The organism is Marinobacter daqiaonensis, assembly GCF_900115285.1.
GTDB classification, from domain to species: domain Bacteria; phylum Pseudomonadota; class Gammaproteobacteria; order Pseudomonadales; family Oleiphilaceae; genus Marinobacter; species Marinobacter daqiaonensis.
Map to the genome: position 1 here is coordinate 1,699,371 of NZ_FOYW01000001.1, position 57,671 is coordinate 1,757,041.

43 protein-coding genes, 1 tRNA gene and 2 pseudogenes are annotated in these 57,671 nt (G+C 56.4%); 10 read left to right on the forward strand and 36 right to left on the reverse strand.

The features are described from left to right. Window positions 1–129 precede the first annotated feature (129 nt). The 14 genes from pnp to rlmE form a co-directional block, all read right to left on the reverse strand. On the reverse strand, window positions 130–2,250 hold the full coding sequence (gene pnp / locus BM346_RS07810; protein WP_092010485.1) for a polyribonucleotide nucleotidyltransferase: 2,121 nt from the start codon (window positions 2,248–2,250) through the stop codon (window positions 130–132). A gap of 320 nt (window positions 2,251–2,570) precedes the next feature. Continuing rightward, window positions 2,571–2,840 (reverse strand): 30S ribosomal protein S15, encoded by a 270-nt coding sequence (gene rpsO / locus BM346_RS07815; RefSeq protein WP_092010488.1) that lies wholly within the window; start codon window positions 2,838–2,840, stop codon window positions 2,571–2,573. An 88-nt stretch (window positions 2,841–2,928) separates the two neighbouring features. Continuing rightward, window positions 2,929–3,855, reverse strand: coding sequence for a tRNA pseudouridine(55) synthase TruB (gene truB / locus BM346_RS07820; RefSeq protein WP_092010491.1), 927 nt, complete (start codon window positions 3,853–3,855; stop codon window positions 2,929–2,931). Next, window positions 3,852–4,268, reverse strand: coding sequence for a 30S ribosome-binding factor RbfA (rbfA, locus tag BM346_RS07825; protein WP_092010495.1), 417 nt, complete (start codon window positions 4,266–4,268; stop codon window positions 3,852–3,854). Before rbfA ends, truB begins: the two co-directional genes overlap by 4 nt. Then, window positions 4,268–6,853: a translation initiation factor IF-2 gene (gene infB, locus BM346_RS07830; protein WP_092010498.1), complete on the reverse strand. Its 2,586-nt coding sequence runs from the start codon at window positions 6,851–6,853 to the stop codon at window positions 4,268–4,270. Before infB ends, rbfA begins: the two co-directional genes overlap by 1 nt. A 17-nt stretch (window positions 6,854–6,870) precedes the next feature. After that, entirely contained in the window at window positions 6,871–8,364 is a 1,494-nt protein-coding gene (gene nusA, locus BM346_RS07835) for a transcription termination factor NusA (RefSeq protein WP_092010502.1), read from the reverse strand. 47 nt (window positions 8,365–8,411) lie between these two features. Continuing rightward, window positions 8,412–8,873, reverse strand: coding sequence for a ribosome maturation factor RimP (rimP, locus tag BM346_RS07840; RefSeq protein ID WP_092010505.1), 462 nt, complete (start codon window positions 8,871–8,873; stop codon window positions 8,412–8,414). Window positions 8,874–9,263: 390 nt separating this feature from the next. After that, window positions 9,264–9,348, reverse strand: a tRNA-Leu gene (locus BM346_RS07845). A gap of 7 nt (window positions 9,349–9,355) precedes the next feature. Next, complete coding sequence (gene secG / locus BM346_RS07850; protein WP_092010507.1) at window positions 9,356–9,733, reverse strand: preprotein translocase subunit SecG; 378 nt, start codon at window positions 9,731–9,733, stop codon at window positions 9,356–9,358. Between the two features lie 65 nt (window positions 9,734–9,798). Then, window positions 9,799–10,554 (reverse strand): triose-phosphate isomerase, encoded by a 756-nt coding sequence (gene tpiA / locus BM346_RS07855; RefSeq protein WP_092013453.1) that lies wholly within the window; start codon window positions 10,552–10,554, stop codon window positions 9,799–9,801. A gap of 277 nt (window positions 10,555–10,831) precedes the next feature. Further along, window positions 10,832–12,193: a phosphoglucosamine mutase gene (glmM, locus tag BM346_RS07860; protein WP_092010510.1), complete on the reverse strand. Its 1,362-nt coding sequence runs from the start codon at window positions 12,191–12,193 to the stop codon at window positions 10,832–10,834. Between the two features lie 264 nt (window positions 12,194–12,457). Beyond that, on the reverse strand, window positions 12,458–13,291 hold the full coding sequence (folP, locus tag BM346_RS07865; protein ID WP_092010512.1) for a dihydropteroate synthase: 834 nt from the start codon (window positions 13,289–13,291) through the stop codon (window positions 12,458–12,460). A gap of 155 nt (window positions 13,292–13,446) precedes the next feature. Next, complete coding sequence (gene ftsH / locus BM346_RS07870; protein ID WP_174805144.1) at window positions 13,447–15,390, reverse strand: ATP-dependent zinc metalloprotease FtsH; 1,944 nt, start codon at window positions 15,388–15,390, stop codon at window positions 13,447–13,449. 101 nt (window positions 15,391–15,491) lie between these two features. After that, on the reverse strand, window positions 15,492–16,112 hold the full coding sequence (gene rlmE, locus BM346_RS07875) for a 23S rRNA (uridine(2552)-2'-O)-methyltransferase RlmE (RefSeq protein WP_092010515.1): 621 nt from the start codon (window positions 16,110–16,112) through the stop codon (window positions 15,492–15,494). Window positions 16,113–16,275: 163 nt separating this feature from the next. On the opposite strand from rlmE, the gene yhbY reads away from it, so the two are divergent. The 9 genes and pseudogenes from yhbY (at window position 16,276) to BM346_RS07925 (ending at window position 30,401) form a co-directional block, all read left to right on the forward strand. Then, on the forward strand, window positions 16,276–16,578 hold the full coding sequence (gene yhbY / locus BM346_RS07880) for a ribosome assembly RNA-binding protein YhbY (protein ID WP_092010518.1): 303 nt from the start codon (window positions 16,276–16,278) through the stop codon (window positions 16,576–16,578). Window positions 16,579–16,820: 242 nt separating this feature from the next. Beyond that, window positions 16,821–19,442: a tetratricopeptide repeat protein gene (locus tag BM346_RS07885; protein WP_092010521.1), complete on the forward strand. Its 2,622-nt coding sequence runs from the start codon at window positions 16,821–16,823 to the stop codon at window positions 19,440–19,442. A gap of 820 nt (window positions 19,443–20,262) precedes the next feature. Next, a pseudogene (locus tag BM346_RS18460) lies at window positions 20,263–20,346 on the forward strand (PEP-CTERM sorting domain-containing protein); the annotation flags it as partial. 367 nt (window positions 20,347–20,713) lie between these two features. Continuing rightward, window positions 20,714–21,316 carry a PEP-CTERM sorting domain-containing protein gene (locus BM346_RS07895; protein WP_092010524.1) on the forward strand — a complete coding sequence of 201 codons (603 nt, stop codon included), beginning with the start codon at window positions 20,714–20,716 and terminating at the stop codon, window positions 21,314–21,316. A gap of 115 nt (window positions 21,317–21,431) precedes the next feature. Further along, window positions 21,432–22,838 carry an exosortase/archaeosortase family protein gene (locus BM346_RS07900; RefSeq protein ID WP_092010527.1) on the forward strand — a complete coding sequence of 469 codons (1,407 nt, stop codon included), beginning with the start codon at window positions 21,432–21,434 and terminating at the stop codon, window positions 22,836–22,838. A 114-nt stretch (window positions 22,839–22,952) separates the two neighbouring features. Next, complete coding sequence (locus BM346_RS07905) at window positions 22,953–24,419, forward strand: oligosaccharide flippase family protein (protein ID WP_092010531.1); 1,467 nt, start codon at window positions 22,953–22,955, stop codon at window positions 24,417–24,419. Between the two features lie 290 nt (window positions 24,420–24,709). After that, the gene (locus tag BM346_RS07910; RefSeq protein ID WP_167812619.1) at window positions 24,710–26,614 is read left to right on the forward strand and encodes a PA14 domain-containing protein; all 1,905 of its coding nucleotides are present in this window, start codon (window positions 24,710–24,712) and stop codon (window positions 26,612–26,614) included. 823 nt (window positions 26,615–27,437) lie between these two features. After that, window positions 27,438–28,298, forward strand: coding sequence for an FkbM family methyltransferase (locus BM346_RS07920; protein ID WP_092010539.1), 861 nt, complete (start codon window positions 27,438–27,440; stop codon window positions 28,296–28,298). Between the two features lie 945 nt (window positions 28,299–29,243). Then, window positions 29,244–30,401: a hypothetical protein gene (locus BM346_RS07925; RefSeq protein WP_139229922.1), complete on the forward strand. Its 1,158-nt coding sequence runs from the start codon at window positions 29,244–29,246 to the stop codon at window positions 30,399–30,401. 68 nt (window positions 30,402–30,469) lie between these two features. On the opposite strand, the gene BM346_RS07930 is transcribed toward BM346_RS07925, so the two are convergent. From BM346_RS07930 to BM346_RS18465, 6 genes and pseudogenes are all read right to left on the reverse strand, one after another. Continuing rightward, window positions 30,470–31,438 carry a glycosyltransferase family 2 protein gene (locus tag BM346_RS07930; protein ID WP_092010545.1) on the reverse strand — a complete coding sequence of 323 codons (969 nt, stop codon included), beginning with the start codon at window positions 31,436–31,438 and terminating at the stop codon, window positions 30,470–30,472. After that, window positions 31,431–32,453: a CapA family protein gene (locus BM346_RS07935; protein ID WP_092010548.1), complete on the reverse strand. Its 1,023-nt coding sequence runs from the start codon at window positions 32,451–32,453 to the stop codon at window positions 31,431–31,433. The genes BM346_RS07930 and BM346_RS07935 overlap by 8 nt, the downstream gene beginning before the upstream one ends. A 59-nt stretch (window positions 32,454–32,512) precedes the next feature. Next, window positions 32,513–33,874, reverse strand: a complete 1,362-nt coding sequence (locus BM346_RS07940; RefSeq protein ID WP_092010551.1) for a phenylacetate--CoA ligase family protein — start codon at window positions 33,872–33,874, stop codon at window positions 32,513–32,515. Continuing rightward, entirely contained in the window at window positions 33,871–34,494 is a 624-nt protein-coding gene (locus tag BM346_RS07945; protein WP_092010554.1) for an acyltransferase, read from the reverse strand. The genes BM346_RS07940 and BM346_RS07945 overlap by 4 nt, the downstream gene beginning before the upstream one ends. Further along, window positions 34,491–36,383 carry a hypothetical protein gene (locus BM346_RS07950; protein ID WP_139229923.1) on the reverse strand — a complete coding sequence of 631 codons (1,893 nt, stop codon included), beginning with the start codon at window positions 36,381–36,383 and terminating at the stop codon, window positions 34,491–34,493. The genes BM346_RS07945 and BM346_RS07950 overlap by 4 nt, the downstream gene beginning before the upstream one ends. Window positions 36,384–36,866: 483 nt before the next feature. After that, a pseudogene (locus tag BM346_RS18465) lies at window positions 36,867–37,103 on the reverse strand (RIFT barrel domain-containing protein); the annotation flags it as partial. Window positions 37,104–37,569: 466 nt separating this feature from the next. Between BM346_RS18465 and BM346_RS07960 the strand changes: the two are divergent. Beyond that, window positions 37,570–38,424 (forward strand): sulfotransferase family protein, encoded by an 855-nt coding sequence (locus BM346_RS07960; protein WP_092010563.1) that lies wholly within the window; start codon window positions 37,570–37,572, stop codon window positions 38,422–38,424. Window positions 38,425–38,498: 74 nt separating this feature from the next. Here the strand turns inward: BM346_RS07960 and BM346_RS07965 are convergent, their stop codons facing one another. The 16 genes from BM346_RS07965 to BM346_RS08040 form a co-directional block, all read right to left on the reverse strand. Next, complete coding sequence (locus BM346_RS07965) at window positions 38,499–39,638, reverse strand: glycosyltransferase family 4 protein (protein WP_092010566.1); 1,140 nt, start codon at window positions 39,636–39,638, stop codon at window positions 38,499–38,501. Between the two features lie 25 nt (window positions 39,639–39,663). Further along, the gene (locus BM346_RS07970; RefSeq protein WP_092010569.1) at window positions 39,664–40,350 is read right to left on the reverse strand and encodes a hypothetical protein; all 687 of its coding nucleotides are present in this window, start codon (window positions 40,348–40,350) and stop codon (window positions 39,664–39,666) included. Window positions 40,351–40,421: 71 nt separating this feature from the next. Next, window positions 40,422–41,561 carry a glycosyltransferase family 4 protein gene (locus tag BM346_RS07975; RefSeq protein ID WP_092010573.1) on the reverse strand — a complete coding sequence of 380 codons (1,140 nt, stop codon included), beginning with the start codon at window positions 41,559–41,561 and terminating at the stop codon, window positions 40,422–40,424. Continuing rightward, window positions 41,558–42,607 carry a sulfotransferase gene (locus tag BM346_RS07980; RefSeq protein ID WP_092010576.1) on the reverse strand — a complete coding sequence of 350 codons (1,050 nt, stop codon included), beginning with the start codon at window positions 42,605–42,607 and terminating at the stop codon, window positions 41,558–41,560. The genes BM346_RS07975 and BM346_RS07980 overlap by 4 nt, the downstream gene beginning before the upstream one ends. 40 nt (window positions 42,608–42,647) lie before the next feature. Beyond that, window positions 42,648–44,093, reverse strand: a complete 1,446-nt coding sequence (locus BM346_RS07985; protein ID WP_092010579.1) for an oligosaccharide flippase family protein — start codon at window positions 44,091–44,093, stop codon at window positions 42,648–42,650. A gap of 7 nt (window positions 44,094–44,100) precedes the next feature. Beyond that, a complete protein-coding gene (locus tag BM346_RS07990) occupies window positions 44,101–45,228 on the reverse strand; it encodes a glycosyltransferase (RefSeq protein ID WP_092010582.1) in 1,128 nt (375 codons plus the stop codon). A 20-nt stretch (window positions 45,229–45,248) separates the two neighbouring features. Further along, window positions 45,249–46,115 carry a hypothetical protein gene (locus tag BM346_RS07995; protein WP_139229924.1) on the reverse strand — a complete coding sequence of 289 codons (867 nt, stop codon included), beginning with the start codon at window positions 46,113–46,115 and terminating at the stop codon, window positions 45,249–45,251. Between the two features lie 12 nt (window positions 46,116–46,127). Then, window positions 46,128–47,996: an asparagine synthase (glutamine-hydrolyzing) gene (gene asnB, locus BM346_RS08000; RefSeq protein ID WP_406812881.1), complete on the reverse strand. Its 1,869-nt coding sequence runs from the start codon at window positions 47,994–47,996 to the stop codon at window positions 46,128–46,130. A gap of 30 nt (window positions 47,997–48,026) precedes the next feature. After that, a complete protein-coding gene (locus tag BM346_RS08005) occupies window positions 48,027–49,184 on the reverse strand; it encodes a glycosyltransferase family 4 protein (RefSeq protein WP_092010591.1) in 1,158 nt (385 codons plus the stop codon). Continuing rightward, window positions 49,184–50,509: an O-antigen ligase family protein gene (locus BM346_RS08010; RefSeq protein ID WP_092010594.1), complete on the reverse strand. Its 1,326-nt coding sequence runs from the start codon at window positions 50,507–50,509 to the stop codon at window positions 49,184–49,186. The genes BM346_RS08005 and BM346_RS08010 overlap by 1 nt, the downstream gene beginning before the upstream one ends. A gap of 24 nt (window positions 50,510–50,533) precedes the next feature. Further along, the gene (locus BM346_RS08015; protein WP_092010598.1) at window positions 50,534–51,430 is read right to left on the reverse strand and encodes a sulfotransferase family protein; all 897 of its coding nucleotides are present in this window, start codon (window positions 51,428–51,430) and stop codon (window positions 50,534–50,536) included. A gap of 3 nt (window positions 51,431–51,433) precedes the next feature. Beyond that, window positions 51,434–52,603, reverse strand: coding sequence for a glycosyltransferase family 2 protein (locus BM346_RS08020; RefSeq protein WP_092010602.1), 1,170 nt, complete (start codon window positions 52,601–52,603; stop codon window positions 51,434–51,436). Next, window positions 52,600–53,697 (reverse strand): FemAB family XrtA/PEP-CTERM system-associated protein, encoded by a 1,098-nt coding sequence (locus BM346_RS08025; protein ID WP_227662861.1) that lies wholly within the window; start codon window positions 53,695–53,697, stop codon window positions 52,600–52,602. The genes BM346_RS08020 and BM346_RS08025 overlap by 4 nt, the downstream gene beginning before the upstream one ends. Continuing rightward, window positions 53,687–54,814, reverse strand: a complete 1,128-nt coding sequence (locus tag BM346_RS08030) for a GNAT family N-acetyltransferase (protein ID WP_167812618.1) — start codon at window positions 54,812–54,814, stop codon at window positions 53,687–53,689. The genes BM346_RS08025 and BM346_RS08030 overlap by 11 nt, the downstream gene beginning before the upstream one ends. Before the next feature lie 30 nt (window positions 54,815–54,844). Beyond that, entirely contained in the window at window positions 54,845–56,671 is a 1,827-nt protein-coding gene (locus tag BM346_RS08035) for a carbamoyltransferase family protein (protein WP_092010607.1), read from the reverse strand. Beyond that, window positions 56,668–57,663 (reverse strand): polysaccharide deacetylase family protein, encoded by a 996-nt coding sequence (locus tag BM346_RS08040; RefSeq protein WP_092010610.1) that lies wholly within the window; start codon window positions 57,661–57,663, stop codon window positions 56,668–56,670. The genes BM346_RS08035 and BM346_RS08040 overlap by 4 nt, the downstream gene beginning before the upstream one ends. Window positions 57,664–57,671 lie beyond the last annotated feature (8 nt).

The window sequence follows — 57,671 nt, forward strand, 5'->3', positions numbered from 1 at the left end:
ACCGCATCAGCCGGGATACCCTCCTCGCTGGCAGGCCAGCTCCTACAGGGGTTGTGGAGTTATGGCTAGGAAACATAAAAAAAGGCCGCCTCCGTTGCCGGGGGCGGCCTTTTATTCAGGCGCTTGAGATCAGGCGCCGAAGTCGGTCGGCTGCTCGCCTTCCTTCACTTCTTTCATGGACAGCTTCACGCGGCCACGGTTGTCCACGTCAAGGACCTTCACCAGAACTTCCTGACCCTCGCTCAGCTCGTCGGTGACGTTCTCGATGCGGCGGTCGGAGATCTGGGAGATGTGTACCAGACCATCCTTACCGGGCAGGATGTTAACGAAGGCACCGAATTCCATGATGCGCTCAACCTTGCCGCGGTAAATGGCACCCACCTCGATCTCGGCGGTGATTTCCTTGACCCGGTTGACTGCCGCCTGGGCCGCCAGCTGGGTATCGGCATAGATCTTGACGTTGCCGTCGTCATCCAGGTCGATGGAGGCACCGGTTTCCTCGCAGATGGAACGGATGGTGGCGCCGCCCTTGCCGATCACGTCACGGATCTTGTCCGGATGGATCTTGATGGTGGTGATGCTCGGTGCACGCTCCGAAAGCTCCTTGCGGGGCTCGGCGATGACCTTGGCCATCTCCTCGAGGATGTGCATACGGGCGTGCTGGGCCTGCTCAAGGGCGATCTCCATGATCTCGTCGGTGATACCCTGGATCTTGATGTCCATCTGCAGGGCGGTAATGCCCTCGGAAGTACCAGCGACCTTGAAATCCATGTCACCCAGGTGATCTTCATCACCGAGGATATCGGTCAGAACGGCAAAGTCATCGCCTTCCTTGACCAGACCCATGGCAATACCAGCCACCGGCGCCTTGATGGGAACGCCGGCGTCCATCAGGGCAAGGGACGAACCGCAAACGGACGCCATGGAGCTGGAGCCGTTCGATTCGGTGATCTCGGAGACCGCACGAATGGTGTACGGGAACTCTTCGATGGTCGGCATAACCGCGGCAACACCACGCTTCGCCAGGCGACCGTGACCCACTTCACGACGGCCCGGAGTACCAACGCGTCCGGCTTCGCCCACGGAATACGGAGGGAAGTTGTAGTGGAACAGGAACGGATCCTTGCGCTCTCCCTCGAGTGCGTCGATGATCTGCATGTCACGGGCGGTGCCGAGAGTGGTGGTCACGATGGCCTGGGTCTCACCACGGGTGAACAGGGCCGAACCGTGAGTGCTGGGCAGCACGCCAACCTCAATGGTGATGGGCCGGACAGTCTTGTTGTCGCGACCGTCGATACGGGGCTTGCCTTCGAGCACCTGGCGGCGCACAACGTCTTTTTCGACCTTGCCGAAGTACTTCTTCACTTCCTCTTCGGAAGGCTGGCCTTCCTCATCACCCGCCAGCTTGGCGACGGCCTCAACCTTGATCTCGCCCAGACGACCGTAGCGCTCCATCTTGTCGCGAATGGCATAGGCCTCGGCGATAGCACTGGAGAACCCGTCCTTGATGGCGTTCAGCAGCTCGGTATTCTCGGCCTCAGGCTGCCAGTCCCAGCGGGGCTTGCCGGTCTGGGCGGCAAATTCCTTGATGGCGGTGATGGCGACCTGCATTTCCTGGTGAGCGAACAGAACGCCACCCAGCATCTGGTCTTCCGTCAGGCCCTTGGCTTCGGACTCAACCATCAGCACGGCGTCTTCAGTGCCGGCAACCACCATGTCCAACAGGGAGGTTTCCAGCTCTTCAAACGTCGGGTTCAGGAAATAGCCACGCTCATTGGTGAACGCGACACGGGACGCGCCAATGGGTCCGTCAAAGGGAATACCTGAAATGGACAGTGCCGCGGAAGCCGCGAGCATTGCCGCCATGTCCGGGTCCTGCTTCTTGCTGGACGACATGACCGTGAGAATGACCTGAACCTCGTTCATGTACCCCTTCGGGAACAGCGGACGGATCGGACGGTCGATCAGACGGGAGGTAAGGGTTTCCTTTTCGGAGGGCCGACCCTCACGCTTGAAGAAACCGCCGGGGATCTTGCCCACGGCATAGGTCTTTTCGAAGTAGTTGACGGTCAGCGGGAAAAAAGGCTGGCCGGGCTTGGCTTCCTTTGCTCCAACCACGGTACCGAGAACGGAAATATCATCAATGGTCACCAGCACGGAGCCCGTGGCCTGACGGGCGATACGACCCGTTTCGAGGGTGACGGTCTTGCCGCCGAGTTCAAACGTTTTCTTGGTTGCTTCTGGAATCACAATTGCTCCTGATTACTCTGGCTATTTTGCTGTTTCTGTACCGGAACCAGGGCAACGCAACACCAGCCAGTCAACTGCCTGAAAGCGAACAGGCTGTTGCAAAACCCCGGACTCTGGCGAGATCCCCGGGCCTTTCAACAACCTGCTATCGGCGCTTTCCGTCGCGACAGAGGAACTGCTTCATTGTTACGAATAACCGGTTCGGGTACCGATTCGGGTGAAAAAGGCATACCCCGACGACTGACACCAGCTAACGCCGGGTTCAGCCGTCGGAATACAGGCCGGCACCAGGGAAGGCAGCCGGCCGGCAGGTCGTCAAATCAGCGACGCAGACCCAGACGCTTGATGACTTCCAGGTAGCGGTCAGCATTCTTCCGCTTCAGGTAATCCAGCAGCTTACGACGCTGGTTAACCATGCGGATCAGACCGCGACGGGAGTGGTGATCCTGCTTGTTGGCCTTGAAATGGCCCTGCAGCTTGTCGATGTTCGCGCTCAGCAGAGCCACCTGAACCTCGGGGGAACCCGTGTCGCCGTCACCTTGCTGGAAGTCCTTGACGATCTGTGCTTTTTCCTGGGCTGAAAGTGCCATATATCACCTCGTTAATTGCGATGCCTGTAAAATTGTCCGGCCGAACCGCGCATCTCTGCAGCCCGGCTAGTCAGCGACGCCCGACGGGCTATCGACTGCTTGAAACCAGACGCTGGGGAACCACCCTGGTGATCTCCCCTTCATCCGGCTGTCCTTCACCGAGGCCGACAAAACGGTTATCACCGTAAAGCCGGACCGGACCGGTCAAAGACTGACCCGATATTCTAACGGGTTGTCCGTTCAATATCGACTGCAAATTGTGCCCGTCCAGGGTCAGTTCGGGAAACATGGACAGCGCCGCATCCGGCCTGACCAGAAGGCCGTCCAAAGATTCGTCCCGCTCCCGCATGGCCTCCAGTTCCGATACCGGATGGGCATCGGCCAGGGTGAAGCCCGAGGCCAGCGTGCGCCGCAGGGCAACGACGTGGGCGCCGCATCCCAGGGCTTCACCAATGTCCTCCACCAGGTTACGAACGTAGGTACCCTTGGTGCACTTGACCGCCAGGTCCAGCTCCCCCGGCCTCACCGCCAGCAGGGTCAGTTCGTAGATGGTCACCGGCCGTGCCGGCCGCTCCACTTCGATACCCTCACGGGCATACTCATAGAGCGGCCGCCCCTTGTGCTTGAGCGCGGAATACATGGAGGGAACCTGTTCGATCTGGCCCCGGAAGCGATCCAGCACCGGCTCCAGCACCGCTTCATCCAGCCCCTCCGGTACCGGACGCTCGGACACCACCCCACCTTCGCTGTCAGCGGTTTCCGTGCGGATGCCAAGACGTGCGGTGGTGATGTAGGCCTTGTCGCTGTCCAGCATCAGCTGGGAGAACTTGGTCGCTTCTCCAAAACACAGGGGCAGCACGCCGGTGGCAAGCGGGTCGAGCGCGCCGGTATGGCCGGCCTTGGCGGCGCCATAGAGTCGCTTGACCTGCTGCAGAATTCCGTTGGAGGTAACGCCGGCGGGCTTGTCGATCACCAGGATGCCATTGACGTTCCGGCCCTTTCTCCTGCGACTCAAGCCTTGGGCTCCCCGTCGTCGCTGTCGTCCTGACGAACCACTGGCTCCTTGCCCACGGCCTTGTTGATCAGGCTGTCAATGTGACGGCTCTGGCCCTGAAGGGTGTCAAAATGGAAACGGAGCTGCGGAATCACCCGCAGCTTCATGGCACGGCCAAGCTGCCCCCGGAGAAACCCGGAGGCATTGCGAAGAACCTTGAGGGACTCCTGAACTTCCGGAGAATCCTCGGACAGCTCCTCGGTGCTCAGCATCGATACATAGATATCGGCATAGCCGAGATCCTTGCTGACCCGGACCGCATTGATGGTGACCATGCCAAGGCGGGGGTCTTTTATCTCCCGCATGATCAGCTGGGACAACTCCCGCTGAATCTGGTCACCGATACGATCAAGACGACTGAACTCTCTCGGCATTATGAACCTGTGGATTCCAGCTTGCGTTCAACGCGAACCCGATCAAATACCTCGATCTGGTCGCCCACCTTCACGTCGTAGCCCTTGACGCCGATACCGCATTCCATACCGTTGCGAACTTCCGCCACGTCATCCTTGTAGCGACGGAGGGACTCCAGCTCGCCTTCAAAGATCACCACGTTGTCACGCAGTACCCGAATGGGCTTGTTCCGGTGCACGGTGCCTTCCACCACCATACATCCAGCCACCTGGCCGAACTTGGGCGAACGGAACACGTCCCGCACCTCGGCGATACCGACAATGTCTTCCCGGAACTCCGGTGCCAGCATGCCGGTAAGGGCCGCCTTCACGTCGTCGATCAGGTTGTAGATGATGCTGTAGTAGCGCAGGTCAACACCTTCCTGCTCCACCAGTCGCTTGGCAGCGTTATCGGCCCGGACGTTGAAGCCGAACACGACCGCATTGGAGGCGACCGCCAGACTGATATCAGTCTCCGCGATACCGCCAACACCGGAGGAGATGATCCTCACCTGGACTTCCTCGTTGCCAAGGTCTTCCAGGGCCTTGGTAATGGCTTCCAGTGAACCCCGCACGTCGGTCTTGAGGACCACGTTGAGGGTGCTCACCTCGTCCTTGCCCATGTTCTCGAACAGGTTCTCCAGCTTGGCCGCCTGCTGACGCTGCAGCCGCTGCTCCCGTTCGCGGGTCTGGCGGAACTCCGCCAGTTCCTTGGCCTTGCGCTCATCGGCGACGGCGAAGAACTCATCGCCGGCGTCCGGGGTACCGTTCAGGCCCAGGATCTCCACGGGGATGGACGGACCAGCCTCCTTCACCTGCTTGCCGGCCTCGTCCGTCATGGCGCGAACCTTGCCAAACCAGGCGCCGGCCACAACCATGTCACCCTGGCGCAGGGTGCCGTTCTGGACCAGCACGGTCGCCACGGAACCACGACCACGCTCCAGGGAGGACTCCACCACGACGCCTTTCGCCGGCGCATCCTTGACCGCTTCCAGCTCCAGGATTTCCGCCTGCAGCAGCAGCGCTTCCAGCAGGTCGTCAATGCCATCGCCGGTATGGGCGGAAACCGGGACGAACTGGACGTCACCGCCCCAGTCTTCCGGAATCACCTGCATGCCGGCCAGCTCGTTCTTGATCCGGTCCGGATCGGCCTCTTCCTTATCCATCTTGTTGATGGCAACAACCAGCGGCACGCCGGCGGAGCGGGCATGATCCACCGCTTCCTTGGTCTGGGGCATGACGCCGTCGTCGGCGGCCACAACCAGGATGACGATGTCGGTGCACTGGGCGCCGCGGGCACGCATGGCGGTGAACGCCGCGTGGCCGGGGGTGTCCAGGAACGACACCATGCCGTGATCGGTTTCCACATGGTAGGCACCGATGTGCTGGGTAATACCCCCGGACTCGCCGGAAGCAACCTTGGTGCGACGGATATAGTCCAGCAGCGAGGTCTTGCCGTGGTCAACATGACCCATGACACTCACCACTGGCGCCCGACGGGTCTTTTCACCCTCGCTGCCGGCGGCGAGCTCGCTGATCACCTCTTCCTCAAAGGCGTCGTCACTGACGGCCCTGGGCTTGTGGCCCAGTTCTTCAGTGACCAGAACAGCGGTTTCCTGATCCAGCGCCTGGTTAATGGTAGCCATCACGCCCATACCCATAAGGGTCTTGATCACATCAGCGGACTTGACCGCCATGCGCTGGGCGAGATCACCAACGGTAATCGTTTCCGGAATCTCAACTTCTCTGACCATTGGTTTGGTTGGCTTTTCAAAGCCATGCCTTTTCTCTTTGGGTTTCTTTTTGGCCCGCAACGGCTTGCGCAGGGTGGTATCTTCCTCGTCCTCGGAAATCACGATGGGTTCTTCCACCGGACGAGTCCTCGGGCCACGATGTCCGGCCGACTTTTTCTTCGGCTTGACCTCTTCCGCGTCGTCGCTGCGCTCGCGAACTTTTTCCTTTTTCTTCTTGGCCTTGCGCTCCTTGTCCTTCGCAGTCTCCGGATCCGGCGGCGGCATCGGCATGTCTTCTTCCGCGGCCTCCTCAACCTTGGCCGGCTTCTCCTTCTTCTCCGCCGGCGCGGGCGCTTCGGTCTCAGCAGGCTTCTCTTCCGCTACCGGCTCACTGGCCTCGACGCCACTGTCGGGCGCTGCCGCTTCCGGGGTCTCGACCAGCGTTTCAGGTGTCGGCGCCTCGGGAGCTTTTTCCAGCTCGACCGCCGGCTCCGGAGAAGGCGGTGCCTCAGGCTCCGGCTCGGGCTGCAGTTCGGCCCGCTTCACATACGTGCGGCGCTTGCGGACTTCCACGTTGACGGTCTTGCCGCCACGGGCGCCACCACCGGTCTTGAGGGTGGTGGTCGTCTTGCGCTTGAGGGTAATCTTCCGCGGCTCGGCGGCGGCCTCACCGTGGTTCTTGCGTAGATAGGTGAGCAACTGCTGCTTCTCATCGCTGGTCACGGAATCATTCTCGGAGCGGGCCTTGAGGCCGGCTTCCACGATCTGACGCAGCAAACGATCCACGGGAGCGCCTACATCTTCGGCCAGTTGTTTAACGGTTACTTCTGCCATACTGGTCCTCCTCCCGATTAAGCCTGGTCTTCAAACCAGGGGGCACGCGCCGTCATGATCAACTGACCAGCACGCTCTTCGTCCATACCTTCAATTTCAAGCAGGTCGTCCACCGACTGCTCAGCCAGATCTTCCATAGTGCGAACACCCATACCGGCCAGCTTGAATGCCAGAGGCCGGTCCATTCCGTCCATCGTCAGCAGGTCTTCCTGGGGCTCGTTGCCCTCAAGGGCCTCTTCACTGGCCAGGGCCTTATTGAGCAGGACGTCCTTGGCGCGGCGGCGCAGTTCGGTCACGGTCTCTTCGTCGAGCCCCTCAATGGACAGCATTTCCTCCATGGGGACGTAGGCCACTTCCTCAAGGGAGGTAAAGCCCTCCTCAATGAGAATACCGGCGAACTCGTCATCAACGTCGAGGTTTTCCATGAAATGATTGAGCAGGCGGTTGTACTCCTGCTCCTGCCGCTCTCCGGCCTCTTCCTCGGTCATCACATTCAGGGTCCAGCCGGTGAGCTCACTGGCCAGACGGACGTTCTGACCGTTCCGGCCAATGGCCTGGGCCAGATTGTCCTCGGCGACCGCCACCTCCATGGTGTGACTGTCTTCGTCCATGACGATGGACGCCACTTCCGCCGGGGCCATCGCGTTGATCACCAGTTGCGCAGGGTTGTCATCCCAGAGCACGATATCCACACGCTCGCCGGCCAGTTCGTTGGAGACAGCCTGGACCCGCGATCCGCGCATGCCCACACAGGCACCCACCGGATCGATACGGCGATCGTTGGTTTTAACCGCGATCTTGGCGCGGGAACCCGGATCCCTTGCAGCGCCGCGGATCTCGATAAGATCCTCTGCGATTTCCGGCACCTCGATGCGGAACAGTTCAATCAGCATCTGCGGATCGGTACGGCTCAGCATCAGCTGCGGTCCGCGGTGATCGGTACGGATGTCCTGCAGCAGCGAACGAACCCGGTCACCCATGCGGAAGGTTTCCCGCGGGATCAGCTGATCACGGGGCAACAGGGCCTCGGCATTGCTGCCAAGATCAATAATGACGTTATCCCGGGTCACTTTCTTGACGGTACCCGAGATCAGCTCGCCGATCCGGTCGCGATAGCTGTCCACGATCCGCATACGCTCGGCTTCGCGAACCTTCTGGAAAATGATCTGCTTCGCCGCCTGGGCGCCGATACGACCAAAACTTTCGGACTCGATCTTTTCTTCGTGGATATCACCAGGCCTGAGGTCGGGGTCGATTTCCTCCGCCTCCTGCATCGTCAGCTCGGTACCCAGCGCCGGAACCGCATCGTTGTCGACGACCAGCCAGCGGCGGAAGGTTTCGTATTCACCGGTGCGCCGGTCGATGGAGACGCGGATGTCTGCCTCCTCGTCTTCGAAGCGCTTCTTGGCGGCCGTTGCCAGTGCCAGCTCGATGGCTTCGAAAATAACGTCCTTCTCAACGCCCTTTTCGTTGGAGACGGCCTCAACCACCATCAGGATTTCTTTACTCATTGAAATGCCCTGCCCTCAATAATTCTAAGACTTGCAGTCATCCGGCCTTACTCGAAAACCGGCACAATGTTGGCTTTATCGATACTCTCGAACGGCAGCAGGTACTCGTGATCATCAACAATCACCACCACATCGCCGTCTTCGGTGCCCTTTAACAGCCCCTGGAACTTGCGCCGCCCTTCAAACGCCATCCGTAAACGGATACTGACCTGGTGGCCGGCGAACGCATCGAACTGTTCCAGCCCGAAAAGCGGCCGGTCCATCCCCGGAGAGGACACCTCCAGGGTGTATTCGCTCTGGATGGGGTCTTCCACATCCATCACGCCACTGACCTGACGGCTTACCTTTTCACAATCCTCGATTCGGATGCCGTTTTCCTCATCGTCAATAAACAGTCGCAGTAACGAGTGATGGCCCTGGGAGCGGAATTCAATGCCCCAGTACTCGTAACCCAACCCTTCAACGACCGGGCGGAGGATTTCCTCCAGTTTTTTCAGCTTCGCAGACAAGTCTGTCGTGACTCCCGTAACAATCCGCCGACCAGGGACGGTCAATCAGAATTTCAAATGACAAAAACAAAAAAAGGGCTGTCTGGCAGCCCTTTTCATGCACCAGGGCCCCTTACGCCAGGCCCCTTAATCAAAAAGCCCCTACTGCTCAGACAGCCCGGACTCCGCTTGCTCCGGAACTACCTGCCTGTGGGGCTTCTTGTTGCAAGTAATCGCAGAAGAAGATAACGACTTCTGCCGACAGACACCTGGCCTGTCACCGTGGCCCGCCGAAACATGCCGGAGGAACCACCTTAATAATCGCCGGAGTATAAGGATACCGGCAATCGTGGTCAAGGACTGACCAAAAAAAACGGCTTGGGTAACTCGACTCCAAGCCGTTTTTGAATATGGTGCCGAAGGCCGGACTCGAACCGGCACGGCTTACGCCACTACCCCCTCAAGATAGCGTGTCTACCAGTTCCACCACTTCGGCAAAAACCTCACTCAAGCTCGGGAATGGCATCGCCATTTCCGCTCTCTTCTCCGCTGACGCTCGCGCCATCTTCAGCCTGCTCCGCCGGTGCGGCCGACCTTTCCTGAACAACAGGAATGCCCGCCTCTCCAGCAACTTCCGCACGCTGCTTGGCAAAAATAGCCAGCGAAAAACTCGTAATAAAGAACACCAGGGCCAGAAAGCTGGTCACACGGGTAAGGAAACTGCCACTACCCTGACTACCAAACACAGTCTGGGACGCACCACCGCCACCGAAGGCCGCGCCGGCATCAGCACCCTTGCCCTGCTGGATCAGAACCAGACCCACCAGTGCCACGGCGATAACGACGTGTACGACAACAACCAGCGTTTCCATCCAGTCCATAATTGCTCTCTGCAACCTTTCACAGCTGTTACACAGCCGCGACTCTCAAATGATTTCACCAGGTCTTACGAACCGACCGCCTGACAAATCGCGATAAAATCCTCTGCCTGCAATGACGCGCCACCGATCAGGCCGCCATCGATATCGGGCTCGGCAAATAGCGCGCCCGCATTATCCGGCTTTACACTGCCCCCGTAAAGTAGGGACATCTCATTAGCCGCAAAACCCATCTGACTCAGCTTTTCGCGGATCGCCTGATGCATTGCCTGGGCATCCTCCGCGGTAGCGGTCTTGCCGGTACCGATAGCCCAGACGGGCTCGTAAGCAACAACCACTTTTTCGCCGCGTCCCGGATCGACGCCAGCCAGCGCCCGCTCGACCTGGCGACAGACAACTGCCTTCGCCTCACCGAACTCACGCTGCCTGAGGGTCTCTCCCACACAGAGCATGACATCAAGCCCGCTTTCCAGGGCCCGGCTCACCTTTTCAGCGACCATCGTATCGGTTTCGCCGAAAAGCTCGCGCCGCTCCGAGTGCCCTACGAGGGCAAAGGTGCAACCCAGATCAGCCGCCATATCCGCGGACACTTCACCGGTATAGGCACCTGCCTGCCATCGGGCAACATTCTGGGCGCCAACCGCTACCTGAGATCCCTGAAGCAGCCCCTTGACGGCGCCAACATAAAGGGAAGGCGGCATGATAACAACCTCAACAGCATTATCAAGTGAGGCCGCCATCTCCCGAACCCGGGGCACCAGACTCTGAACGAGCTCCGAAGAGCCATTCAACTTCCAGTTAGCTGCAACAATCTGTCTGCGCATGGCGTTCCGCTGTCCAGGTACCGGCATCGAGGGCCATCCAGAAACGAGGGCGCACTATACAGTACCGAAAATCACTGCACAAGAGTTTGTTAGCCACGGAATCCACGGAAGGACACGGAAAAAACAGATAAGAAAAAGACAAAAGATCTGCCATGGATGGCATGGACTTATACGGACAAAAACCAAAAGATCTTTTCAGGTGTTTAATCTTTTCGTCCGTCGCGCTTTATCTTTTTCCGTGTCCTTCCGTGGTTTCCGTGGCCAACATCTTTCTTCCTCAGGCCCGGGAGTTACCAACCACCTCGGCCAGCTCGGCGGCCACGCGTTCGATGGTGGCGGCGTCTTCGCCTTCGGCCATCACCCGGATCAGCGGTTCGGTGCCGGATGCCCTCAGCAGGATACGGCCGGTGGAGCCCAGGTGGTCCTCGGCCAGGCGAACTGCTCCCGCGATGTCCTCGCGGGTCATGGGGTCGAAGCGCTGATCGACCCGGACGTTGATCATGGTCTGGGGCAACTTGGTCATCCCGCTGCGCAGTTCACCCAGGGTCTGGTCCGCCCTCCAGCAGGCCAGCAGAACCTGGAGCGCGGAGACAATTCCGTCTCCCGTGGTGGTGCAGTCGCGGATCACCAGGTGACCGGACCCCTCGCCGCCGAGCAACCAGCCACGCTGGAGCAGCCGTTCCATCACATAACGGTCACCCACCCTCGCGCGCTCGAAGGGAATCCCCTGGTCCTGCAGAGCCAGCTCCACACCGAGGTTGGTCATCAGGGTACCAACCACGCCGCCCGAGAGGGTGCCCGACCTCTTGCGCTGGGCAGCGATGATGTAGATCAGCTCATCGCCATCCACCTCCGTGCCGTCCTTGTCCACCATCAGAACCCGGTCGCCATCACCGTCGAACGCAATGCCGAGGTCCGCCTGGCGCGCCTGGACGGCCTCCTTAAGGGCCTCCAGGTGGGTGGAGCCCACGCCCAGGTTGATATTCAGCCCATCGGGATCCGCTCCCACAACCGATACCCTGGCGCCCAGCTCGCGGAAGACCTTGGGGGCAACGTGATAGGTGGCGCCGTTGGCGCAGTCCAGCACGATGTGCATCCCGTCCAGCACGAACTCATTGGGAACAGTGCTCTTGCAGAACTCGACATACCGCCCGGGCGCGTCATCTATGCGGAAGGCCTTGCCCAGGTCCGCTGACTCACAGACGGTGAGCGGCTTTTCCAACCAGCGCTCAATCTCCTCCTCCAGGCCATCGTTGAGCTTGGTGCCCTCGCCGGAGAAGAATTTGATGCCGTTGTCATAGTGAGGGTTGTGGGAGGCGCTGATCACGATACCGGCACAGGCCCGGAACGTCCGGGTCAGATAGGCGATGGCGGGTGTCGGCATGGGCCCCAACAGCTTCACGTCCACACCGGCAGCGGACAGACCCGCCTCCAGGGCCGACTCGAACATATAGCCCGACAGGCGGGTGTCCTTGCCGATAATCACGCTGTTACGCTGACCGTCCCGCTTGAAAGCCTGGCCAGCGGCCCAGCCAAGGCGGAGCATGAAGTCCGGCGTGATGGGCGCCTCACCGACCCGACCGCGAATACCATCGGTTCCAAAATACTTGCGCTCCACCGCCGCGGGCCTGTCCGTCATTTGCCGTACTCCGTTTTCAAAAAATTTTGGTTAGCCGCGGAATCCGCGGAAGAACGCGGAAGAACGCGGAAGAAAAAACGAAAGATTATTAGCCACGGAATCCACGGAAGGACACGGAAAAAAACAAAAAAGAAAGGAAAAGGCTCTCATGGATGAACACCAAAGTCCGTGCGTTTTTTCGTTTAGCCCTTTGCTTTCCGCGTCCTTCCGCGGCTATTTCTATTCTTCCTTCCGTGTTCTTCCGTGGATTCCGTGGCCAGGGAATTAGTACGCCGCCGACTGCATCGCCTCGACGACTCTCACTGCGTCCACCGTCTCCCGCACGTCATGTACACGAATTACCGAGACGCCTTTAAGGGCCGATATTGTGGCTGCCGCAACGCTTGCAGGCAAGCGTTCGCTTACCTCCCGGCCGGTCACCTGACCGAGCATTGTCTTGCGGGACATCCCTACCAGGAGAGGGTAGCCCAGCATCCGCATCTGCTCCAGAGCGGCCAGCAGCTGGAAATTGTGTTCAGCACTCTTGCCGAAACCAAACCCCGGATCCAGCAGGATCTGATCGGCAGGGACGCCCGCCGACTCACAGACCCGCACCCGGTCCATCAGAAAGGCGGCAACATCGCGCACGACATGGCGGTATTCCGGCCTCTCCTGCATGGTTCCCGGGGCCCCTTTCATGTGCATCAGGCAAACCGGCAGGCCTGTTTCCACTGCCGCCTCAACAGCACCCTCGCGCTGAAGCGCCCGGACATCGTTGATCAGGCCCGCTCCCAGCGAGGCGCCCTCACGCATGACCGCGGCGGAACTGGTGTCCACGGACACGACAACATCAAGCTGACGGGCAATGGCTTCGACCACGGGGCTGACGCGGTCGAGCTCCTCCTGTTCGGACACCGGGGCCGCGCCCGGGCGCGTCGACTCACCTCCCACGTCCACGAAAGTGGCACCGTCCGCAACCATCTGACGCGCGCGTTGTACCGCCAGTTCCGTGGTGTTGTACTGACCACCGTCGGAAAAGGAATCCGGCGTCACATTGACAATTCCCATGACATGACTGCGAGAGAGATCCAGCTCACGGCCGGCGAATTTCATGCGCATGAATGCCCCTGTCTCAAGCTTGATATAGAAAATAGCGGGAACGGAAATACAAAACGGTAATGAACGGCACCGGCAGGACGCATCCAGCTGAAACAGAAACGCCGCCCTGGCAGGCGGCGCTTCTGTTCTTACCGGAGCTCTCCGGCCCTGAAAACTCAGTGCTCTCCTGCGGGCCGCCCCACGGCATCATCGCTGTCGCGACCATCCTCAGGCAGAGTTCCGGTTTCAGGCTGATCGTCGCTGACACCGCCACCAGGCCGGCCATCTCCGCCCCACCCCTTGGGCGGACGCGGCTCACGACCCTCCATGATGTCATCGATCTGGAACCGATCAATGGTCTCGTACTTCATCAGCGCCTGAGCCATCAGGTCCAGCTTGTCCCGGTTATCCACCAGAATCTGCTTGGCGGTCTCATAGCAGCTGTCGATGATATTACGGATCTCCTCATCGATACGCTGGGCGGTCTCCGGCGAGTACACGGTATGGCTCTGGCCGGCACTGCGTCCCAGGAACGGCTCCTCGCTGTCGGTATCGTACTGCAGCGGTCCGAGTTTCTCGGAAAGCCCCCACTTGGTGACCATGTTGCGGGCGATCTGGGTCGCACGCTCGATGTCATTGGAGGCACCGGTGGTCACTCCCTCGAAGCCCAGGGTCAGCTCCTCGGCAATACGGCCACCGAAGAGGCTGCAGATGGAGCTGATCAGGAACCGCTTGGAGTGACTGTACTTGTCCTCTTCAGGCAGGAACATGGTCACACCCAGCGCTCGACCGCGGGGAATAATGCTCACCTTGTAGACCGGGTCGTGCTCCGGCATCAGCCGGCCCACGATGGCGTGCCCCGACTCGTGGAAAGCGGTATTGAGCTTTTCCTTCTCGTTCATGACCATGGACTTGCGCTCGGCGCCCATCATGATCTTGTCCTTGGCCAGCTCCAGCTCCTCCATGGTCACCAGGCGCTGGTTGCGACGGGCCGCGAACAGGGCAGCCTCGTTTACCAGGTTGGCCAGATCGGCACCGGAAAAGCCGGGCGTGCCACGGGCAATCACGGCAGGCTCGATGCCATCCGCCAGCGGCACTTTCTTCATGTGGACCTTGAGAATCTGCTCACGACCGATAATGTCCGGCAGACTCACCACCACCTGGCGGTCGAAACGGCCAGGACGCAGCAACGCCGGGTCCAGCACGTCAGGACGGTTGGTGGCGGCGATCACGATAACGCCCTCGTTACCCTCGAAGCCGTCCATTTCGACCAGAAGCTGGTTCAGGGTCTGCTCACGCTCGTCGTGACCGCCACCCATGCCGGCGCCACGATGGCGACCAACGGCGTCAATCTCGTCGATAAAGATGATACAGGGGCTCTGCTTCTTGGCCTGCTCGAACATGTCGCGGACCCGTGAGGCACCCACGCCCACGAACATTTCAACGAAGTCGGAACCGGAGATGGTAAAGAACGGCACCTTGGCTTCGCCGGCGATGGCCTTGGCCAGCAGTGTCTTACCGGTACCGGGAGGCCCAACCATCAGAACACCCTTGGGAATACGGCCGCCAAGACGCTGGAACTTGCTGGGATCCCGCAGGAAATCCACCAGCTCTTTCACATCTTCCTTGGCTTCATCGCAGCCGGCGACGTCACCGAAGGTGGTCTTGATCTGGTCCTCGCTCATCAGGCGGGCCTTGGACTTGCCAAAGGACATGGGCCCTTTGCCGCCGCCACCGCCCTGCATCTGCCGCATGAAGAATACGAACAGCGCAATGATGATCAGGATCGGGAAGGCCGCCACCAGCAGCTGGGTCCAGAGACTCTGGCGCTCGGGTTCCTTGCCGACGATCTCCACATTGTGCTCGAACAGGTCGTCCATCAGACGGTTGTCCGGAATCGGCGGACGCACGGTCTCAAAGCGGGAGCCGTCGCTGCGCACCCCATCAATTTCGAGCCCGCTGATGGTAACCTGGCGCACCTGGCCCTGTTCCACCATCTGGACGAACTCTGTGTAGTTGACCTGCTGACCAACGGTGGTCGGAGTAAAATTCTGAAACACCATCAGCAGAACGGCCGCAATAATCAGCCATAGAACCAGATTTTTAGCCATATCGTTCAAGGATCATCACCTGTGAATTGCTGGGCAGCCCGGGCAGAAGCCTTCGGCAGCCTATTATTGACAACCTTACACCAATTGTACGTCCAACCACCAGAAACGGCTTATCCGCGAAAACCCCTGCAGACCTGGTAGATTTCCCGGGAACGGGCCCGGGAAGAATCCGGCTTCCGGCTGACCACCGAGGAGAACGACTGCTTCATATCCGCCAGCAGCACATCGAATCCCTCGCCCTGAAAAACCTTTGCCACAAACACTCCCCCGGGGCGTAACACCTGCTTCGCCATATCCAGGGCCAGCTCAACCAGGGCCATGGCTCTGGGAATGTCGGTGGCGGGATTACCACTCATATTGGGGGCCATATCGGAAATCACAATGTCCACCGGACGTCCTGCCAGCACTTCCATGAGCTGATCGAAAACCAGCTGTTCAGTGAAGTCCCCCTGCACGAAATCCACCCCGGCAACAGCGTCCATGGGAAGGATGTCGCTGGCGACGACGGTTCCCCTGTCGCCCACTTTTTCCACGGCGACCTGAGTCCAGCCTCCCGGCGCAGCCCCCAGGTCGACCACGGTCTGCCCGGGCCTGAACAGCTGATCCTTGCGATCAAGCTCGATCAGCTTGTAACTGGCCCGGGAGCGATAACCCTCCTCACGGGACTTTTTGACCCAGGCGTCGTCAAAATGTTCCTTGAGCCAGCGATCACTGGATTTCGAGCGAGCCAAGCAGCCTCCCACCGGTCTGTCGCAGGTACGTGCAATCGCACATCCAACGAATTGTGTTGTCTGGTATCATTCCGCGATTATACGTTTTCGGGGCGTCGAATGCTCCCGACCTTCGGCGCAATTGCCCGCATTTAATCAATCGAACCTATCAAGAGATTTCATCATGAGCCTTTCCGCAGCCCAGCGTCGTGAATACCGCGCTATCGCCCACAACCTCAAGCCGGTCATCCTCGTTGGCGACAAGGGTTTGTCCGAGGGCCTGATGCAGGAGCTCGACCGCGCCCTGGACGACCATGAGCTGATCAAGGTAAAAGTCGCCACCACCGATCGCGAGGCGAGACAGGAAATCATCAGTGAGCTGTGCGCCCAGTCCGGTGCCGAACTGGTCCAGGTCATCGGCAAGATCGCCATCATTATCCGCCGCGCCAAGAAGCCCAACCCCAAGCTGAGCAACCTGTCTCACTGACTGGTTTGCCACGGAATCCACGGAAAGACACGGAAAAAAACACCAAAGATAGCCACGGACAAAGACCAGGGCATCTTTAAAAAATCAATCTGTCTGTCCGTGGCTGAATTTTCTTTTCCCATCTTTATTTTTCCGTGTCTTTCCGTGGATCCCGTGGCTAAAAAAATCCACCTGTGCACATTGCGATAAAAGCGCTAGGATACGATTAAAAACCACACAGTTCATTCGAAGGATCGAGAACCATGTCTACCGCATTCCGGCCCCTGGCCGCTTTCGTTCTGTCCTCCTTTGTGATTCTTGCTACCGGCTGTTCCAGCTCCGACGAGGCAAACTCAGAAGCCGCCGGCCATATCACCCGTGCGGAAACCTACGCCGATCAGGGGCAGTACCGCTCCGCCATGCTGGAGGTCCGCAATGCCCTTCAGAAGGATCCCGGCAACATAGAGCACGTGCTGGTACTGGCGGATATCTACAACACCATCGGTGCCGCCAGGCAGGCCACTGATCTGCTGGAGCCCTGGCTCGAGGACCACACGGAGCGGGTCGCCCTCCCACTGGCAAGGGCCTACATCGCCCAGGGCAAACACCTTTCAGCCCGGGATGTGCTTGAAGAGTATTCGCCTTCATCGGATACCGGACAACTCGAGAAACCTATCCTGCTGGCGGAAAGCAAGCGGCTTGCCGGGAACCACCCAGAGGCCATCAGTGACTTCCGCGCCGTACTGGAGGAGAACCCCGACCAGCAGGAGGCGGCCGCAGGGCTGGCCAAGACACTTCTGGCCGCCAACGAGCCCAACGCAGCGCTCAATCTGCTGAAGGAGTGGACCGAGCGTAACGGCGAGAACCCCGAACTGCTCTACCTGCAGGGGCTGGCCCACTACCGTCTCGGAGAGGTGGAAGAGACGACCGCGGTACTGACCGACGCAACATCCGCAGTCCCAAGCTCGGATGTCTTTCTGCCGGTACGCCGCAACATCCTGACACTGCTGTCACGAAGCCTCACGGAACAGGGCCGCATTACCGAAGCCCAGGTGTACAACAAGATTCTTGCCGAGAACACCAATTCCGATACCCGCGAACGGGCGGAGACGGCCATCGAGGCCATCAATCGGGGCGACATGGACACCGCCCGCACCACCCTCGAAGAGTTGATGCGCCAGAATCCGGACAATGAGCAGGTTGCCCTCATGCTGGGCACCCTCAAGCTTCAGGAAGGCCAGCGGGATGAAGCCGAGTCCCTGCTGGTGGGGAACATCGACGCGGAAACCACACCGACACCCTTTATCCGCGCCGCCACCATTGCCCAGATTGACAGCGGCAAACGGGAAGAAGCACTGCGCACTCTTTCCCGAGCCATTGAAGCGCGCCCCAATGACCCGGAGTTGCTGGCCATGCATGGCCTGCTGGCGCTGTCCCTGCCTGAACACCAAGACAGCGGTGTTGCGAGCCTGAGCAAGGCACTGGAACTGGACCGCTCGAGCTCCCGGCTGAGACTCGCGCTGGCGCAGCACTATATGAATGAAGGGCAGGAGGAGCAGGCCCTTGCCCAGATGCGTGTCGCGTTCACCGAAACCCCCACCGACTGGTCCGTCACCCAGAACTACCTCGGCCTCCTGATTCAGACCGGCAGGGAAACCGAAGCCCGGGAAGTGAAAGAATCGTTGCTGAACGGCTTTTCCGATGAGCCCAGGGCGGTCACCCTGGCCGCCATCGCTGAACACCGGCTGGGCGAGACGGAAAAGGCCCGGGCCAGGCTCGAAGAACAGGTTCAGAACTCGCCGGACAACCCGATGGCACTGGTTGCGCTGGCATCTGTTCACGAAGATGAGGGCCGGGCAGACGAGGCCGCCGAAACACTCCTGAGCGTTGCCGCCCTCAGACCCGACAATATCCGTTTTCTGCAGAGTGCCGGGCGCGCCTACGCCAAGAATCATACCCCCGAGGAAGTCGTTGCCTGGCTGCTGGGAATCGCATCCCGGCAACCCGAGCTCGCGCCCAACAGCCTGGCCCTGGCGGCCCAGGTCCGGGCTCAGCAGGGTAAGCTGGCGGAGGCCCGCGACCTTCTTGCCCAGATTCCCGATAACGAGCAGAGCAGCATGGTCAGTGCCGTGACCGGCCAGCTTCTCGTCAGGGAAGCCGCCAGAGCGGCCGACAACGAGAACTGGACCGAAGCGAGAGCCAAGGCGGCCGAGGCAATTGCCCTGCAGCCGGACAATCTCCGCTTTGCCCTGGTTCCGGTAAATCTGCTGGCACGGGAGGGCAAGCACCAGGAGGCCCTTGAGAGTCTGGATGAACTGGAAACAGTCCATGGACAGGAGCCTGCCATCGACCTGATGCGGGCGCGGCTGATCGCATCACAGGAGGGACAGGAAGCGGCCTGGAGCTTTCTGGAGGGCCGCTGGCAGGAGACAGGCAACCCTGAGTTACTGCCGATTCTGGTAGGGTTGGCCAAAGAGCACTCTCCGGCGTCCCTGGACAAGCTGACCAAGGCCTGGGTAACGGCACAGCCGGACAGTGCCACCGCCAACCTGACCCGGGCCGAGTTCCAGATGGGAAGTGGCCAGGAGCGGGACGCCATCGTCAGCTACGAAGCCGCCCTTGCCAGACAGCCTGACAACCCCATTGCCCTCAACAACCTGGCCTGGCTGCTCCGGGAGAGAGACCAGGAGCGCGCGATCATGCTTGCCGCCCGGGCTCAGGAGCTCGCCCCGGAAAATCCGGCCGTGCTAGACACCTATGGCTGGATACTGCACCTGGACGGGCAGCATCAGAAGGCTGTCGAATATCTTGAGAAAGCCCTGGCGCTGGCGCCGGATAATTCCGAAATTGCGACACACCTGAAAGAAGCCCAGCAGGCACTGTAAGAGACAGGCAGAACTCAAGGCGGGATGCCTCCGGAGGCATCCCGCCACCTCCGAACACCCATACGTCAGTAAATTAAACGCCTTCTTCGCACCCCCTCGACAGATCCTCTATCGAAACCAATGCCTGCCAATGCGCGGCAAGGCCTATTGGCCCAGACGAAGGCTGTTGCCATGCATGCTCAGGCAATGGTCCCGTGTCAGACTAATTTACACAGCGAAATTATCAAAACTGAAAATTCATTATGAAACAACGCCCTGCAACCATGGCACGGCTCGTGCTTGCTAATAGAGTGCTAGAGGCCTTTTTCAAAGGCACTGAACTGATCGCACATGGAATATGGAGATATATATGAACAACGCATTTAAAGGAATCATGGGTGCGGCGCTGCTCAGCGCCTCAAGTATTGCCCTGGCCGTTCCATCTACTGGCGGCATCAGCTTTTCCGCAATATCGGAAGGCTTCTCTTTCGACACAACCGCCAATACTGTCGATTTTGCTGAAGCTCCGAACGGTGAAGTTGATGCGGTAAGTGGTGGTTTTGCCGACTACTTCGCCCTGAACGATCAGGTGACTTTCTTCGACTTCACCTATGATCCGTATACACCGCAGACTATCTGGAGCGGAACGGCTACGGTTGGCGGAAACTCAGGCACAACCCTGTCATTCTTTCTCGACGCAGTGAATATCGACTTTGAAGATGCCGACACCCTGGTTCTTAGTGGTGCGGGCACCATCAGTGACAGTCTCGGCGGCGAGATTGACGGTAGCTGGAACTTTAGTGCCAACGAGGCCGGCAACACATTCAGCTGGTCCTCTTCAACCGAAGTTCCCGAGCCAGGCACCCTCGCCCTGCTGGGCCTCGGCATCCTCGGCCTTGGCGCAGCGCGTCGTCGCAAAGCCTGAACTTAGCCTTGATGTGAAAAGAGCAGTACCAGAGGAGCCGGGCGTCGCCCGGCTCTTTCATTTACTGGTACCGCTGGCCTCACTTTCTGACGATAGAATAATCTACACTTTGCCCTCCCGCCAGAACCCGACACCTATTACCGAACCCAAGTACGCTCAGTGCGCTACCAACATTTCTAATCCGCTACCAAATCGGCCTTACATCCATCTTCTTGAAGCTCACTGCACCCCACCACACCTGTCGGCATACTTTACACACCCAATTCGATTCAAAATAAATCTATTGGTTTTTCATAGAGTTGGAGACATGGAACAATTGATGCTTTACCGCACAGGCACACTCAAATAACTGGACGGGAAAAAATTTATGAAGCTGCACTTATTGTTAGGCCTTGTTGCGGGCTTGCTTTTTACAACCGGCGCCCATGCAACCGTCATTTTCCAGGATGACTTCGATTCCGAAGGCGCTCCTGGAGCGTCGGTATTGAACTACAACAGTTTTACCAACTGGACAGTAACCGATGGTTCAGTCGACCTCCTCGCCGACCCCAACTCATGGGGTATCGGATGTGCGGGCGGCACTGGAAAATGCGTAGACATGGACGGCAGCAGTGGTAACGCGGGTACCCTTAACAGCAACATGTTCACACTGGCTGCCGGCACCTATGCGCTGCTCTTTGACATTTCCGGCAATCAGCGCAACGCACCCGATGACACAATGGAGGTCATGCTTGGGGGTTTTCTTAATGAGACCTTTGTGTTGTCAGCCAGCGCTCCCTGGCAGACCATTATCCGCGGCTTCACCGTGATGGAAGAAACCACCAGCTACATCAGCTTCAACCATAATGGTGGCGACAATATCGGCATCATCCTGGACAACGTAGCCGTCGTCCCCGAACCCGGCACCCTGGCACTGCTGGGTCTGGGGCTGCTTGGCCTGGGGGCAGCCCGCCGCCGTGCAGCGACCTGACCGGTGGACTGATCACCGGTTTCACAGAGCCAGCCTCCGGGCTGGCTTTTCCATGAGTGACACCCCCCGGTGAAAACCGCTATTCTTGGATCCTGATAAAGATTCGGGCGCGCATATGTTAAGGAAGACTCTCGAAAATTTCCCGCTGGCCAGACCTTATTTCATTATCGTCGCCCTGGCGCTGGCCCTATTTTACCCAACCTGGTTACGACTCGCCGTACAGTGGCTGGAGTTTGAGCAGGTCCTGGCCCATGGATTACCCACCTTCCTGATCTTTATCGGCCTGCTGATCATCCATCCCCCTAGACCGGTCCGAGACCGGGAAAACGGCTTTTCCATTGCCGGCGGCATATCCCTGCTTCTGGTAACGCTGTGCTGGGCCCTCCTGGAACTGGTTCGCATAGACACCCTGGCCTATCTGACGCTGCCCTTCGGCATGCTGGCACTCTGCTGGTCGTTACTGGGGTTTCAGGCCGGCTTACGCTTTCTGCCCTATGTCCTGCTCTTCAGTCTTTCGCTCCCCATCTGGTCGGACCTGGTGCCCTTCCTGGTGGATCTGGCGACCTTTGTCGTCAGCAACCTGGTGGCCATGATGGGCATCACGGCGCTGATCGAGGGCCCCAACATCACCCTGCCTTACGGCCGACTGGTGATCGCCGACGGCTGCTCGGGCATCCGCTACTTCGCCATTTCCATCCTGCTGGCCATGATAATGTCGATCCTGAATGACTTCCGATGGAAAGGCTGGCTTGCCGCGATAGCCATTGGCATGGCCATCGCCCTGGTGGTGAACTGGGTGAGAATCACTGCACTGGTGGTGATCGCGTACCAGAGCAATATGGAAAGCGACCTGGTGACCGACCATGAAACCTTTGGCTGGCTGGTTTACCTGGCCTTTCTGGTCCCCGCCATGTGGCTGGCCCCGGTTTACCGGCGCGGGCAGCCTGCCAACGGCCATGGGCCTGCAGTTTCGCCTGAAGCATTCGGGTTTGTTGTGGTGGCCTTCCTTGCGGGCCCTCTCGGCATCAGCCTGGTCCACTCCGCCGCCGGTGAAAGTCCGGCCTGGGAGCTGTCCCTCCCAGGCGCGACCAGTGTGCCCCCCGGACAGATGCCATTGAGCATAACGCTACCGGACCCCATGACCCTCGGAGTCTGGCGCGCGGACAACTCAGTCTGGATTGCCATCGGCCAGACCCGGAAGGATTCCCGGCAGGACAAGCTGGTCCCGTACCTCTCCCGCACTATAGACACTGACGGCTGGTTCCTGGAGAGCCGTCATGATGGCAACATCAGGGTCTATCAACACCTGACAAATCGTAAGAAAGTGGTCGTGTCCGAGCGCTATCAGGTAGGCCAATACGCAACCCACAGCTACAGCAAAGCCAAGTTGCTGCAGATTCCCGCCACCCTGTCCGGTGAAAACCGCTTTGCACTGGTTACTCTGCAAAGCCCCTGCGGGCCGAGAGATTGTGAGCAAACCATCGAACGGGTGCGGGAACTGAAAGATAACCTGACGCTGTGAGAAAAGGCCGACTGAAGACAGTGCTTATTCAAAGAGGTGTTACCCTATCGGCCATTACCGGTGCCCGGAGAGACGGAACATTATGGAGATAACGGCCTGGCGAAGGACCTTCCGATGTCCGCCAGCCTGAAAGTCCTGAAAAGCGCGGGCCTGCTGCTGAGCCTTCAGCTGGTGCAGCGGGGGCTCGGCATCATCAGCACGCTGATACTGGCACGCCTGCTGACTCCGGAGCATTTCGGCATTGTCGCCCTGGTGACCATTGCCCTGCAGTTTTTTGAACTGCTGGTGGAAACCGGGAACCAGCAATACATCGTCCAGAAAGACCACGTCAATGAAGACGACCTGAATACCGCCTGGAGCATGGACATCCTGATCAAGTCTGTCCTTGCGGTCCTGGTAATAGCCAGCTCCCCCTTTGTCGCCCAGTGGTTCGACGAACCCGCGTTAACGGCTGCCCTTGCCGTGGCATCGCTCGCCCTGCCCCTGCGGGCCCTGCGGACGCCGGGGCTGATGCGCCTGGCCCGTGAAATCAACTACCGCCCCGTGTTCAAGCTGACTCTCTGGCAGAAGAGCCTGTCTTTTATCGTGGTGATCACCATCGCCCTCATCCAGCCAAGCCACTGGGCCATTATCATCGGCAACCTGGTTTCCGCGGCCATTCTTGCCGGCGGCTCCTATCTTGTGGACAGCTACCGCCCCCAGTGGACGCTGATCCATCTGCGCCAGCAGTGGCAGTTCTCGAAGTGGCTGCTCATGCGGGGGATCGTGGGGTTCACGCGCTCCCAGGTGGACAACCTTCTGGTATCCCGCTTCTTCGGCATCACCTCCCTCGGGGGATACAACCTGGTCAGAGAGGTCAGCCTGCTGCCGGCGCTTTCGGCGATCATTCCCATGAGTGAGCCGCTGCTGGCGGCAATTGCGGAAAGCAGGAACAGCCCTGAACAACTGGCCTACCGGGTACGTTTCAGCCTGGCCCTCATGATCACCGTACTGATGCCCATCACCACCTTCATCATGCTGTACCCGGAGCTGATCGTGCGGGTACTTCTGGGAACCCAGTGGATGGAGTACGCCCCCCTGTTAAGGCCCTTCGGCCTGTTTTTCTTCACCTTCTGCCTGTTTGCCCTGATCAGTGACGCCATCATTGCCCAGGGGAAAGTCAAAAGCCTGTTTCTGTTCGACGTGGTATCCACCGCACTGATCATCGGCATCCTGCTATTGGTGGCCACGGGCAGCCTTTCGGTCATGGCCTGGGCACGGGGATGGCTCGCCGTGGCCACCACCGCCACCCTGCTGTGGCTCCTGTGGCTCCAGACCCGGTTTGGCGCCCTGATGCTGATCAAGCTGTGTGTACCGGCCTTGCTGGGATCACTGGGAGCGGGTTGGCTCGTCACATTGCCTGAACTGGCCTGGGCGCATCCAGTTGGGGAATTTCTGGTGCGGGGCACTCTGTTTGTCGTCCTGGCCGCAATTACCGTCTTCGTAAGCGGCCAGTTGTTACTGGGCCGGACACCCGAGTGGCAGCAACTGACCTCCCTTTTCGCTCCTTATACCGGGTGGTTAAAGCCGCGGCCAAGGTAGTGGCGCCACACTGGATAATCGCCTCCAAGCAGAGTCAAACCCCTCAATTAAAGTTTACGGTTTTATTCTGACATAAAAGCTACATATAAGAATCACTTAAAAGTATAACCAATCCTGCACCATTCAAAAACGATACAACGAAGCGCTGGCAGAACAGGCACCTCCACCCATACTTGAAACAGATCACATTTTTTAACTGGTCAGGTGGGATTATGTCCGTAAGAAGCCTTCTTTTACTGTTCGTTATTTTAGGGTTGCTCAGCGGCTGTCAGAGTTGGCGTCCGGAAAAGATGCCCCCCACTGCCTCTCTGCCCCAAACCAGTGAATTCGGCGTTGTTGAAGTGCGCTATTGGGAAAATCTCAATATCCGCTCTGTCAGTGACCTGATCAGTCTACCGGCCTACCCCGATAACCCGGACATAGTGACAGTCCTCAACGAGCTACAAAGCCAGGTGAACCGGGGAGACAATTACGGGTCCCTGGTCCGCGGCTTTGTCGTTCCTCCCACCACTGGAACCTATCAGTTTTTTGTGACCGGCGATAATGAGACCCAATTCTGGCTCAGCACGGATGAAACTCCGGGAAATGCCGAGATGATCGCCCTCATGCCCGGAGCAGCCGCACCTGGAGAGTTTGACAAGTACAATTCACAAAAATCGACACCACGGGAACTGGTCGCGGACAATCGTTACTATTTCGAGATCCGTCACGTGGAGCGGTCAGGAGGCGATCACTTCGCTGTATCCTGGGAAGGGCCGGGGATTTCCCGCCAGATCATAGGCGGCAATTCGATTGCCTCTCTGGGCCAGTCTCCCTACGAGCAGATCGGCGAGGCCAGTCAGGAGGACATAGAGACGGCTTACGCTCTGGGCTATCGAGTCGGCTTTTTTGACGGCACACAGGGGCTGCAGTTTGGCTCGCAATATCCTCCCCTCGACATGGATCAGGATGGTCTTTACGACAACTGGGAAGTCTATTACGGCCTTGACCCCAACGATCCGACTGACGCGACCAGCGATCAGGACAACGATCTTCTGACCGCCCTCGATGAGTTCTGGCTCGGCGCCAGCCCCACAAATTCTGATACGGATGGCGACGGTATACCGGATGGCGTGGAGTTCGCCAACGAACTCGACCCGACGGATCCGACAGACGCGCAAGGCGACCTCGATGGCGACGGCGCGACTAACCTGGAGGAGTACCGGGCCGGGACGGGGATGAACGATGCCACTGAGGTTCCGGCCATGGCCGAGGCTGGAACGGACTATGTTTCCGGTTTCGTGGGCCAATACTTTCTCGGCACCAATTTCGACCAGTTTGAAATGACACAGGTCGAGAGCGATGTCGATTATCGCTGGGGCCGGGGCGCACCTGCTACCGGAATGCCATCGGATGATTTCAGCATCCGATGGGTCGGCATCTTCACGGCACCCCACGACAGCGGGCAGCGGCAGTATCTGTTCCAGACCGTTACCGACGATGGCGTTCGGCTCTACCTGGACGGCGAGCTAGTTATCAATGAGTGGCGAGGTCAGGGGGCCACCCCGTACAGCACCACCAGGACTCTGGATGCGGGCGAATCCGTTAGGATAACCATGGAATATTTCGAGGGTTGCTGCGGCGCGACAGCGCAATTTGTCGTGCTGGACCTCAGCACCGAGGAGGAGCTGCCCTTGGCGCAGGTGGTATCCTCACCGGATCCTGAGCTGGCCGCAGAGGGGGTATTTGACTCTGATGACGACGGCATTCCCGATACCTGGGAAGTTGCTTATGGTCTTGACCCCTGGAACCCCGACAGCGCCAACACAGTAAACAACCAAGGTGTCTCCAATCTTCAGGCGTACCAGAGCGGCGTCAGTCCCTGGACACTGGAGCCCGTCGAAACCGGTGAGGCCGTCGCGGCGACACCGGAACCGGAGGAAACCGCACCGCCCGAACCTGGAGAGGTCACTCTTTCCTGGACCGCTCCGTCCACCCGGGTCGATGGCTCTACCCTGCTGGAAGCCGACATTCAGAGCTATGAGGTGGTGTATGGCCAGAGCCCGGAGGCGATGACGAACGTCCATACCGTGCCTATTGGGCAGACCAGCACCACAATCACCGGTCTTGAACCTGGAATCTGGTACTTCTCCGTGCGCACCATCGCGGAAAGCCCGGGACCCCTCACAGACCCGATCCAGTATGCCGTTGAATAGCCGACTTCTCCCTTAGGGCCTCCCAGCTGGGGGGCTTATCACGCTGTTCGGATAAAGAAAAACTCCCAATAGCTCCTGATATTTCATATGTAGAGAAAACTTTCTGAGAGTACCTTACATATTGCGCATGGCATGAATTCGCGCCACCATCTTTTCAGGACATGGAACAGACAAAGACGGACATCGGTTGCACCGGCTGGTTGACACCAATTACTTCCTTTTGGCGAAAATACCGCTCACGGTCAGCAACAAAAAACTCGATACCATGGGGCCGGAGGAATTCCTTGCCCACTTCGTCTCCAAAGTGCACGGTAGTACTCCAGAAGCCCCACATGACCCTCTGTATGAAGAAATAGGTAATCACTACCCAGAAAAAACCCAAAGGATCCCACGCGGGCCCCATCGCATGAACGAGTTCTCGGGCATATTTCTCCGCATAACATCCATCGGCTCTATATTCTCGACAGCGTAGCTTCCCTTGGAACGTCACGATCGAGGTAGCGCCGTGTCAAATCTCGCATGATCCACTGCAGGAACCAGTAAATATAGCGGCCCCATCGACTGACAGGCCGGCTATCAGCACACGGCCACTCCTGACAAACAACACATCGGTCACTGGCAACCAAGCCATGAGCGACACCTCTTCCAACAGAAAAATTGCTACCATTATCACGAGCCTGAAGTACCGATTATCTACCGAAGTCAGAAGAATGACTCGGAACATGACGCTCTGATTTCACCTCGCCGCTGGTGCAAGCAAATCGCTTGCAGACTAACGTGCAGTGTCCTAATCTAGTGAACAGAACTCTCTAAGGATAGCGAAATGAAAATGTTAATAAACAGATTTATAGTTCGACATTTCAGAGACTGGCCATTAATTTGGAGAGTCATCCCCTTAATTCAAATGAAAAGCAAAGAATTTTCGGGTAAAGATATTCCCAAAACTGTGGGTACCCGGTACGGCTTTAGAATGAATGTCAACATTGGCGATTTTATTGGAAGACATATTTACCTTCATGGTCATTATGAGAATTATGTATCGCGTACCTTTGAAAAAACACTTAGGCCTGGAAACAATGTTATCGACATAGGCGCCAACATTGGTTATTTCTCTTTGCTGTCTTCATCAATCGTAGGCGAAAAAGGTAAGGTATTCTCATTCGAGGCTTCTCCTTCAATTTATAATAAGTTACAAAACAATCTAGCTCTCAATAAATCAAACAATGTTTATGCCACCTCTTGCGCGATAGGCGACGAAGAAGGGGAAGTGGAATTTTATGAAGCTGACGATTCACATCTTGGCATTTCCTCACTGCGAGATTTAGGAGAGCAAACGTCGCAAAAAATCCGCGTAAAGATGATAACTATTGATTCTCGCATCGATCAATTTCCCACCATAGACCTAATCAAGATAGATGTCGAAGGTGCGGAGATGAAAGTATTAAAAGGCATGGAATTACTTATTGATAGAGACCTTCCATTTATCATTCTTGAGGTAACAGACCATATGCTTAAAGAGCTTGGGTCAAGCAAAAATAATCTATTGGATTGGTTAAAAGGTAAAGGCTACGATCTATACCAATTGACAAATGATACAATCGCCCCCATCTCGGGTGATAAAATACAATTCAATGCAATGGCAGTCCCATCAAAGAAATCACACTTAGTTCAGACGTTCGCCTAATTTCGCAAAGGATGTAACCGGAGCATAAACCACACGGGAATGGCTACAGACTGGCCCTGGGCAAAAATCGGAAAAAGAGCCCAAATTCTCGTTTAACTCAAAAGGCTTGATTGTACATTCGGCAAGGTTATCAAAACGAGAAAGTGCCGCTATTAGGGGATCGAAAGTCCCTATGTCGGCGGCTCGATTCCGCCTCCGGGCACTGCCTGTCTTGCCAGGTGTACCTAGTGGCAACTGGCAGCAATAACCAATTTTTAACGAATCGGTAACAATAGCTATAATTAAGATACACATAGGCTAACAATCTGGAACAGAAGGACTTTTCCTGAACGGCTGAAACGGCCCCGCTCTTGCTGCGAAGTCAGAGCCCACCCCACCCTCTTTTCAGCGCGCTGGAAACTGCGTACTGTCTCGTCTCCGAGTCCACCTTCCAGCGCGAAACAAGCGTCTCGCAGAGGTGGCTGGCCACCAGACGGGGTAAGGAAGGAACTGCTACCCAGCACCGCTCTGTTTTCTGGCAGGCGATGCGACTAGACTCAGCTGACCTTGAAGCAGCCACCCAGTGCATCGCGGACACAATGGCATTTGCCAGTTTTAAAAACATGTAATCAGGCGTAATAAATGCTTTTTTTTTGCATTATAGAGAAAACGTCTTATTCAACACTGTTACAAACCTACTGTGAAAAAAACACAGCCCGGACTAGAATGAGGGATATAAGTCAGGCGACGGTCTGATTCGGATTGTTCAATTTTTTCGCCGAATCAACGACGTACGCACGACGCAGCGAAGCGTAAGGGGACGATAGCCGGGCACGGACATGCGATCTAACGTTACAGGATGGTGACGATTTGATGTGAAACAGTTAAAAGGTTAATTCAGTCACACAGCCTCACTGAATGACGCTTTACAGTTTTGCAACCAACAGTTCCAAATGAGGGTCTTTTATGACAGCGTCCAACTCCACACTATGCAGGTATCTGCTGGCGATGTCTATCGGACTGGTGCCACTAGCCACTCAGGCCGAGATATTGTTCGAGGAAAACTTCGACGATCAGCCCGACTACACCACAACCCTGCATACCACGGACACCGTGCAGGTAGCGGCCCAGGGTTATACCATTCCTCAGGACTGGACAGCTGTTTACCAGGGAACCGAGTGGTCACCGGAATTGGGCTTTCCGAATCAACATGCCTCTCACGAAATCCTGGCCAGAAATTCCGACAAAGCCAGAGGGGAGACAGGTAAGTCAATGGTAAATTGGCGGGAATCGGTAACCCAAGATAGCGGACGAATCCGATGGAATTCAGATAGCCAGTTAATCAAAGCTCCTATCGACGCGAACAATCCTGGAGGCACCGAGGAATTATACGTTGAGTTCTGGATTCGTTTTTCCGAGAACTGGTACCAAAGAGGACCATACGATGGGGGTTGGATGACAAAGATCTTCCGCGCTGCAAGCTGGACGCCAGGCGGAAACATGTTTAGCGGCGGCCAACGAGATTTGGGTCCCATGTTCTACTGGGATTATAAAGCCGACAATTATGGCCTAAGGAATGTAACGGCATACCGTGGAGGCCCCCCTGCCAATGCATCGGGAACAGATAACTATAAAGTTTCCAGCGTAGAATCGTTTGGCGAGTCCGGCAACTATAACGCTTTGGATATTGCAGGCGAGGGTGTGGGAGGAACGGATCCCCAGCTTACTGATCAGATACACGGCGGCCTGCTCGCTGAGACCACAGATCTGGTTAGCCATGAAATGCTTTTCGGTCCCCCCACACATTGGACGAAGGTCGCCTTTTACTTGAAGATGAACTCAGCCCCGGGCGTTCCCGATGGAGTCCTGAGCCAATACATCAACGGCCACCGGATCAAGCATCACGACAATATTCCGTGGGTCGAGACCAACGAACAGAACATGATGGTTAAATGGAACCACTTCTCTATCGGTGGCAACGATTATTTTGCGCCAAAACCTAATGAAGAGAAGTTTGAAGACTGGTACGCCATCGACGACCTCGTTGTTATGTCCCATCTTCCTGAGTCACTGCAAATAGCAACTCCGAAACCCAGCCCCCCCTCCAATCTGGCTGTTCAATAGGCCAATAGGCCAATGGGTTGCCGGACCGATGGCATACAGGCGCTCTGATTTTTTCAGAGCGCCTGAACTCATGCCTGGCGAGTCTCAGGAAAACGGCCATAGTCGATTAGTCCCTTAACAACCCCAAGCGACCGACTGCCCAGATAAAGGCAATCAAGGACATACACTGGCATAAGAGACTTCAGGCCGACGGCAATACTTGGTTTCGCCCGAAGCATCCTTTTGGCACTGAGAATCGCCGGCATCGTGAGCAGCAATGCCGTCAACCCCAGCGATACGGAAGGATACGCAATGACACTAATCACCAATGCAGAAAGCAACACCAGGAAAGATAGCGCCAAGTAAAAAACCGGATCTCTAACCGATTTCCTGATGTTTCTGATGTAATTCTCAGCATGCCACACCTGCCGCCTCGAAAAGGCACCGACTGTTTTGGCATTACCCATGTGAACAACGGACAGTTCTTTACGGATCGATATTGTCAATCCCGTCGATTCAAGTGATTGTGAAAGCTCTGTGTCTTCTCCTGAGCTGACATCCTCCCTGAAGGCGCCAGTATCGAGAAAGTCGCTTTTCCATATAAAAATGCAACTCCCCATAAGATCTTTCTGCTGTCGCGTGTTTTCACCATGATCGTTAAGGAGCCAATACTTTTCGACCCAGGTAGGATTGTCGCCAGATTTCAGCCCCCCGCCAAACACATGACCTGGATTCTTTTTCAAAAGGTTCACACCGTTCTCTATCCAGCTTTTGTCGAAGAGACAGTCCGAGTCGGTACAGATGAGAATTTCTCCCCGCGCCTGAAACGCGCCATGATTTCTGACCGCACCAACATTGACGCCAACCTTCTCCAGAACCTTGTCAGCATACCGCCTGGCAATCGTCACGGTGTCGTCCTCTGAACCATTGTCCACCACGATGATTTCATAGCTATCACGGGGATAGGACTGGTCCGTCAGGGACATCAAACATTGTTCAATGGATTCTTCCTCATTCAGGGCAGGAATCACGATCGAGCAGAAGGGGGTATTAACCATGGCTGTGAACCACCACAGCCGGTCTCGTGAAGGGAAGCATCTTTCTCATGAAGAATTTCGCCTTCAATGAGGTGTCCCCCTTAAGAAGGTTAGCGAAAAAGTACTTCAGCTTTCTGACTTGCTCGCCCGCCATATCATCGCCCAGATCATAGAGTCTGGCCTCCGGGGATACAGCAACCGGAGCATGAACGGGCGTGGGAAGACATCCATTACGCTCGATGGTTACTGGATGAACCTGCGCTGTGACAGGTTCATTCTCAAGCTGAACATCCAGTATTCCGGTTTTGAGGAGCCGTTGATCCCAGCACAGGTCGAACACGAAATTGCCGAGGGAAGGGGCACAAACTGTTTCGCCTTCCTGCCATACCTCATAAAAGAGGTGCGGATGACTGCCGATAATCCCTCGCACACCCGCCTGACTCAATTCACTGATCAGCTCCCGCTGGTAGTCCATAGGGACGGTGGATGACTCCAAACCCCAATGCAGCATGACAAACAGGTGATCGACGTTTGGCACCGAGGCTTTTACTCTTTCCAAAAATTCGGTGTCGAGCCTCTGATAGCTTACCTGTCTCTTATCGGTGTTATCTGGAACGTCGGACGCGGCCAGAAAGCCCAATGTTTTGCCCCCGACCTCCAGAACAGTCAGCTCCTGCTGATTCAGCCCGACCGCCTCGACGCCGGCTTCCGTGAGGGCGCGGACCGTCTCGTCGAACCCTTCTCTCCCGTGTTGCACCGTGTGATTGTTTGCCACCTGCAATACGCTGAAACCGACTTCCGAGAGGAGTTTTGCGTGCTTTGGGTGTCCTCGCAACACAACCCGCTCAGGATCATCTGGGTCAAAGTTGTGGGTGGTAAGAGGCGCCTCCAGGTTACCCACAACCAGGTCAGCCTGGCCAAACAATTCCCTCACCCTTGCGAAGACATCGGAATGCTCAAGATAGGTACCAGGGCCATGGCCAAAGGAGGTGTAGTATTCTCCAAGGTTAATGTCGCCAACAAACATGATCCGCATAACATTCCCTTTCTAAGTAACGGCTCTTCCAAAACCCCGCTTCCCCCCGGTCAGCCCTTTTACCGGTAGTAATTCTGAACCACCATTTTATACTTCCCGTTGGCTTCCGGCGGAATATCGTCGACAAACTCAGTGGTTATTTTCAAGGACTCCCCGAGCATTTTTTTCAGTTCCCAGATCATGAATTTTTCGCCTTCGGGGTTAAAGTCCGGTCGCTTCACCAGTTTGACCCGAACGGCATCGGCACAGTCCTGAATGATCTGGGCATTTTTGATGCCCTCCAGATATTCAAAGGCTATGGCAATGGCCGCGGTGGGAACCTGCTTGTCGCCGTTGGCAATAATAGCGCCGACCTTCCCGTGTAATTGCTTGAGAACGGCGGTTTCACGGCCACACTGGCAGGCCTCATCGGCCACTTCCCCAAGATCACCGATCCTGTACCGGATCAACGGCATGGCGTCATTCAGGAGCGTTGTGACGATCAACTCACCTTCACCTTCCCGGCGTAACTCTCCTGATTCGGTCAGCACTTCGACAATGCCGTACTCTGGTTCAATATGCATCTTTCCATACTGGCACTCGGAGGCAAAGACGACGGATTCCGCTGATCCGTACTGATCAAACACACGGCAGGCGAACGCTTTTTCAATGGTTTTCCGATGGAAGTCGGAAAAACTTTCGGAACTGGTACTGACTCCCGTCAGCTGGAAATTCAGGTCAACCTCATTGTTAACGATGTACTCAGCAAGCCGGTAAATGCTCAGCGGATAACCTTCGATTATTTTTGGCTGAAACTCGTTCAGTTTTCTTACATAGTGGGGAAGGTTTTCTTCACTCATATGATATGAGGAAAATACGAGCTGCCGATCCCTGGCGTTGTAACGCCAGAACGGAGGGGCGTCGTCGTCAGGTTCCTGTATCTTGCGACCGACGAACGATGCCTTTCTGTCTCCGATTTCAAAATCCATTCCGCGGTAGAACGACTGCCAGAATGCATAGGTCTTCTGACGAATCGCCTTGGAGATACAGACCTTCAAAGGGCTTGCGGAACTGCCGCCGGTATACAGCGCGATCAGGTCGTCGGGTTTGTACTTCTCGTTAACAAACTGCTCACCATGGAGGGCGACCTCCTGCCGCTCAAGCAAGGGAAACGCCGATAACTCTGGCCGGGAAATATTCAGGTTCCTGTAGTAGGGAACGTTTTCCATGGCGTTCTGGAGAGTTATGGTCAACTGATCTTCAACAATACCGGCCATTTGGTCGGCAGGTTTGAACTTGTTCTCTTCCAGATGGCGCAGATACGAGGAGTACACGCCGCCATAACGGCGCTGGTGTTCAAGCACTCCATAGGTACTGACCAGGAGGTTCTGTAGCCATACAGGGGATGCGAGGTATAGACGTTCCGGCAAGTGACTCTTCATATTTCATCCTTGGGCAACTGCTCATCGTCACCAAATCGGTTCCTGACCTGCCTGGCCGGATTTCCAGCCAGAATGGCGCCTTCCACACCTTCATGTTTTACCAGAACACTGCCGGACGCAAGTATGCAATGATCAGCGATGTCCGCCATGACAATGGCACCGTTACCGAGCCAGCAGTCCTCACCGATGCGGATCTTCTCATAGTGGCCGCCCTGCTCCTGAATCGGCCGCCCGGTATCGGCGAAGTCGTGCTGGCGGCTGCCACTGAGAACATGGACGCCGCTGCCAATCAGGGTGTTCTCACCAATCGAGCACATACCAATATTGCACTGGGGCCCGATATAGACGCCCTTGCTTATCGTGGTATTCCGGTGTGACAGAACGGTCAGAAAACCGACTGAGATCTCATCAGATGTGCCTTGGCACGCCAGTCGATAAAAGGAAGCCCGCAGGTAGATCCCGGTCTTGCCGGGAATCAGACTGAAGGCCTGGGAAAACGACTGAAAGGTGCCATCAGCGTTGCCTGCCAGACTGAGCAAACGATACACAGCGTAAACCGGAAGCACGAGGATCAGGAACAGAGACTTCACGAATCGTTTCAGTAGCGTTCGCAAGTTCATGTTCGATCCAGTCGGGCATCAAGCCATGCCTTTTCCCGGCCCGGCCGAAACGTCCGGATGCCCCGCAACAGGCGTTGCGTCATCCGGGCCATCAGTGTGGCCCAGGTCAGCCGGGGCTCGCTCAGGGTCAGGCTATCCATTTCCCCATTCAGGTTATCCGCCGTTGTCGAGCCGGTGGCCGGTTCCAGATGTTGGGGCCCGTAATTCTGCATCAGAATGATCAGGATTCGAGCGTACCGGGCCTCGTCACTCGCCTCGAGCCGGTTGCAGACGTAATCCAGCCATTCAGTGCCTTTCGCATAATACGCCTCTGCGTCAGAGCCGCTAAGGTTCGCCGCCTGAAACATCAGCATGGCCTTACGCACGTCCTGGGCAACCCAGGTGTCATTCGCAAACTCGAGCTGATCCGGATCCGCCAGGAAAGGCCGTTCATGGGCCTTCATCCACTCGGCATACCGGAGGAAGGAGCGGAGAGCATACCGATAGGGCTCATCCTGCTCGCCAAGCTCATCTTTCAGAGCAATATAGCGGACAATGCTTGCCAGCAGAATCAGGTAGGACCAACCAGTTTCCACATTCAGCAGGTCGCGCTCATCGATATTGTCGTTGGGGTGAATGGTGTTCCTGATAACCGCTTCGGCCTGCTGTAGCCAGCCATGTTCCGGCTGTAACAACCAGGCGTCGAGCAAAGCGTTCAGGTAGTTGCCGGTACCGCGGGTAAACGGGTAGCGGTGAGCCAGGGGCTTCTCTCCCCTGGTCAAGGCCCGTAATTTCGGCAACTCGTTCTTCTTCAGCGCCAACAGCTGCTCCAGAAGCCCCCCCTGCCCCTCATGGGCGGAAGTCATCCACCGCGCCAACTGCAGCACTGCGTCACGGGACGACTCAGCACCCGTAAGGTAATAATGATAGAGCAGACCAGTGGTGTAACAGTGCTCTGAAGCGGGGCCGCCCCCCGTCTGACCGGGCGTGGAGCTGGTGTCGTTGTGGCGGGTAAACGTTCGATGGGTGGCGGTATGGGCATCCAGATAATGATCCGTATGCCAGAACAGCCCTCCGTTATACTCTGCCCGATCTTCCTGCGTATGGTAGATATCAATGTCTGTCACATGCCTGGCAAGATCATCCATCAGCTCAAACCAGCGCCGGTCACCGGTCAGGGCAAACTGCCGGGCGAAACCGTATATGGCATCGTATTGATTGTTGTAATGGGAGATCAGCGGTGCCTCACCGGGCTCCTGGTAATGCGTTTCGTGGTCGGCGAACACATCTCCGAAGTTCCGCCAGCCATACTCGTCAATGACCTCTCGCTTGGCAAAGAAATTCCAGGGGCCATCCAGACCCTGCCGGATAAGGGCGTCCAGAGCCCCCGGTGCCATGCCCGACCTGAACCATGGGAACGCTCCTGTCCGTTCGAAATGTGAGGAGTCAATAACCGGAACCAGCGGTGCCTGCGTCCAGAGCAGTGCGTCCGGATCGTCACCGTAATGGAGGTAAGCGGTCTGGGTTTTCCTTTCTCCCCCTTGCAGCTCGTAGGGCCCTGCGGTGTCCGCGGGGAAGAGACCAAGGGTAAGGCGATTGGCGTCAACCGAAAGTGACGAAGGGAAATTCTGCCAGAACCGGCCGATACTGGCCTGGACACTCCCATCCCGGCCCGTCAGGCCTGCTACCGGTGTGGCGCGCTTGCCACGGGAAACGCATTGGTCCCCAGAGCAGACCTGGTAACCGCAAAACCGGACCGAGCTTTCACCAAGGGCGTCATTGTGGTTGGGACTGCCCCAGTTCTCGCCACCACTGGAATCCTGGTAAAGCGTCAGACCATCGGCGGAGTCTTCCACCGGGGCATCATGAATCTCTGGTCTCAGCCAGACTCTATCGCTACCTGGATTCATGACTTCGATTTCTAGAGACCTGAAATGGACAGACCCGGGGTCGCCTAAATCCCAAAGACCGCCGGAATGCTGGGCCCGTTTCGGGTTGTGGACGCGGGTTTCGACCGAAACCGTGTCGCAGTTGGCAAGAAAATATAGATAGCATTCAAAGCGAGCCAGGAGAGAGCCGTCGGCTCTATACCAACAGCCCTCAGCTCCCAGGGTCAGCGAAAGTTCGCCCTGCTGCCTGACTTTCCAGCCACCGGCCAGTCTGGCGTGACACTCTTGGCCATCCTTATCTGTAAGGACTATCTCATGATCCTTACAGCTCCCATTGGTCGTGTTCTGTTGAATTGACCATCGAAGGCCATTCAGTTCGACTCGAGCTTCAAACGTGTCGGTATTTACAAGCACAGCGGTCGTTGTCGACTTTATGCGAACCGGTGATATCGCGGCATGACCGGAAGTCGCGGAGTCATGGCAACGGAGATGCAATGTCAGTTGCTCACCGGCTTCCATATCCAGCACGACGCACACCCGAAGCCAACGGGGGCTCCCGTCTTGCCAATAGGCTATCGAGTCAGCCTGACAGGGTACCGGCATGCCGGTTTGGGGGTTGTAGAGTACGAAACTGCCGCTGGAATTCCCCTGCCCTTTTTGCACAGGAATTCCAAAGTGCACAACCTCGCCTTTGCGTGCAAGGCCGCGGTCTTCCTTGATATGAATGGCTATGGGTTCCATGTGCTGCCTGGTGCCTGACTCCAAAACTCCATTGATGACCAAGGATACTGCCTCCGGGCAGGAACATAAAGTGGCTTCTCTCCTCAGAAAAGGAAGACCACAGTACGCTGGCCAGAGAACCTAAAACGCCCTCCCCAAAATGATCTTCACGGCAGTCCCGCTTTTGTGTTAGTTTCACATATACTATTTTCGCAGTCCGGGCTCATTGCCGAATAACACGAAATCGTTTATAAAATAGCTTCCGCCCCAAACACTTATAAGAGACCAAGGTATCAAGACTAGTCCGCAGGCTTCCACGCAAGAAACAAACCTGGGATCTCGGCGATATCGCTGTCAACGAACAAGTAGGACTGAGAACCATCTTTTGAAAAACACCGGAATAGTTGAAAAAATCCGTTCAACCAGTATTTGAAAGTCACCCTCAGCCGCATTTACACAGAAAATATCCGATCATGGAGAGACAGGAATGAAACCAAATTTTTTTATCATTGGCGCGGCTCGATCAGGGACCACAAGCCTGTACCTTTATCTTGAACAGCATCCAGACATCTACTTCTCGGACGTGAAGGAATTGAATTTTTTCTCAAATCCAAGATTCTGGTCCAAGGGCGTCAAGTGGTATGAGTCAAGATTCAGGCCCAAGAAACACGTTAGTCGAATCGGAGAAGCCTCTACAAGCTATACACGCGCACCTTTTTTCAAGGATGTCCCTAAGGAAATTTCCAATTACGCTCCAGATTCTAAGCTGATCTATATTGTCCGTAACCCAATAGACAGATTCATTTCACATTATTTACACCGAGTTCAGCTTGGCCAGGAAACACGGGGAATATCGGAAATCATCCCCAACCTGGAAAATGAGCCATTTGCATGGCAGGGTCGATACCACTACCAGCTTGAACAATTCCTGAATTTTTTCAAGGATGATCAGGTCTGCGTTATATCAATGGAGAATTTGAAACAGTCGCCGGAAGATTTGATGAAAAAAGTTTTCCAATTCCTTGAGATTGATGATCAGTTCTCGGTAAAAAAATCAGGCACTGTCTTTAACGCCAACCAAAATACCACAAGAAAATCAAAACTGGGGTTAGCGCTACTTTCAATTTACAGGCGAAACCTTCGCCAGAGAGCCCTACCTTACAGATTGAAGCGAATGATTGAATCTACCGCTGAGATCGGATCGACAAAAATCGAAAAGCCGATACTAAGCAATGAAGAGTATGAGGCTTTACGGGACTTCTACGAACAAGACTCCGCTAAGCTCCATGAAAAATTCGGAATTTCTACTCAGCACTGGTTTAAACTGCCCACTGAAAGCTGATGGCCCAGGTTTCGGGTTCGGAACCATTGCCAGAATTCCGAGTGTGTGGTACCTACTACAGTTGATCCGGGTAATCAGCGAGTGGAATCGTCGACGTGGCGCAAAGCACTACGTTTTGTGAGCACGTCGGCATACATGTCTAGTAACTTTGGACAGATATAGTCTGGGGAAAAATAGTCCAGCGCTCTTTGCCTGAGCCTCTTTGAGTAGGCTTCCCACTGCGCCGCGTTCCCATTAAGCTCCACAACGGGCTTTACGAGTGCTTCAATATCGTCAAGATCAACGAGATACGTTCTTTCCCCAAGGACTTCTTCAACGGCATCAATGCGATACCCTACGACGGGAACGCCCGATGCCATCGACTCCAGAACCGAATAGCCGAAAGTCTCATATTCAGAGAGCGTAAGGGACAAAAAAGCGCCCCGGTACATGGACGCAACGTCATTCACATGCCCGACGAACTCAATGTGATTGCCCGGATAGCGTTCTGATTCCTGCTTACACAATTCCCAGTATTTTTTGTCTTTCGGTTGACCAGCAACCAAAAAACGAAGGTTCTCACCCTCTTCCTGAAGCAGGCGATCCACCTGAAACAGCTGTATCTGACGTTTCCTCTCGGCAATGGCGGCCGGATAAAAGAGGTAATCAGAGGCAAATTGTTCCTGTGACCCTCCTTTCGGGTACTCGGAAACGTCAATGCAGTTATGCAAGGCTTTAACAGGAGTGTCGGGGGCGACGGCATGAATCTTACCAATCTCTTCACGCCTGAAAGACTCCGATACCAGAATGACGAGATCCGGCTTCCTCCAACTCCCGAACAACCAGGAGTAGAACTCCTTTCGATAGTGGAAACGGAGATGGGTCACAATCGGCCTCCGCGTTATTCTGGCCACCATACACGCAGCGAAGTACGCGACATCCGAGTTGCAATGTATTATATCAATTCGATTTTTTATTACAAAAAGCGACAACCTGAAAACCAGAAAAAGAAACCTCGGGTATTCTCTGTATTTTGGAATAAAAAAATTTGCGTCGAGAACCTTTCCATTTTGAAACCTCGACAATCTTTCCTTTAGCCAGCCCTTGTTTGGGGCAGAGACAAACACTCCATATCCGTTTTTGTCGAGCCAGCTTAACCAATGCACAAGAACTCGGGTACCGGCACCAGGCATCGGCGTTGCTCTCAAATAGAGGATACGACTTTTATTTTTCATAATGCCGCCTTCCAAAAAATCAAACCTAGAATTGATAATCGTGCAATCGAATTTCAGTACGAAATGCGTTTTCAACGATTTTTCTGGAAGCTTCGGAGTAAACCTCTGTATAAGGCCGTTTATCACGCCTGTGCTCGGACTTGGCCTGCACTCCTAATTTTCCATCATAGGGAACGTCAAGCATAGAAAACACCTCGGCCAGCTCATCACTTAATGACTCATACCTGATAACGCGGTCAACAAGCAGATCGCCATTGTTATCCAGATAGATAGGATGGTTAAAGCAGAATTTTCCGGAGGCTAGGTATTCGTCGAATGTTAGCACTCCTCCGGTCCGCTCTCTCACCATGTGAAAGTGCGATAAAGTTTTATCCCAGGGATTTCGTTCGATGCAGAACTTGAAGTAATTATTCCATACATCAGAAGGCAACCGGTGTCGCAGTATTCTGGCGGGTATATGGTTATAAAATTTCCTTCGCGCCAAGAGGTCCCGGGCCGCTCTTCGAATACCGCGGCCGTCCTTCTCAATCAGATCATATACCGGGTTCCAGAGTCCTTTGTGATTCCTGGGCACGTGTGACTTCTCCGGAGGAAACACCGGGGTCACAATATCGTCTTCACTGCAATGATCCGAAAGGAAAACCTCGACGCTCGTGCCGGCTGTTTTTAGGGTCTTGATAAAAATAAAGCGATATTTATGTGAGACGATCATGACCGCTCCGTGTCTCCCGATTGTTGACTTTCTGAAACGTTGCGACTGGAAGACCAACAGGGGCTGCCAGGCTATGTAAAAAGCTCTCTGGCATTCACGGCCAAGGTCTCCCAGCTAAAACGACTCTCCACGTGCTTACGCCCCGCACGTCCCATCGTTTTCAATCTGTCAGGATTCCTGAGCAGTTCAGCGACAGCTTGTGCAATACTTTCAGGGTTGGTGCAATCCACCAGAACGCCTGTGACCCCTTCTTCCAGGGTTTCCCGGGTTCCTCCCGATGCGCCGGCGAGGACGGGACGACCGCATGCCTGGGCTTCCAGCAGTACCATCCCAAAGCCCTCATCATCGTTGCCGACCCGCCGGTTGGGCAGGGCAAACAGATCGCAATGTCGATAGCAGGCGGCCATGCGGGCATCATCCACTTCGCCCATGAACTGTACATGCCGGGCTATGCCCAGGTCATTCGCGAGGCGCTCGAGTGCCGGTCGTTCCTCGCCGCCGCCTATGACGGCGTAGTTGATGTTCGGAAATTGTCCGGCCAGGTCGGGAAGGGCGCGTATCATCATATCCTGGCCCTTGCGTCGCTGCAGCCTGCCAACGGTGAGTATGTTGATGTTGCCCTCCCAGCCCGCCGGTTTGGGCGTGGCCGGGTCAGGTCTGAAGTGATCCACATCAACACCCGGGGTCATGACGATGACCTTATCGTCGCTCAGACCCCACTTATCCCTCAGAATCCGAAAGCTGTTTTCGCTATTGCAGATGATTTGCTCCGCATGCCTCATCACCAGACGTGTCAGCCAGGTCAACTCCCGACTGGTCAGTGCTGTCTCCACGTCCTCGCCGTGCACATAACAGCTGTATGGTATTCGGTCGCTGATCCTTAGCATCAGGGCGGCCACACCTTCCGGGAGGACCCGGCCACAGTGGACCTGATGAATACCTTCCTGTCTGGCGGTATTTCTGAGTTTTCTCCATGTACGCCAATAGAACTTCGCGCCAGCCAGGGAGCGCACACCCCACTCTCCACTGCTGAGGTTGTACCGGTGAACCGGGTGCTTTGACTGGCTGTCGTATGCGTCGGCGCCATCGCTGGCCCCTACCAGGAAGGCGACACTCTCGCTGGGGAAACGGCCGTATATTTCAGAGAACCAACGTCCGCTCCCGCCATGGGTGGGCGGAAAAATCTCGCTGAATAGCAGAATCTTCTTCATGCTGGCGGGCCTCCCTGCAGGAACTCATCAATGACAGCGTCACACTCTTCTTCTATGGCCTGAAACCAGCTGGCAGAGGCATAGTCGAGCCACCGGTTTCCGGCTGGTGTGACAAATGAAAGATCGACACTCTCTCTCTGGTTTCCGTCAGACTTATCGATAGCTTTGATTATCGAGCGTATGGTGCTTTCCGGGCTGTTTGCCAGATCCTCCATTGCGACGCTGACGTCAGCATAATGACAGCCAAAGCAATAGGACAGTTTCCAGATACAATAGAAAAGATAGTATTGATGGCGATCCTGGTACGGTGCCAGGAAAGGGAACTGACGACACAGGTCCCGGACCCATATCCCCAAATAGAAATGGTCCGGGAAACCTTCCGGGGACGTTGCCTGAGAAGGATATTTCGCGGGGTCCCGGAGTACGGAGCACCACTGATCCCGCGGATTACGGTAGATATGAACAATACGTGCTTCGGGGTAATTTGACCTGAGCCATCCCAGACGGAAGTCCACCCGGTTGAATTGCAGCACTGCGCGGCCTTTTGCTTTGGCCACCAGGGTGTTGATGTAGGCCTTCATGTCGAAATCGAAGGCATGCTCATCCATGTACAACTGATGCCTGATCCAGTCTTCATGATAGTAATTACCCAGCTCTGCCAGGCCGGTATATTCCGACCAGTACTCGCTAACACCCCGGTGAGTACCATCAGTGTAATCCCCTCTCTGCTCCATACTGAACCAGCGTCGCTCGTTGAAGGGCTCGTAATAGGCCGTGTATCCCTCAAGGTTCCGGAAAATGTTCCAAAGCAGTGTGGAACCACTTCGAAACCGGCCCGTTATAAAGACGGGGGACTGCCGAGGTTCATGGCTGGCAGGCTGACCCTCCCCGTAAGGATTCGGTGAGAATTGAATTCGCTGGCGAATACAGCCGTACTCGGGAAGGGTCCGGTTCAGGTAGTGGCGCACTTCCTCGGTTTTTATAAGCCGTAGAAACTGGCGGAGAAGTATCTCTCTCACATGGCGGCGTAGCTTCGTCAAAGACATATTCGCAACCTCCCGGAGGGGACGGCGTCTGATTCCCTGGTCATTTTTTCCTCCTGAAAGAGAGAAGAACACCTCGAAGTTCTTTAAACAGGGGGTGGCCAAGCAGGTAGAGCAACAGCAACCAAAGCGGCGGCATCACCAGGGTGAGGGCCACCGCTGGCTGCCAGGCCGGGGCCAGTTCAAAATCAATCAGTTGCCTGACCACCAGGGTCATGACCCCACAGCCTGCGGCAATCGCAAGGTTCGGCAACCAGGCACTGGCGAACGCCATGGGCTTCAACCCGATGCAGGCACGCAGCACCAAAGTGATGAAAAAAACCTCGAAAAAACCAACCAACATGAATACCTGTGCGATCCGCTCAAGACCGGCGGGGTAGGCTGCGATCACGCCCATGACAAGCAGGAGGAAAATGACCAGATCCTTGATCAACATGATTTTCTCGCGATGCATGGCGACGAGAACATCATTGGAGAACCAGTGCACGGAGCGCAGGGCCGCCCATATGGCCAGCCAGGCCACTAAAGGTGCCGCTGCATCCCATTGGTCACCGAAGAACAGCCGGATCGCCGGCAAGCTGGCCAGGCTGCCAACCACAAGCACAGGCCAGACCAGTCCGCCGAGCAAGACACTGGCCCGCTGGTAGGCGAATCGTACATCGCCCCCTTCACGACGAGCGCCCGAGAGGTAAGGGAGCGCAACAGGACTGACCCCTCGCATCAGTGTTTCGGAGACAAACTGGGTAAAACCCATCCCCCGGGAAAACATGCCCACCTCAAAGGTGGTTCCCATCTTGCCAATAATCATGTCGGGGAGCACAACAACAGCCTTCCTCAGAATACCCGCTGAAGAATTGAAAATCCCGAGACTGGCAATTGCCTTAACACCGGTCATGCTCGGCAGGTAAGCCATGGCTTTCGGTCGAAGCAGGAGGTTAGCGATAAGACACTTGGAGAGCGCGCCCGCGACCTGTCCCCAGGCCAGTGAGTAAAAGCTCAGTCCGGCATATATCAGTGACAAGGTCACCACCAGCGCCACGATGGCGCCAAAAAACTGCATGCGGAACAGCAAATTAAATTTGAGATCACGGGAAAACAATGCCGAAGGCACACTGATAAATGGCGCCAGGAAGAACGTCAGGGAAAGGATTCTGAACACGGTTGCCACCGGCGGAAGCTCATAGAAATCAGCAGCTAGAGGAGCTACGATAAGGATGGCAAAACCGAGCCCCCAGGATATGAGGATTGTCAGGCCGAGGCCTGCCCTCACTTTTTCAGCGGTTAGCTCCACTTCACGCACAAGGTAAGCTCCGGCACCGAGTATACGGAACTCGCTGATGAGCATGACAATGCCGCTGGCAATGGCAAAGGTGCCGATTTCATCTGGTGTAAGGAGTCTTGCCACCGCCATCATCGAAACCAGGCCGATCAGCATGACGCTGTAGCGGGTGATCGATGAGAAGATTACTGCCCTGCGAACCTGCGACATACCGGCGCTAACCCCGAAGCATCTGTTGGTATAACTGCTCGTACCCACAAACCATCGGGCTGACTGAAAACCGGGCGTCGAAGCGTTTTCTGCCGGCGTCTCCCATACCCTTCCGCACGGCGTCGTTACCCAGAAGATCCTCAATTGCCACAGCAAGCGCTACAGGGTTGTCGGTAGGAACCAGCAGTCCTGTCTCGCCATCCCCGACAATCTCCGGATTCCCTCCCACCGCGGTTGCAATCACAGGGATACCCAGGCTCATGGCTTCCAGCAGGGTCATGGATGTGCCTTCGGTGTGGGAAGTCAGCAGGAAGAGATCCATCGCGGCAAGGTAGTCGGCGGGCTCTGGCCGGAAGCCTGTGAAAATGACCCGATCAGCGATCCCCAGAGTTCTTGCCTGCTGCTCGAGGCTTGTCCGGGCCGGGCCATCACCCACCATCAGGAGCCAGGTATCGGGCCATCGAGGGAGTACTCTGGCAAAAGCCTCCAGCATCATCGCCTGATTCTTGACTGGGTCCAGTCTTGCAACGGTTCCCAGAACCCTATGACCGTCGGGAATCCCCTCTTGCTGACGCACAGCGGAGACAGCCTCGGGGTCACGTACCAGGCCCTTGATCCCGTTATAGACAACCTGGATTTTTCCGGCGGGCACGAACTCATACCGTGCAAGGGCCTTCCGGGTGGCCTCCGAGATAGCGACCACGTTCCTCGTCATCAGCGCCATAAGAGGATTGATCAGTGCGGCCTTGTAGCGGTAGCGATCTGGGTGGAAGCGCCCGTGCTCCGTAAAAATCACCTTCGCCGCTGTTCCCCAGCTCGCCATCCAGCCATACACCCAGGGCGTGTATTGGTGACAATGGACAATTCGGACATCAAATTCACGAATCATGCTTCGAATCCGGTGGATCAGTTGGCGATCAAAACCCGGATTACGCTGGAACGCAAACACCTCAACTCCCTCGCGACGGACCTGCTCGCCAATATCTCCAACCTCACCGTCGATGCACAGCACGCTGTTAATGAACTTTTCCTGGGCAAGGCCAGTGACCAGTTGCCGGATAACCTGCTCGGTACCACCAAAGCCCATATTGAAGGTAATGTGGAGGATCCTCTCTGGCTGTTGCTTCTGTTCCATGAATGATGGGGGTCCGATATTCAGTGTGAAGTAGTGCGTCGTGTTCGTGCCAGCCATATCAACGGCAGCACAATGAGAGCCACCGGAACCAGCCACTTGGCAACGTAGCTGGCATGCTCAAAGACGTAGCGCTTGCTCATGAAATGATAGGTATCATCAAAGATGGCATGATCGGTCTTATAGATCGATAAAAGGGTGTCAGTCTCCCTCTCGGAATAACCTGCAGCGAGATATCGGTCTCGAACCTGTTTCGGATCCTCTAACAGGCTCTCCAGTGGAATGCCGAGACCGACCCCAAAATCCGGATCCAGGAGATTGCGCCGTCCGTCACTGTCTTCAAACTCGACAATAACGTGACCATGAAACGACACAATGCGATTCGGAATCCCATACCGGTCCATGACGCTGGAAAGAATGGTCGATGCATCGCCACAGATACCTATCCCGCGACGGATATTCCGCCGGTAATCCGCATAGTGGTAGCGTTCGAACTGCGGCAGACCCGAAAACCGGCCAATGGCCCAAAGGAAGTAGTTCTCCCATATCGGCACCAGTTGACGGTATTCCTCCGGGTCAACACGATTCCATTTCACATGGACCAGACTTTGATTGACGACCTTGTTGGCCGCCTCTGCCCGCTGCGTCAGGGGCTCGATACCAGCGAGGCGGTCAATGGCGTCCAAGCTTTGCTGATAACTCCAGACCTCTTCAGTGACAAAACGCAACTGGTCTCTATCGGTCACTCCCAGGCCTGGTTTGCGTAAAGGCTGGGTCAGCCCATATAGATTGATTCCCATAAGCACAATGCCAACGGCAAGGCATAGCAGCGCCGCCAGCAACAGGAAACGGTTACGGGCACCTCGGCGAGAGGTTGCTGAATGGTTCATGACCACATTACCCTATTTGCTATCCACATAAGCTCCCCACCAGAGTTCGAAGGCCAACATGCTCCAGAGTTCCTGTGTGTACTGGCTGTTTCCACCCTGGTGCTGCTGCCACAAATCCCGAACCGCGTTCATATCAAAGCAATGGGACAGGCCGCCCTCGTCATCATTGAACACCGACTCAGCGGTGTCGAAAAGCTCGTTCCGCAGCCATTCCGCAAGAGGTACCGAAAAGCCCATTTTCTTGCGATACAGGACGTCATCCGGCAGCAGCCTTGAGAAGGTGTCCTTGAGAATGAATTTCTTCTCCCTGCCCTTCATTTTGAGCGCAGAAGGAATGCTGGCCGCGTACTCCACCACCCGATAGTCCAGCAGAGGAGCGCGGGTTTCCAGAGAGTTGGCCATACTCATCCGGTCCACCTTGGTGAGGATATCCCCCGGCAGATAGGTTTTTATATCCGTGTAGAGGATCTTCGACAGATGATCGTCGGTGTCCGCGTTATGGTAATGATGCCGGGTAATATCGGCGGGATCGTAGCCTTGGGTCTCGCGCTTCAGCTCACCCCGAACCAGGCGGTTCCAGACCGAGCGCCGGAAGAAGCTGTTGGTTACGAAAAAGCCTTCGTCCGGCTCCATGGCCAGCGTACCCAGCAGGGATTGAGCCTTCCGGGTGAACGGGCTGTTCATGGCACCCGCCAGCTGCGCGAGGCGTGGAAAAGCGCTGTGGCGAAGCGCACTCGGGAATAGCCGCCTAATCCGGTTTTCCAGATGGTCGGTGCGATACTTGCTGTACCCGGCAAAGTTCTCGTCACCACCGTCACCGGCGAGAGCAACAGTCACTTTCTGCCGGGCCAGTTGCGACACAAAGTAGGTGGGCACAAAGGATGGATCCGCGAAAGGCTCATCAAAGAAGCGTGCGATCTCGGAGAGGCTGCCAGCCACATTCTCCCGAACGGTAAATTCATGATGATCCGTATGAAAAAGTTCAGCGACCTTTTTTGCCCAGATCACCTCGTCAAAGCGCCTGGAATCAAATCCGATCGAGCAGGTGGTCACCGGCCGGTCGGCGTGGCCTGCCATCAGGCCGACAACGGCACTGGAGTCCACACCGCCGCTGAGAAAGGCCCCCAACGGCACATCACTGACCATCCGCATACGTACGGCATCGTCGATCAGGTCGTACAGTCCTGCTTCCAGTTCCGGCAGGCTGGCCGAACTGGGCCTTGCGAAGGAGACGTCCCAGTACTGCCGGACAGTCAGCTCTTCGCCATCGATGGTTAGCCAGTGGCCAGGAGGCAGTTTGTGAACATGCCTGTAGATCGTCTTTGGATCCGGCACATACTGATAAGCAAAGAAATCCTTGATCGCATCCGGACGGATATCGGTTTTCACAAACGGCACCTGCAGCAGTGCCTTGATCTCCGAGGCAAAGGCAAACTGGCCACTTTCCTGATAGTAATAGAGGGGCTTCTTCCCCAACCGGTCCCGTGCCAGAAACAACTGCCTTGCCTCCCTGTCCCAGATGGCAATGGCGAACATGCCGTTGAGATCCTCCAGGCATTTTTCACCCTTGTGATCGAACAGCGCCAGCAGGACTTCGGTATCCGTTTGGGTGCGGAAGCGGTATCCGACTGCCTCCAGCTGCTTTCGGATCTCCCGGAAGTTATAGATCTCGCCGTTGAAGGCAATGATATAGCGGCCGGATTCCGACACCATGGGTTGATTACCGGCATCACTGAGATCGAGGATGCTCAGGCGCCTGTGCACCATGCCCACATAGTCGTCCATCCAGACGCCGCCCGCGTCCGGCCCTCTGTGCCTGATCGACCGTCCCATGGCCTCAAGCCACATGCGATGGGCATCCCGCTCGGGTGTGTTGGGCATCCGCAGAAATCCGGCCAGTCCGCACATCAGTCAGGGCACCCTCTTTTGCACGGTGGTATCCGTCTCGCCCTGACTGAGGAGTTCGCCAAACAGACGCTCGTATTCACGGGCCATTCGGGCCGCTGAATATTCTTCGTCGATTCGTTTGCGAGCCTGCTCTGAAAGCTTTCCCGTCAGGTCCGGGGAGTCCAGGAGTTGCTGGCAGCAGGATGCCAGTGCCGCCGTATCACCCAGAGGCGCCAGCAGTCCGGTCACACCGTGCTCTATCAGTTGGTCGACGCCCGGAATATCATAGGCAACCACCGGAACCCCCAGAGCCATGGCCTCCATCATGCAGCGGGGAATGCCCTCAAGGGACGAGGTCATGACAAACAGATCAAAGCGAGCCATCAGTTCCAGCCGATCGCTTCGGAATCCAAGAAACTCAATCGCGTGACCACTCGCGAGATGGTGCGCCTGGGCTTCCAGATCCCGACGCTGAACTCCATCCCCAAGTAGTTGCAGCTTTAACGTATCATCACCCTGGTAGAGCCGGTCAAAAGCCTCCAGCAGATCCGGCAGCCCTTTCCGCGGAATCATCTGGCCCACAAAGCCCACTGTTTTACACGGGGTATCATGTTCAGCGGGTTCTGATCCAGGTCGCCTGAACTCATCGATTTCCTTCAGGTCGACGCCATTCCGGATAAAGCGGTTTTTCGACGCCGGCACGCCGAATCGCCTCATATCTGCACAGAGTTCTTCCGAAAGGGGAGCCACCGCATCGAAATACCTCAGAATGTAAGCGCCAATACGAATAAAAGCGGCCATTTTCAAACCCACCTTACTCGGATAGCCATGAGGGGTACTGACACTACGGATACCAGCCCTCTTTGCTGCCAACAAACCAATAATGTCGGACTTGTAGCCATGAGTGTGTATGATTTGAATCTGCCGCTGCCGGATAACCTCAACCAGTTGCTCAACCACTGAAAAATCAAAGCGACCTCTCATGGCGAGGTAATGCACTTCCCCCGCCTCAGCCGGATAATGCTCCGCCACTGACAGGTCCTGGGCATTGCTCTCCCGGGGAACAGCCAGGTCACAGATAACCCGCTCGTGAACCAGGTTGTTAGCAAGTGCGAGCACCCAGCGTTCCGCTCCGTAGAAACCCGCCGGGGTTATAAACTGAAGCACTCGGACTTCGCGCATCAGGTGACTACCCTCCTTCGCAAATGAGTCTTGGCCTTCGTCACCGACTCTGTCGTCAGATGCCGCAAGTAATAGTGATTCGCCGCTACTGCCACCAACAATATCATCCAGTAAAGAATCTCGGCGCGAAACTGATTGATGAAACTGCCCGCCACCAGGAATCCTAATAGCGCACATTCCAGAGCACGGATCTGGAAGTAGGCGTTGGTATCATTCAAGGCAAGCACTTGCTTTCTGGCCTTCCTCGATAATCGATAAAGAGATAAAAGCATTGCCACGAAAACCGCAAAGCCTATCCAGCCGACTTCCGAAAGACCCTGAAACCAGAGTGAGTGAACACTCTTATTCTTATATTCTTCTCCCAAATAGATTTCAGAAAGCTGATTAAATCCCTGAACTCCCAGCCCGAACGGATGATCTTTCATCATATCGAACGTGGTGAGCCAGTAGTTGATCCTACCGGAGCCACTGGTTGCCTGGTCTTCGGGGTTTGTCAACGTCCCCATACGCTCCCAGAAGCTGTCGTCTGCCAATGACAGGGCGCCACTGATTCCGAGAACCGCAATCATGACAGCCATCGCCCGCTGCCCCTTCTGTCGGTATTTCGAGAACATCATAATCAACAAAAAGGCACCACCACTGACAACAACGCCAACGAAGGAGCCACGACTATTAATCAGAACCAGGCCATTAGCTATCAACGCACCACAAATAACACATAGAACCTTTGCTTTTTTATTCCCGAGCCACGCGTAATACATGAGCAGCGCGGCGGCAGGAACCAGCGCCGAAGCTACGCCGTTAGAGTCGGGTGAATCTACGAGACCGATCCCTTCTACACGGTTCCCGGAGTTTCTCCCGGTGATCGTCGCCAGGTACCCAATATAGGTTGCACCGATAATATATGCCCATGTCGCGGCGTGTAACGCAAGTTTCGAATGGAGCAACTTATAAGCAACGAAAATGATCACAATCAATTTAAGATAACTTACCATAAACATATCGTGAACCGCTGGCCGTTGCGCATAAAAACCCACAACATAGAAAACAAACAACAGAATCACCATCCACTTAAAAACCGGCTGCTTACTCCACGGAGAAATTTCGCTATAATGCTTATATCTCATGGCCAGGGCCATAATCATCAGCACAGCGCTAAAAAAAGAATAGCTAACTCCTGGAATTTCCGCTGACCACCAGCGGTCATCAGGGTTCAGGAAATAAATCAGCTGATATAACAAAAATGACGACATACCACTGTATGTCAAGGTCGCTACAACCCCACCGGTGTACACCATTAAAAACAGTAGAGCGAATTTAGACATAGGAATACCAGCTGTCCCTGAAAATCATTTTGATTCGATTCTTTGCGCCAGCCATTTACGATATCTCTGGCGGTATGCCGATAATCGCCAGCGATATTGTATCTGAATCTCACCGATGACTTTTTGATGCAAACGATAGTATGAAACGAGCCACGATGGCACTGAATAATTCGTAGGGGCCACGTCGTAACCCAATGAATCAAGGATCGGAGCACACACAGAGTCAACCACCCGGATCTGATGGCCGGACAACTTGTTTTCCCACTTTCGTGTCATTGCCGAGTCCGGGGCCTCGAACGCCTTCTTATTTTCCCGGGTTGTCTTGATAAACCCCTTCTGCTTGCTGTAATCAAGCATTGACTTGTCGAACGGGACGCCCAAAAAGTCACAAACGGTCTCAAGGGTCTGTTGCTGGTTTAGAACAAGATCTTCGAACCGAAGCTTGAGTACATGGTTCGGCAACGTCTCGTGAAAGCGCATTTGTGCCTCTACTTCCCGCTTCCAGCGCTGAGCCCCGGTGTAGGCGTTGGTGCCGAGTCCCCATTTATTCTCCATATAGGAGTTCACCACGGCCCGTGCGTCTCGAAAAATTATGATAAAACGAGCCTGGGGCAAAAACTGCTTCAAGTCTGCAAGATAGGTGGTCAACTCCGGATCCTTCAGGCCCCAAATGGTTTTGTTTTCAGCGGCCATCAGCTCGTCCAATGATTTTCCGGTCGCGAGCTTTACGGAGTGACTGATCCCCTCCCTGATTGCCTCGGGGGAGGCGCCCGGGGTGAATACCGACCGGACAGAAACCTCATTCTTGATAAAGATATCGGGGTGCGCACTCAACATTCGGCACAGCAATGTGGTTCCAGAACGCTGCGTTCCGATCAGGAAAACCGGTGAATGCATGCTGCCAGGTTTGCTAGATGACATAGTTCAGCTTCCTTCCTTTGAGCGCACATTTGTCCAGGCCACCTGCGTATCCCCTCGCAAGGCACGCAGAATGCCCTTAAGTGAATACAGGTTCACCATCACGAAGTAATAGGGCACAGAAACCCAGGCTGGCAGTGCATTCTTGTCCCGCGCCAGATGGCCCGTGACCGCCAGCAGCAGCAACAGTACCGCCCCCAGGGTAACCAGCTGGAATAACACGAATCCCTGCGTGGCCAACAAGGCACTGCCGATTGCCGCCAGGACGAGGAACAGCGGAATGAGCCAGCGCAGAAACTTGTGAGAGACTACCTGCCACGCAAAAACTCCGGTTCGCGCAGGATTCATGGTTTCTTTCACCCGCATCAGGCCGCGGATACTGCGGTTGACGATGCGCTCCTTGCGGGCAATCTCCCGGTCAAAATCGCCGGCGGTTTCCTCGAAGCACCTTGCTTCCGAATCGAATACGCCGCGGTAGCCTTTGGCGATAATCTGAAGCGGATTGACGAAATCATTGATGTCTTTCTGCTGCAGGGGCTCCCAGAGCCGGGAGCGGATGGCGTATATCGCACCGTCCCCACCCACAACGGAGTGAAGGCGCGATTCCATGCTCTTGATGGCGAGCTCGTACTTCCAGTAGAGATTCTCATTGCGGGCACTGGCGCCCGAGTCCGAGTCGGTATAGAGCGCGGCGCCCACCACGTAGCCCACCTGCTCGTCGGCGAAATTCCGTACCAGCCTGCCGATCGCATCCGGGGCATACATGGCATTGGCGTCACTGAACACGGTGATGTCGGTCGAGACCTGCTCCATGGCCATGTTGAGGCCCATGGTCTTGCCAAGCCGGCCCTCCTGACGAATCAGTTTTACCCCCTGAGACGCGAATTCCCGGACGATGTCGTCGGTACCATCATCGGAGCCATCGGAGACCACCAGGATGGTCAGCCGGTCACGGGGATAGTCCAGGGCGAGCGCGTTCTCGAGCTTGTCGCGGATGATCGCCGCCTCGTTATAGCAGGAGATGATCAGAGTAACCGAAGGCGTGGCATCACCGCGCCGGTGCGTGACATCGGGTCTGCCAAGGGTCATCAGCCACAATGCCAGGGGGTATCCCCCGTAGACGTAGAGTGGGACCATCAGGCACAGGATGGTAACGGCCATGAGCACAGCGGTCATAGGCTGATGTACCTCCGCACGGCCGGGCCCAGTGTGTTGGCCAGGGGCAGCGGCAGTCTCTGCCAGGTGTTCTCCGCGAACGCCCTGAGCTTTCCGCCGTGGCCGGAAGCCTGGCTGTCCGCCTCACGGGGCTCGCCATCCGGGTCCAGGTCCAGCCAGCGCAGCTCGTGGGGCTCGGCGCCCCACTGCTTCTTGAAACGGTAGGTACCTTCGTCGGGGGTTGAGCGGCCAAAATCGAACAGCCGGCAGCCCCGGTCCGTAACATGTTCAAGCAACTGCCAGTAAAGCAGCATGTTCGGCGCCAGCCGGTTGTACTCCGGTAGCGTCGACGCCCAGGGAATGCAGGCGCGCTGTCCGTTCAGCAGCACGATACCCGCGCCCACTGTCTGGTTCTCCAGCCGTACCAGTCCAACCAGCAACTGGTCACCGTAGGCCCGTTGCAGGGCCAGGAACCAGCCAAGGCTGTGCACGGGTGAACCGAGCCGGTGCATGTTGGCGGCAAAGACCGGGTAAAACGCCCTGATGGCCTCGGGGCTGCTGGTCACCTCACCGATCAGGCCATTCTTCTCCGCCTTTCGGATCTGGCTTCTGAGCTTGGGCTTGTAGCTCTTGAACAGTGCGTCGCTGCTCTGGGGCAGAGGGCACAGCATACTCACTTTCGGGGCTTTGGCCGCGCCTTCCTCGTCCAGTTTCGGACCGGGCAGCCTTAATCTCAGGCCTTTGCCGCCCCGCTCCCGGACCAGGCCCTGGGCCGCCGCTCTCAGTGCTGTCGAGGCTGCATGACTGCTGGCCAGGGGGCCTCCCAGATCACAGAAAGGCAGTGACACCCAGTGGGCGCCCAGGAAAGGTATGCGAAACTCGCACAGGGGCAGTACCCCCACCAGGTTACCGTTGGGGGTCATGGCCAGAACACACCAGCCACGGTGCCCGTAGGCGCGTGCGACACTTTCGAGCCAGGCAAGCCGGTGGTATCCCGTCCCTTCCGGGTGGCGACTGACGTAATCGTCCCATCCCGCCGCCAGGGCTTCCCTGAGGCCGGTTACCACGGCCTCCACATCCCCCGCCCCTGCCATGTACTGCTCCTTAGCGCCCATAATTTGCTCCGGGCTCCCGCAACCACTGCTGTTTTGCCTCTCGCAGGGCGTTTTCCAGTCTGAGCTTGAACCGGGGCCGCTGCAGGGCAACCTGGACCAGTTGACGATGAAACCGCCCCAGGTTGGATTTGTAACGCTCATCGCCGCCCATGAAATCGTAGTAGTGAAAGCCGTGGTGGCGGTAATCTTCAATACACAGGCTGTGGCCCAGTAGCCCGGGTTTCAGCTTGTTGTCGGTTTCCGTGCGCATACCGCCCAGATAGAAATACACCACCTGGTTGTGCAACAAGTTATAGAAAGAGGCGATCACGTCGTCACCCGCACGCACGGAGACCAGGTCCACCCCGCCCAGGGGCCACTGGGCCTTGATCAGGCTGCGGTGAAACCGGACGAAATCCGGATTGGCGAATCCGCTCTCGTCGGGCCCGCTGCCCCAGCGCTCCAGGTGCCGTGGACCGATACTGTCGAACACGGCAAGTGCCTCGGTCACGGTGTCCGGGCGCACCAGCTCCACCTCGCCCCGGTTTTCATAGAGCCGATGGGCCCGGTTGATCTGGTAGCGGGTATTGCGGGAGAGCGTGTCCAGGTAATGCTGTCCGCCAGCCCGTAACTGGTTCAGGTCCACGCCGTAGCAGGGGGCCTCCCAGCGGACATGCTTGTGCAAGCCCATGCTGGTGGCGTAGAAATCCGCCTCGTCCGCATCTATGGCGCCGATCACGAATTCATCCCAGCTGTTTTCCTGGCGTTTGAGGAAAGACAGGCAGGCCGCGGCCACCTCCCGGTCACGACCGTGTTCCGCCAGGAAGCCGTTGTACTCGATCCAGATCTGATCGAGTGCCTTGCTGCCAGTCTGGTGCAGGCGCAGGCATCGCGAGCGCAGAACGCCATGGCGGCGTTCGTCCGACGCCACCAGCATCCCGAGCCCGACCAGACGGTCGGATTCTGTCACCCGTAATACCCGCACATTGGGCCGGTACACCGCGAGCCAGTGCCCCAGCCATTGCCAGGACAGGAAAACGGTCGGGGTCGACCGGCTCTCCAGGTCTTCCCATTCCTCCCGGAGAGATTCCGGATCGGTAATGGCGTATTGGGTAACCTGCAGCTTACCTGCTGTCATCAGCGTCCTGCTCCGCCCGCTGGTTAAAAGTCAGTGTGCCGGAGTCGGCTGTTTGACCAGGAAAGGCCCGATCGCCAGATAGTCCAGGGCACCCTGAACAAAAGCACGCACCGCATCTTCCGGTGAGTTGACGATGGGCTCCTCGTGCATGTTGAAGCTGGTATTGATCAGGCTCGGGATACCACTGAGCTTCTCGTACTCCTTGAGAATGTCGTAGTAACCCGGGTTCACCTCACGTTGCACCAGTTGCGGCCTCGCGGTGCCATCCACATGGACGGCAGCGGGGCAGTTTTCCCTCATGAACTCCGTACAGTCAAAGGTGATGGTCATGAATTCCGCGGCGTGTTCGGCACCCCTGATGTTGTGATAGCACTTCTCGCGGGCTTCATAGAGCGTTACCGGCGCGAAGGGCATGAATTCCGTTCGGCCCAGCCGCTTGTTGAGCCACTGGTTCACTTCCGGCTCCCGGGCGTGATAGAGAATCGAGCGGTTGCCCAGGGCGCGGGGGCCATACTCCATGCGCCCATCGAAACGGGCGACCACTTCGCCGCTGTGGATCAGCGCCGCCACTTCCGCCGCCAGGTTGTTGGGCCGCGTATAGCTCAGCCCCTCCGCCTCAAGGGCACTGGCGATCTGCTGTTCCGTATAATCCGGGCCGAAATAGGCACTGCTGATGGTGTTTTTAACGCCACCGGGCCAGCTGTGGTAAAGGGCTGCTCCGGTTCCACAGCCGCCATCCCCCATGTTGGGATAGACGAAAATGTTATTCACGCCCTCGATCTCGAAGATCCGCTGGTTCAGCTTGACGTTGGCGGTCACGCCGCCGGACAGCACCACGGTGTCAATGCCGGTCTTTTCGACCCAGTGGCGAACATAGTTGGTGGCCACAACCTCGAGAACGTACTGGTAGGCCGCGGCTACATCAATCTTGGGGAACTTCGAGGCAAGGTACCGGGAGAAATAGACGTTATTGGCTTCGTAGATGCGGAAATCCCCCGGCGTCTGCTCGATACGGCCCAGCAGGATATCACCCAGGATGCGGGGATCACCGTAGGACGCCAGACCGACAATCTTGCCCTCGTGCCGGCTTGGCTTGAAGCCGAGACTGGACGTGACATGCTCATACAGGGTGCCGAGGGAATTCGGGTAGCTGATGCCATGGAGACGGTGGATCTTGCCGTCCCGGCCTTCGCTGACCGAACCCGCAAGACCAGAGCCATAGCCGTCGAGAGTGATGCAGAGCGCCCTCTCAAAGCCGCTGCACAGGTAGCTGTTGGCGGCATGGGACAGGTGATGATCCATGCGTTTGACCGGGTTTTGCCATCCCATTTCCCGCAGGCCGTCGTTCAGGGCGGCTTCCCAGTGCTGGAAAGAGGCGGTCGCATTCTCGCCCCATCGACTTGAACTCTTTAGAGCTGCACTGTTGGATGCAAGCTTCTGCGCCCCAGCCATTGAATAATAGGAATTGTGTAAAAGACTTTTCTCCATCATGGCATTGGGGTGCTGCAACCCGTGAATGGGCTCATTCCGGTCAGGCACCATGCCCTGGGCGTCCTTGACCTGCCGCCCCAGGTCGGCTGGTTCAAAGGCACGGATAAAGTGGCGCTCTTCTTCAAGATTCTTATTGAAAAGCCTGGCTTCGTTCTCCCAGGTCAGAAACGGATAACACACCAGGTCAAAATCACTCATCTTGCTGCCGGTGTATTCCAGGGCCTTCTCAAGAGCGAGCCGGGGGAAGCCGTCCTGCTGCTTCACGCGGGAAAAACGCTCCTCGCCGGCCGCAAACAGGATCTCCCCGTCTTCGACAACGGAAACGGTGGAATCCTTGTCGAGGGGCGAAATACCAAGCACTTTCATGCAAACTTCTCCATCAGCGTCTTGAGGCGGGTGGGGGTTGTTGCCTGACCACCCAGGTCCTTGAAAAAGAAATCGAAATATTGCCGGAAGGCACCAAGGAAGGTTTTCAGCTCTTCCTCATTCCGCACGTAGCTTGTATGGCCTGGCACCACGCTGGGGCTGTGAAAGCTCCAGGTAAAGGTCCTGCACCCCTGTTCATACAGGGCCCGGGTCACCTTGATGTGCTCTCTGGGCGTAAAGCCTTCCGGCGACAGCATCAGCCGGTCGACTGCTCCCAGGCGTGAGAGGACGCCCGGCGCCCTGAAGCGCTTGAATCTCATGGCCAACTCGAAAAGCGGCACGGAGAGCGGACCACCCCAGCCCACGAAACCGCCGGTCACCGGCAGTTCCAGTACACGCCGCTCCGCCGGGCCATACCAGAACGGCCAGGCATCGTAATAGCGATAATCCGGGCCACCGTCGCCCCTGGCGTCCAGGGGCGGGCATACGGAAAGGTCGATATCGAACCCCAGCGCTTCCAGTGTCGTGGTGGTGTTGGGGCCATAGCCGTACCGGCCGGCCTTGTAGATGCGGGGGGCCTCGCCGAATGCGTCAGCGATCGTATCCCGCAACACGGTCAGCTTCTCCCGTTCCAGTTCCGCTGGCAGGTTTCCCGGATACATATTGGACCGGCTCATGGCTTCCCTGACCGGCGGATTCACCCAGGGATGGAGGTGGGCGCCGATCTCGCATTGCCCGGCGTCCAGAAAACGCTTCAGGGGAGCGACGCTTCGCTCCTGGCTGGCAATGGAATAGTCCACTACGTAACAGGGGGCCACGCCATACTCGTTGAAAATATCCTGGGCGCGATGGATATGATCCATGGCGGTCACGGCCGTGGCCTCGGGGTCCGGTTCGGCGTTCCAGTCGAACTCTTCCTCGGTATCGATCACAACCATCAGTTGCGGCGGAGTGTCCTCCGGGAGACTGATTCTTTGTCGGTTCTCGAACACTGCATCTT

What these genes read in the sequence shown, in the direction of transcription:
- BM346_RS07920 (WP_092010539.1), top strand. Translation starts at nt 27,438, where the DNA reads ATGAAAATGTTAATAAACAGATTTATAGTTCGACATTTCAGAGACTGG.
- BM346_RS07900 (WP_092010527.1), top strand. Translation starts at nt 21,432, where the DNA reads ATGTTAAGGAAGACTCTCGAAAATTTCCCGCTGGCCAGACCTTATTTC.
- BM346_RS07945 (WP_092010554.1), bottom strand. Translation starts at nt 34,494, where the DNA reads ATGAACTTGCGAACGCTACTGAAACGATTCGTGAAGTCTCTGTTCCTG.
- BM346_RS07990 (WP_092010582.1), bottom strand. Translation starts at nt 45,228, where the DNA reads ATGGAACAGAAGCAACAGCCAGAGAGGATCCTCCACATTACCTTCAAT.
- BM346_RS07975 (WP_092010573.1), bottom strand. Translation starts at nt 41,561, where the DNA reads ATGAAGAAGATTCTGCTATTCAGCGAGATTTTTCCGCCCACCCATGGC.
- BM346_RS08015 (WP_092010598.1), bottom strand. Translation starts at nt 51,430, where the DNA reads ATGTCATCTAGCAAACCTGGCAGCATGCATTCACCGGTTTTCCTGATC.
- BM346_RS08030 (WP_167812618.1), bottom strand. Translation starts at nt 54,814, where the DNA reads ATGACAGCAGGTAAGCTGCAGGTTACCCAATACGCCATTACCGATCCG.
- asnB (WP_406812881.1), bottom strand. Translation starts at nt 47,996, where the DNA reads ATGCCCAACACACCCGAGCGGGATGCCCATCGCATGTGGCTTGAGGCC.
- BM346_RS07885 (WP_092010521.1), top strand. Translation starts at nt 16,821, where the DNA reads ATGTCTACCGCATTCCGGCCCCTGGCCGCTTTCGTTCTGTCCTCCTTT.
- BM346_RS07980 (WP_092010576.1), bottom strand. Translation starts at nt 42,607, where the DNA reads ATGTCTTTGACGAAGCTACGCCGCCATGTGAGAGAGATACTTCTCCGC.
- nusA (WP_092010502.1), bottom strand. Translation starts at nt 8,364, where the DNA reads ATGAGTAAAGAAATCCTGATGGTGGTTGAGGCCGTCTCCAACGAAAAG.
- glmM (WP_092010510.1), bottom strand. Translation starts at nt 12,193, where the DNA reads ATGACGGACAGGCCCGCGGCGGTGGAGCGCAAGTATTTTGGAACCGAT.
- BM346_RS08010 (WP_092010594.1), bottom strand. Translation starts at nt 50,509, where the DNA reads ATGTCTAAATTCGCTCTACTGTTTTTAATGGTGTACACCGGTGGGGTT.
- infB (WP_092010498.1), bottom strand. Translation starts at nt 6,853, where the DNA reads ATGGCAGAAGTAACCGTTAAACAACTGGCCGAAGATGTAGGCGCTCCC.
- rpsO (WP_092010488.1), bottom strand. Translation starts at nt 2,840, where the DNA reads ATGGCACTTTCAGCCCAGGAAAAAGCACAGATCGTCAAGGACTTCCAG.
- BM346_RS07930 (WP_092010545.1), bottom strand. Translation starts at nt 31,438, where the DNA reads ATGGTTAATACCCCCTTCTGCTCGATCGTGATTCCTGCCCTGAATGAG.
- BM346_RS08005 (WP_092010591.1), bottom strand. Translation starts at nt 49,184, where the DNA reads ATGCGCGAAGTCCGAGTGCTTCAGTTTATAACCCCGGCGGGTTTCTAC.
- BM346_RS07905 (WP_092010531.1), top strand. Translation starts at nt 22,953, where the DNA reads ATGTCCGCCAGCCTGAAAGTCCTGAAAAGCGCGGGCCTGCTGCTGAGC.
- BM346_RS07950 (WP_139229923.1), bottom strand. Translation starts at nt 36,383, where the DNA reads ATGAATCCAGGTAGCGATAGAGTCTGGCTGAGACCAGAGATTCATGAT.
- BM346_RS08020 (WP_092010602.1), bottom strand. Translation starts at nt 52,603, where the DNA reads ATGACCGCTGTGCTCATGGCCGTTACCATCCTGTGCCTGATGGTCCCA.
- BM346_RS07940 (WP_092010551.1), bottom strand. Translation starts at nt 33,874, where the DNA reads ATGAAGAGTCACTTGCCGGAACGTCTATACCTCGCATCCCCTGTATGG.
- BM346_RS08025 (WP_227662861.1), bottom strand. Translation starts at nt 53,697, where the DNA reads ATGGGCGCTAAGGAGCAGTACATGGCAGGGGCGGGGGATGTGGAGGCC.
- BM346_RS07895 (WP_092010524.1), top strand. Translation starts at nt 20,714, where the DNA reads ATGAAGCTGCACTTATTGTTAGGCCTTGTTGCGGGCTTGCTTTTTACA.
- BM346_RS07995 (WP_139229924.1), bottom strand. Translation starts at nt 46,115, where the DNA reads ATGAACCATTCAGCAACCTCTCGCCGAGGTGCCCGTAACCGTTTCCTG.
- BM346_RS07960 (WP_092010563.1), top strand. Translation starts at nt 37,570, where the DNA reads ATGAAACCAAATTTTTTTATCATTGGCGCGGCTCGATCAGGGACCACA.
- BM346_RS07985 (WP_092010579.1), bottom strand. Translation starts at nt 44,093, where the DNA reads ATGTCGCAGGTTCGCAGGGCAGTAATCTTCTCATCGATCACCCGCTAC.
- secG (WP_092010507.1), bottom strand. Translation starts at nt 9,733, where the DNA reads ATGGACTGGATGGAAACGCTGGTTGTTGTCGTACACGTCGTTATCGCC.
- tpiA (WP_092013453.1), bottom strand. Translation starts at nt 10,554, where the DNA reads ATGCGCAGACAGATTGTTGCAGCTAACTGGAAGTTGAATGGCTCTTCG.
- BM346_RS07910 (WP_167812619.1), top strand. Translation starts at nt 24,710, where the DNA reads ATGCCCCCCACTGCCTCTCTGCCCCAAACCAGTGAATTCGGCGTTGTT.
- BM346_RS07970 (WP_092010569.1), bottom strand. Translation starts at nt 40,350, where the DNA reads ATGATCGTCTCACATAAATATCGCTTTATTTTTATCAAGACCCTAAAA.
- BM346_RS07965 (WP_092010566.1), bottom strand. Translation starts at nt 39,638, where the DNA reads ATGAAAAATAAAAGTCGTATCCTCTATTTGAGAGCAACGCCGATGCCT.
- BM346_RS08035 (WP_092010607.1), bottom strand. Translation starts at nt 56,671, where the DNA reads ATGAAAGTGCTTGGTATTTCGCCCCTCGACAAGGATTCCACCGTTTCC.
- BM346_RS07925 (WP_139229922.1), top strand. Translation starts at nt 29,244, where the DNA reads ATGACAGCGTCCAACTCCACACTATGCAGGTATCTGCTGGCGATGTCT.
- yhbY (WP_092010518.1), top strand. Translation starts at nt 16,276, where the DNA reads ATGAGCCTTTCCGCAGCCCAGCGTCGTGAATACCGCGCTATCGCCCAC.
- BM346_RS07935 (WP_092010548.1), bottom strand. Translation starts at nt 32,453, where the DNA reads ATGCGGATCATGTTTGTTGGCGACATTAACCTTGGAGAATACTACACC.
- folP (WP_092010512.1), bottom strand. Translation starts at nt 13,291, where the DNA reads ATGCGCATGAAATTCGCCGGCCGTGAGCTGGATCTCTCTCGCAGTCAT.
- rbfA (WP_092010495.1), bottom strand. Translation starts at nt 4,268, where the DNA reads ATGCCGAGAGAGTTCAGTCGTCTTGATCGTATCGGTGACCAGATTCAG.